Source organism: Sphingomonas sp. DC4900, from assembly GCF_049896485.1.
GTDB lineage: Bacteria > Pseudomonadota > Alphaproteobacteria > Sphingomonadales > Sphingomonadaceae > Sphingomonas > Sphingomonas aquatilis.
In genome coordinates, this window is sequence record NZ_JAFCUK010000018.1 from 1 (window position 1) to 55,614 (window position 55,614).

Consider the following 55,614-nt stretch of genomic DNA (forward strand, 5'->3'; position numbering starts at 1 on the left):
GTCGTCGATCAGGCGTCCGCGGCACACCCGCCAAGGTCAATGCGAACGCTGGTCTTGCGGCCAGCGACAAGGTAAACTCGGCCAGCGTCTCGGATGGCAGTCATGAGAGCGTATATCTGTGCCCGTTCTATGTCCTGACCCCTTAGAGGGCGGCGAACTTGCCGCCGTCGCGGGATATGGCGGGACGTGCCAATGCGGACAACCAACATTCACGGCAACCGCCGGCAACCACATGATCAGCTCTCACAGTGGGGCACGAGATCATGCTCCATCGGCACCGGGACTGGTAATGGCTGGACATTGAGCAGGTCTGCTCAATCCACGTCACTGTCTATGTGTAGACACGCCGACATATAGACACGTCAACATTCCACCACGTTGACCGCCAGCCCGCCGAGGCTGGTTTCCTTATATTGCGAGCGCATGTCTTCGCCGGTCTGGCGCATCGTCTCGATCACCGCGTCCAGGCTGACGACGTGGCTGCCGTCGCCGCGCAGCGCGAGATAGGCGGCGTTGATCGCCTTGACCGCGCCCATCGTGTTGCGTTCGATGCAGGGGATCTGCACCAACCCGCCGATGGGGTCGCAGGTGAGGCCGAGATTGTGCTCCATGCCGATCTCGGCAGCATTTTCGATCTGCGCGTTGCTGCCGCCCAGCACCGCGGCGAGCGCGCCCGCCGCCATCGAGCAGGCGACACCGACCTCCCCCTGGCAGCCCATCTCGGCGGCCGAGATCGACGCGCGCTTCTTGTACAGCATGCCGATCGCCGCGGCGGTGAGCAGGAAGGTGCGGGCGCCGTCGCGCCGCGTGGTTTCGTCGCGCGCGACCAGCGTTTCGTAGAAGCGCAGCACGGCAGGCAGCACGCCCGCGGCGCCGTTGGTCGGCGCGGTGACGACGCGGCCACCCGCCGCATTCTCCTCATTGACCGCGAGCGCCCACAGGCTGACCCATTCGAACACTTCGGCGGGGTTGCTGCCGGGGACGCAGCCGGTCAGGCCCTGCTCGATCGCGCGCGCGCGGCGCCGGACCTTCAGGCCGCCGGGCAGCATCCCCTCCTGCGCGATGCCGCGGTCGATACAGGCGTGCATCGCGGCGCGCACCGCGTCGAGGAAGGCATCGGTCTCGGCCGCCTCGCGCCACGCGGTCTCGTTGGCGCGGACGATCTCGGCGATGGTGAGACCGGTCGCCTCGCCCAGCTCGAGCAGCTCGGCGCCCGAGCTGAACGGGTGGCGCACCGCGACGTTGCTCGCCGAGGCTGGCGCGCCCTTGCGCAGGATCGCGCCCCCGCCGATCGAGAAATAGGTCTCGGTATAAGCGGTGCCGTCGGCGCGCTGCGCGGTGAAGGTCATGCCATTGGGGTGCTCGGGCAGAAATTCGCGCGGGTGGAAGACGACGTCGCTGGCGGCGAAGGTGATCGCATGCGTGCCGGCGAGCGGCAGCCGCCCCTCCGCAGCGATCGCTGCGAGGATGCCGGGCGCGGCGTCGGGATCGAGCCTTTCAGGCTCCCAGCCGGCGAGGCCCAGGATCGTCGCGGTGTCGGTCGCATGGCCGCGGCCGGTCAGCGCGAGGCTACCGAAGAGATCACAGGTGACGCGGGTCGGTGCCGCCCCCTGCCCCACCGCCCGCTGCGCGAAGTCGAACGCGGCACGCATCGGCCCGACGGTGTGCGAGCTCGACGGCCCGATGCCGATCGTGAACAGCTCGGCGACGCTGATCGGCCGATGTAGCCCCCGGTCGAGCGGTAGAGGTGTAGACGTGTCGACGTGCATGCATGTCCTCATCGCCGGCTCCGATGCCGGCCGTGCGCATGCCCCATCTGTCGCTTGTGCCTGAGATCGCTATCCCGTCGGCGGACGTGGGGGAGCATCCCCCGCGCCTCTCTCCAGATATCCTCGCATCGCCATGGTCCTTCTGCCTGAGAGTTTCCGGGGCGGTTGCTCCTTCGGCGCCGGGCGTGCCCGATCTCTCCCATGTCGATGGCGGTGGGTATCGGCCGGGGCAGGGAAGGGGTCAAGGGCGCGTGGCGGTGTGCGTCAGGCTCTATGCTGGGCTGCCGCTTTCGCCAGCTTGGAGGCCTGTCCCTCGCTGACGCCAAGGCGGCTGGCGATGACCTTCAACGACAGGCCTTGCGCGCGCAATTCGCCGGCGCGGCGAATCCGATCGTGTCGTTGCATGCCGTTGATCGTCGATGCGGAGTAACCGGATTGCGCCGGTGAACGGGTCAGACGGTCGACCGCGCCGCTTTGCGATCGGGGGTCATCGGTTCTGGCTGGATGCGCGGGCCTTGCAGATTGGCTGCCTTATCGATCGTCAGTGGCTCATGCGACCAGCCATCGAAGGTGAAGGCTTGCGCAGACGGCTGCGGTTGCTTGGCGCTGTGCCATAGTTCGTATGGCATGATTATCTCCCCGATACCCGGGCTTACATACAGAAAGCGGCGTTCGGGGGATAGTCCGGGCATAGTGCCGACGTGTCTCGGGCTATTGACCGTGTGTCACACGGACGGATTGCCGCTTGCCGGCAGTCGGAACACGGCTAGAGGGCGGGTCCGCGGGCATCTGCCTGTTTCCGACATGTCGACACGCCGACATGTCACGAGGGGGAAGGGATCAACCCGCACGGGTCCTCATTTCCTACTCGAAAGCACGAACTGTTGGGGGCTTGCCCCCATTTCCCCTCGTGAAAACGGCATGGGGGTCCAAATCTTCGTGCTTTCGAGTAGGAAATGGCCATGGCCCGTACCCCTGCTTCGAATCGTCCTGCCCATGGCCCCGACGGCATCCCCCAGCGCGATCTGTTCGCGCTCGACAGCCCACTGCATGGCGAGATCCGCGGCGAACGCTCGCTGATGGCGTTCCCGTTCTTCGCATTGTCGAAAAACGCCTGGATGAAGCCGCTTACCTATGATCACGCGACCGTCTCGATCGAGGTGCGTCCTTCGGCGAGCGGCGTCGCGACGATCTACGACAAGGAAATCGTGCTCTACATTGCCAGCCTGATGGCGGCGAAGCTGGAGGCGGGCGATCGGGTCGAGCAGGATTTCGTCTTCACGGCGCACGACCTGTTCTCGGCGACCGGCTCGAACCATTCAGCGCGTAGCTATGGCCGGCTGTCCGAGGCGCTGGAACGGCTGCAGGGTACGCAGATCAAGACCAATATCGAAGCGGGTGGAGAAGGGGAGGAGGGGTTCTTCTCCTGGTTGTCCGAAGCAAAGCTACACTATAGCAAGACGAAGAGCGGCGAACGGCGCCTCAAGGCCGTCAAGGTGCGGCTGTGTGACTGGCTGTATCGCGCGATCCTGCTCGATCGTCATGTGCTCGACTATGCCGCTGCCTATTTCCAACTAGGGCCGATCGAACGACGCATCTACGAAGTCGCGCGCTCGACCTGCGAAGAGGGGAATGTGCTCGACATCGATCTTGCCACCTTCCGGCTCCAGATCGGCTATCAGAACCCGCTGTCGAACTTCAAGGCGGCGCTGAAGCAGATCGTCGCGACCGACGGCATCCCCGATTACCACCTCGAGCTGGTCGAGGAGACCGAGGCCGCGCGCCCCGCCGGCGATGCTCCTCCGCGCCGCGGCCGGCGTGCGCCCCAGGCCCGCGTCGTCATCACCCCGCGCGGGCCTGCGCTGACTGCGGACGCACCGCGCGAGGGGTAAGGCGGGTCGACCTCGAAGGGTTTGCGAAGAAGGGTGTTTTCACGCGGAGGCGCGGAGGACGCAGAGGTGTTGCGCCTGCCGCGCCAGCGGCCTGTCTATCATGGCCGGGAGGAAGGGATGCGCTGCCGCGCGCGCTACCCCTCCGCGTCTCCGCGTGACCCCCTTTTTCGCGTCTTTGCGCGAATCAGCGGCCGAATCACGCACCCCCGATCGGGGCATGACGGCGCATCGATCCGCCCGATTGTCGCCAATTGTTACCCGATAGCACGAAGTCGAGCCGCACTTATTCTACTCGAAAGCACGAATGGAACGGCAATTCCTATCCGAAAGCACGAACTTTTTCTGGTTTAAATACTCGAAAGCACGAATCTTGGTCGCTTCCGTTGTTGGATCATTGCTGCAACAAGATCGGCGATGCGCGTCATGTCGACGCAGCGGAAAGCAGGAAGCGGCCGTGACCACATAAAGGAAAGCCCGGCACGAAGGCCGGGCATCCCAGAGGGGGTATTGAAGAGCGGCGTCGCCAAACGTCACTCCACGTGAAAGCATCACCACTTCACGGGCTCTTCCTACCGTCCCGCCCCATCGGGTGCAAGGATGCGCGTTTCGCGCCACGGTCTTTTTCGTCCCCGGTCCCGGCCCCCAAGGGGGAAGGAAGATGACGGCATTTGCCCTCAGCGCGGCGAGTGCGCGCGTACTCGAGCGTGCGGCCGGCGGGCGTGCGGCCCACACCGCGGCGGTCACGCCACGTGCGCGATCGGGCGGGCTACACCGCACCGGCGCGCCCGTGCGCCGCGGCAGTATCGAGGCGGGGACGTTCGAAGAGGCGTTCTTCGCCGTCCCCGCGCCCGGCGAGACCGACCGCATGCTCACCGCCTGCCGTCGCGCGCGCGACGCCGGCCGCCGCCTGGCGCGCGAGGCGCGCGCTGGCACGCGTACACTTTCGGCCACCGAACGCCGCCTCGCTGCGCTGACCGCCGGCGCGGTGCGCGTGTTCGAGGAAATCTGCACGCTTGCCCGCCTCAACCGTGGCCGTGTCTTCCCGAGCTACGACTGGCTCGCCGAGGCGACGGGCCTCGGCCGCGCAACGATCGCCCGCGCGCTGGTGCTGCTCGAGGCGGCTGGCTTCCTCGTCCGCCAGCGTCGCTTCACCCGCGACGAGGGCCAGGGGATGGGGGCAGGGGAGGGGCCCCGCTATCGCCAGACCTCCAACGCCTATCGTGCGCTACTGCCGGCGAGCGTGCGCGCTTATCTGCCGCGCTGGATGCGACCGGCGCCGCTGCCCGACGATGTCATCCAGCAAGAGGCCGACCGACAAGAAGGGGACGCGGCGATGCGCGCGAGCCTCAGCTGCCGCGAACTCGCGCGGGTAACGGTGGGCGGGGCGCTTGGTCGCATGCTCGCGCGTCTCGGTGCGCGGATCGATGCAACCTGCGAGTCTCAAAACGAGCCTCAACCGCTTACCGATTCAATCTGATCATGGTGCATAAAGCGTTGGCCTAGCCGGCCAACACATCCCGCCTGACGGCGAAGACACAGATAAGGCAGACACAAGAATCACCCCTAACTACCAATCCAACGACAGGAGTGCCGGCTACGCCGTCACATGCTCCCTAGAAGGAGCAAGCGGTTGCCGACGGTAATTCCTTCGCCAGGTCGGGAATGTGCGCTATGCGACATGTCGACCACTTGCCACGTCGCCATGTCGACATGTAGGGCAGTGGCTATGCCAGTCATCGCGATCATCAGCCAGAAGGGGGGGGCGGGGAAGACGACGCTCGCCATCCACCTTGCCGCCGCGGCGCACGATGCGGGGCGCGTCGCGCTCATCATCGATACCGACCCGCAGGCGACCGCGAGCCAATGGGCCGCCTGGCGCGGCGACGCACCGCCTGAGGTGATCGACAGCCCGCCCCCGCGCCTCGCCGCCAAGGTCGCCGCGGCACAGAGCCAGGGGGCCGAGCTCATCGTCATCGACACACCGCCCCATGCCGACAGCGCGGCCCGCGCTGCGGTCGAGGTCGCAGACCTGGTGCTGATCCCGTGCCGCCCGAGCGCCTTCGACCTTTCGGCGATCCAGACCACCGCGAAGCTCGTCCAGCTGCTGAAGAAGCCGGCCTATGTCGTCTTCACCGCCGGCAACCCCAACGCGCCCCGCGTCTATGAAGAGGCCGGCGAGCTGGTCGAAGGCTTCGGCACACCGCCCTGTCCCGTCCAGATCCCCGACCGCGCTGCCTATCGCCACGCCAGCGGGGAAGGGCGCACCGTCATGGAATACGAGCCCGCGGGCAAGGCCGCCGACGACATTCGACAAATCTACACGTGGACATGTCGACAGCTCGGCCTGCCTACCCCCCGCAAATCCGCAAAGAAAGCCGCCGAATGAGCCGCAAACCCAGCTTCGCCAATCTGCGCAGTGCCGCGCCGACGCCTGCGGTCGCTCCCGTCGCAACGCCGGCCGCGACCGCCCCGACGCAGACGGCAACGCCAGCGAGCCGCCAGGGCCGCAAACAGATCGCCGGCTTCTTCAGCCCGGAAATGTCCTTCGCGATGCACACGCTCGCGCGCCGGCAGGGGCGGAGTCTCCAGGCGTTGATGGCCGAGGCGTTCAACGACGTGCTGAGGAAGCATGGTGAAAGCCCGATTGGGGATTAAGGGGTATGGTGCGCACACAAAGACGGCTATCATACCCTCATGCGCGGTAGATTGTTTCGAAGGCGGGTCTTGCTGACGGTCGTCTTGTCGACAGTGGTTGTCGTATCTGGATCAGGCGTTGCTCAGACGCGCTCGGTTAGGGATACGGCAACCGCGTATGGCGCCCGCCTTAATGCAAAGGGTCAGCCTGCCAATATCAATCCGGCCCGGATCAACAGTCGTGTGGCATCGCGGATCGACAATAGGCTCAACCTGCGGATCGAACGTTATCGACCCGAGGCTACTGCCGATCCCGGTGCGGCCTTCCGAACGACCATGAACGATAAGACCAGGGCCACGCCGGTCATTGCGCCGCCTCAGCAACAAGACGCCGATGATAGCACTCGATAGCCGAGCTTGACCCTCACAAGGGAAGCGGTCTCAGGTGTTGTTGATAGCGTTCAGGATGGCACGCCCATAAGCCGTCTTCTTGAACCGCTCGCCGGCGGTTCGCGCCTGGTCGGCGTCGATGAAGCCCTTCTCGAAGGCGATCTCTTCGAGGCAGGCGACCTGCACCCCCTGGCGGTGCTGGAGCGTGCGGACGAACTCGCCCGCCTCGAGCAGGCTGTCGTGCGTGCCGGTGTCGAGCCAGGCGTAGCCGCGGCCCATCTGTTCGACGTAGAGGTCGCCCGCTTCCATGTAGAGGCGATTGAGGTCCGTGATCTCGAGTTCGCCACGCGCCGAAGGCTTCAGGTTGCGGGCGTATTCGACGACGCGGTTGTCGTAGAAATAGAGGCCGGTCACCGCATGGTTCGATTTGGGCGCCTCGGGCTTTTCCTCAAGGCTGATCGCGCGACCGCCCTCACCGAATTCGACGACGCCGTAGCGTTCGGGATCGTCGACACGGTAGCTGAACACCGTCGCGCCCGCGGGCCGCGCGACCGCATTGGCGAGCAGGTCGGTGAGGTGCGCACCGAAGAAGATGTTGTCGCCGAGTACCAGCGCCACGTTATCATCGCCAATGAAGTCCGCGCCGATCGTGAACGCCTGTGCCAGGCCATCGGGGCTCGGTTGCTCGGCGTAGGACATGGCGAGGCCAAACGCCGATCCGTCACCGAACAGGCGGCGGTAATTGTCGATGAATTCGGGGCTGGAGATGATCAGGATGTCCCGGATTTCCGCCAGCATCAGCACCGACAGCGGGTAATAGATCATCGGCTTGTCGTAGACGGGCAGCAGCTGCTTGTTCACCGCCAGCGTCGCCGGGTGAAGCCGCGTGCCCGAGCCGCCGGCGAGAATGATGCCCTTCACTGTTTGGCTCCGATCAGTTCGTCGAGGATGTCGCTAAGCGCATCGCGCCAGTCGCGCGGAGTGATGCCATAGGCGTCGTGGATCGCCGCGTGGCTCAGCAGCGAATTGGCCGGGCGCCGCGCGGGCGTCGGATAGTCGCTGCTCGGGATGCGTGCGACCTGGGCCGAGGGGCCGCCGCGTTCCGCCGACTGGCGGAAGATCTCGATCGCGAAATCCGCCCAGCTGATATCGCCGGCGTTGCTGAAGTGGAAGGTGCCGGTCGGCGCGTCCGCATCGTCGGCGAGGCGGACGGCGATCGTCATCAGTGCCTGCGCCAGATCGGCTGCGCTCGTCGGGCTGCCGCGCTGGTCGTCGACCACGGTCAGCAGGTCGCGGCTCTCGGCGACGCGCAGCATCGTCTTGACGAAGTTGTTGCCGTGCGCGCTCACCACCCAGGCGGTGCGCACGATCGCATGGCGCGCGCCGCTGGTGCGGACCGCGAGCTCGCTGCCCAGCTTGGACGCGCCATAAACCCCTAAGGGTGCGACGGGATCGTCGACGTCCCATGCGCCCGTCTTGTCGCCGGCGAAGACGTAATCGGTCGACACTTGGACGAGCGGGATGCCCGCCTTGGCGCAGCCTTCCGCAAAGGCCGCGGGCGCCATGGCATTGACCGCCCAGGCAGTGACGAGGTCGGTTTCTGCCTTGTCGACCGCAGTATAGGCCGCGCCGTTGATCACCGCCGCCCAGGGGCGGGACGCGACCATGCCGATGATCGCTGCGGTATTGCGCAGGTCGAGATCGGCGATGTCGAGTGCGGTCACCTGCCAGCCCGCCGGCCAGGCGCAACGCTGCAATTCGGTGCCGAGTTGTCCGCCCGCACCGGTGACAAGGACGTGGCGCGTCGCCTCGCTCATCGCGCGACCTTCATGTCGACACGCAGACACGTCGTCATGTCAGGCGATCCCGCGGCGTTCGGACGCCTTGGCGGCGACGAGTGGGCGCCACCAGCTTTCGTTGGCGAGATACCAGTCGATCGTCTTGGCGATGCCGGTCTCGAACGTCTCGGCAGGCGTCCAGCCGAGCTCATCGCCGATTCGGCTGGCGTCGATCGCATAGCGCTTATCGTGACCAGGACGATCGGCAACCTCGGTCATCTGCTCGGCGTAGGATTTGCCGTCAGCCCGCGGACGGCGGTCGTCGAGGATTGCGCAGAGCGTCTTCACTACCTCGATATTCTGCCGCTCGTTATGACCGCCGACATTGTAGGTGCGCCCCGGCTCACCCCGCTCGAAAACCGCCTGCAGTGCGCAGACGTGATCCTCGACGTACAGCCAGTCGCGCACCTGGTCGCCCTTGCCGTAGATCGGCAGCGGCTCGCCATCCAGCGCTTTGGCGATCATCAGCGGAATGAGCTTTTCGGGGAAGTGATAGGGCCCATAATTGTTCGAGCAGTTGGTGATCAGCACCGGCAGCCCGAAGGTATGGCCCCATGCCGATACCAGATGGTCGCTGCCGGCTTTCGACGCCGAATAGGGCGAGCGCGGATCGTAGGGCGTCTCTTCGGTGAACAGGCCGGTGTCCCCGAGGCTGCCATAGACCTCGTCGGTCGAGATATGGTGGAAGCGGAACGCTTTGCGGGCATCCTCGTCTAGCTCCAGCCAATAAGCACGCGCCTCGGCGAGCATCGTATAGGTGCCGACGACGTTGGTCTGCACGAACGCGCCGGGGCCATCGATTGAACGGTCGACATGGCTTTCAGCAGCCAGATGCGTGATGACGTCGGGCTGGAACTCTGTGATCGCGGCGCGCACCGCTTCGGCATCGCAGATGTCGCCCTGGACGAAGCGATAGCGATTGCTCTCCGCGACGCGCTCGACCGTCGACAGCGTGCCAGCATAGGTCAGCTTGTCGAAGTTCAGGACCTCGTGGGTTGTATTCTCGATCAGGTGTCGGACGAGGGCCGAGCCGATGAAGCCGGCCCCGCCGGTGACGAAGATGCGCATTGCGTGTGGGTCCTCAGGCGAGCGGTTCGAGCGGATGGCCGTCATAGGGAAAGGGGCTGTCGAAGTCGGCCAAGGTGGGCTGCACCTTGTCCTTGTCCGAGAGTTCGGGGGTGGCGTCGGCTGGGATCGGCCAGTCGATGCCGATGCTGTCCCAGCGGATACCGCCGTCTGCCTCGGGCGCGTAGGTATCCGAGCATTTGTACGTCACCTCGCAATCAGGCTCGAGCGTGACAAAGCCGTGCGCGAACCCGGTTGAGATAAAAAGCTGATGGCCGTTCTCGGCACTAAGTTTGGTGCCGACCCACTGGCCATACGTCGGCGATCCCTTGCGTATGTCGACCGCGACGTCCCAAATGCAACCGCGAATGCAACGCACGAGCTTGTCCTGCCCGCGCGGGGGCGTCTGGAAATGCAGCCCGCGCAGTGTGAAAGCAGGAACAGACAGCGAGTGATTGTCCTGCACAAAACGGCACGTCACACCGTATTTCTCAAACGCCGGTTCGGAATATACCTCGGTGAACCAGCCACGAGAATCGCCGAAGCGCTTGGGGCGAATGATTTTGACGGGAGACAAGGGCATGATCCTGCCACTAGTGAAAGATAGAACAGGCGCAATATGGCTATTTTGACACGTTATGGCCATCGCTAGGCGTCTACCGCGCGCCATGCCCGGAAACAACTGTCCCGAAGGTCCTCATCAAAATTAAAAGATCAAGCCAAATAGAATAATACTTAATATAGTAGAAATCATAATAGAGCTTTTCTGTTACATCGTCTACGTTAGTAACATGGCCCTGGTTGACTTGGGCCCACCCAGTCAACCCGGGAAGAATGATATGACGGTATCTGTAAAAAGGAATCTCGGCTTCGTACCATGTGGAGAGAACAAGAGCTTCTGGTCGCGGCCCAATCCAGCTCATCTCTCCCTTCAGGATGTTTATGATTTGCGGTAGTTCGTCAATTCTGGTTCGTCGGAGGAAGCGCCCGACTGACGTGATACGCGCGTCGCTATCCTGCGTCATAGCCGCGGTACGTGCTTCTACGGATGGAAGTTCCGCTGTCATCGTCCGAAATTTATAAACAAGGAATGGATTACCTCGATATCCCATTCTCTTCTGTTTAAATAAGGCAGGACCGGGCGAGGTTGATCTGATAGCCAGACCAATAACAACAAAAAGCGGTAGGAGGAAGATCCCGACGCATAGTGCGAGCAGAAAATCAGCAATACGCTTTATAACCATCACCGATAATCGCGGCGTAAGCGATCCGAAGTTACTTTCGGAAATATGTTCCAGTTCGACCCGCCCGGTAAGTGATTCTTTGAGGTGTTTGAGGTGGTAAACGGGGATGCCGCGGAGCGCGTAATCCGCAAGGGCCGCATCCCATTCGGACGGCAAAGGGATGCGTAGGTCCGCCATGACCGCATCGATCACCGATGGTGGGCGCTCGGGATCAGTTAGAAAAAAGGTATTCACGCCTTTAACCTCCTGCAGCGCATTGCCGTTACAGGGGGGTACAATACCGATCTGTAGCGTCTGGCGTCGCTGCACCGAAGAGTAAATCACGAAGAACCAGATCGTGCTTATCGCCCAACCCGAAAAGAGCACGGCTCTGTTGTAAGGAAATCGACCCGCAATTAAAATCAGCAGTAAGATACCGTAAGAGGTGGCAATTGCCGGCACGACATAAGAGGTCGATTCAACGCCGGGATAAGTGTTAATACTACGAGAAATCCACACGCCAAGGACCATGGCAACAAAACTAGAGGCCATCGTCACAAATAACTGGTATGAGCTGTCCTGGGATGCCAAAAGCACGTAGCGGATAGCTGCGGGTAAGGCGATCGCTAGTAGGATAGCGCCGCCAAGCTGGTATCTCATTCTTGACCAGCGGTAGTCCTGAAAAGGGATCGTAACACTCATATTATGTTCTCGAACTCTACTGTTCGATGCTGCACAGAGCGCAGCATGTTGCATACAACAGGTTTGTATGCGGTTGCCGGTCGTTTAACACCGCTAAGCTATAGTTACTAGGCCCATACGAGAGCCATCGGTGTCGATCTGTCGCACTCCCCTCATGCCGACCAAGATTCTCCTGCGGTCAAGCGTCCACTCCCGTTGCTCAGTGGCGGAGCTTCAGCGATATTCTGAAAGTAGCAAGCCGTGAAGGTTAAATCGTTCCGGCTGCCTGACGTGATGATAGCGGGCCTTGTCGCGGAAGGGCGATATGCACCGAAGCTCTTGAAGGCACAGCTGTCAACATGAGCCAGCAATGATCCCTTTGTGGACCGGAACATGACGTGGGGCCCAACCTGAATGGGATCGTTCCGCTGGAAGGAGCAGGCCGTCAACTTTACGGTGCCGCCATCCGCTGTGGTCCAGTCGAACAGAACATCAGCGGCGACAATATTATTCTCAAAATAGCAGCTATCGATGTGCGCCGCGGCTCCACCCTGCGCCGGTCCATCTCGAAAAAGGATACCGGCGCCTTTTCCTGTTACCGTCCCATTGCCTTCGAAGCAGCATGAACGAAATGCTATGTTGCATCCACCCTCAAAGCGAGCCGCAATCTCACCATTACCGCTCAGATTGCACGTAGTGAACGTATAGACATTAGGACTCGAAAAGCTGTCGCCGCGGGCGCTAAGCCCGATCACTCCGCCCAGAATGTAGACGTCGCGGGCATCGAATCGCAACGTGTCGATCGCATCGATGTTGGTCTCGAAGCCAGCAATCTCCACGTCGATGAGGCTAATTCCCTCCACCCCATTCAGTCGTAGCCCGGTTCCAGTGCGGTGTTTATCCTGGCGTCGTCGCAGACGCAGGCCGGAAATGACGAGCCGCAACGAAGGGCCATCGCCGCGCGCTGCCTTATGCGCGCGCGTCTCGAACGCTGGCTGGGCTGCCGGTCCTGCATAAAATAGCACGACATTGGCGCTACCTTCGCCCTCAATGGTCAGTCGGCGCATGTCGCCATCGTCGGCAATCTTCTGTTCGTCTCGCCAGACGTAGTTCAATGGACTTCCGATAAGGTATCTTCCGCCGGGGATGTAGAGGCGCCGCCCCGTGGTCAGCGTCGATTGATCGCGCGCAGATGCCGCGTCGATCGCAGCCTGGAACGCCGGTGCACAATCCACCAAGAGCTTTCCATCACGTACATCGTCGCGCATCGCTTGCGTCATGTATGTCATGACGTTGAGGCGTTCGCCGCTGTCTGGCGATAAATCAACGGTGGGTGAGCAGCCGGCCGGGGCTGCCGTGGCGGCGGAAACGGTTCCCACAAGAGATAGGCTGGCCAGCGCTTGGCGTCGGCCGATCAATGTACGCCACATGCCGCGCGCCATGCCTGAGGTAGCGATCAGATACCAGTCAGGTATCGGGTGACGCTCCTGACGTGCCAGCGCAAATGGGCGAAGCTGCGATGACTGGCGCGTTGCGCATCGTGGATGACGCGGACTTGCGATACCAGCCGGACCGCCCAGCCGTGTCGCCGAAGCCGACGGCCGATGTCGGCATCTTCCATGTACATGAAAAAGCGTTCGTCAAAGCCGCCGATGGCGCGAAACACCTCGCTGCGGAACACGATGAACATACCGGCGAGCCAATCGACCAGCATCGGATGCGATTGCAGACGGTAATCAGGATCGCGGCGCCGCAAAATCGCACGGGCAAAAAGGCGCGCGAAGGTCGGCGCGCGGCGGGCACTATCCTGTGTTTGACCATGGCTGTCGACAACCAACGGGCCGCATGCGCCGGTTCGTTCGTCGAATGCCGCAATCAGATCGCTTGTCGGGTCGCCGTCCAGCCGGATGTCGGGATTGACGATACAGAAATAGGGTGAGGCACAATGGGAAAAGGCACGGTTGTGATTCGCACCAAATCCGGCAGGCGCGTCGTTGACGACAAGCGTGATCGGAAGGTCTGCGAACTCGTCAAGAAAATCCATTGATTCCGGTATGTTGATGACAAGAACAATAGCCGTTCGCGACAGGTCAGTGCGTGCTAGGTCGTGCAACAAATGGCTGATCAGGGCACCCTGACCGTGGCTCACAATCGAAATGGTGACGAGCGGCGTCATGACAGGATTCCACTGGCGGCGAGATCGGCCGGTCGCTGCGCGACCTGTTCCAATCCATCTTCGAATATTCGGCGGGCAACCGGTTGCAGGCGTGTAAGGCGCACTTCGTCGAGGCTCAGCGTGACAGCGCGCTCCAAGACGTCTTCAATTTCAAGCGAAAGCGGCAGTAGATTGTCCTTCAGTTCGTCGCGCATGTAGGCGCGCACGCCTCCTGCATCGCGGCATAGGGGGACGCATCCCGATCCCATGGCTTCGAGCGGCGGGAGGCCGAAGCCCTCATGTTCCGATAGCAAAAGAAAGACGCGTGTACGCTCGTAAAGTGCCCGCATCTCATCGGGTGTTGGGCGTAAAAGAAGCTGGATGCCCGGATCACCGTGCACCATTTCAGCGAATTCGTTGTTCGGCGTGATGACCGCCATTCGTATGTTCGCAGGGTGTTGCTGTCGGAGTGCGAGCACACGCTGGGCAAGATCGACACGCTTGTGTGCGCCGCGTCGCATCATCAACACGACATTGACGTCGCGACGACGATCCATTGCGCCGCGGAAGGCAGGCGAGGCCCAGATCGGAATGGTCGCCGCCACGGGAACACGGTTCACAGCGAGCGATGCGGCGAGATAACTGTTGGCCGCCAGCGTCCGCCCGCGGGTCAGTGTCGCAAGGATGAAGCGGCGCATTACGCCTTGCAGCCGGGCCGGAACAAAGGTCCATTCCAGATCCTGCACGAAGAACCAGAGCTGCTTACCCGAGACCAAGGGCGCCAGCGCGTAGGTAACATAATGGCTGAGTACCCAGCGTGCGTCGGGCTGGCGACGCTTCAGCGCAACAAAACGTGCCGCGACCGCCGGTATGCCTGTCAGTACCCGAACCGGACTGATCGTGTTGGTGCTGAGATAGTTGACCGGTATCGGTGAGCAGGTCACCTCGTCGGGCGTTCGCCACATCACGACGATGCGTGCTTCTCCGCCGCTGGCCACGATGTCACGTGCCAGGGTAACAATCTCCTTGGTGCCTCCGGTAATCTTCAGCGACGGCACAACGATGCAGACGGGGGATGTCATGCGAAGCGCGCCCGCAGCAATTTTACTTGGTTGAGCAGCCGCAATGTGAGCCAGCGTGCGCCACGGGCATGCTTGTCGATGAAGATGCTGTCTGCGCGATATTTCCGCGCCGACGACTGCGCTCGCGACCAGCGATCGCTTGCGGAGGCACCGCCCAGATGTGTCAAGGAAAAGCGCGGATCGTATATCACTGGAACGCCGTGAAGGTTTGCGCGATGACTCCAGTCCATATCTTCGCCGTATAGCGGATAATCACAGTCCAACAGTCCAACCTTGGCGAATACCGCACGTGTCGTCAGCATGAAGGCCATGATGCCTGCGCCGACAGTAGTGGGCTCGATCATGCTAGCATAATCCGGTTGGCGGCGCAGCGCACGACCCAGCCCAACTGGGCTGCCGACGCAGTCTTGGTGCGTTCCATCAGCATTGAGCAGTTTGATGAAAAGAACACGATCTTCGGCTAACTGAGACTTCAGTCTCTCCCAAAAAGATGGAGTGAGACCGAAGATGTCGGGATTGAGGAGCAATATCGCCTTGTGCCTTGCCCGCAGGATCAACTGGTTGTTGGCGTAAGAGAAACCAGGATTAGACGGATCGTGCGTGTAATCGTCATTTCCGGCTAGTGCCCGTAGCTCGTCGGTCGGTGAATTATCATAAAATAGCAGCTCAACGTTCGAGAAGGATGCGAGTGAGTCGCGCAATTCGCTGACAAATCGCTCGGAAACCTCTCGAGCTTTGAAAAATACAACGCAGATCGATATGGGAAGTGAGGTCATGCTGTAAAGTTTCCACCGATCAACGGGTCAATCGAGAAAAAGATCGCCCGAAGGCCGATAACCACATAGGCGAGTGCTAGGATTTTAATAACATTGTTTTTATCCCATAGCCGAGAGATCAGCACGAGATAGAAAGGCATGAACAATTCCATCATCCGAAAGGCAAATACGGGTGTATTACTAAGAGCGTAGAAGGATATCAGACCGACTATCGCAAGGACAAGTTCCTGATACTGGCTGTTTAAACTACGAAAGTCAAAAATAGCAACGACAAGCGACGCGAACATGACGATCGGCATCAGACTAAATATGTTGATCTCATTAAAACGACCCTGCGTCGTCAGGTCCTGGTATTCGTTCACCCGTTGCAATATCTGGCTGAAAACATCTTGGGTCAGCAGCAGCGCAGCGAATGTCAGTCCCGCAACCGCCGCGAGGACTGGACGCTTCGTGCCAACGAAAATAAGGATGTAGGCAACAACGATTAGGATAAACGAGCTGTGGATCAGCGTAGCGATAAGCAGGAATAGGTATCGCAATCTTGTTTCGGTGTAGATGCCGAACAAACCAAAGGCTAATGCCAGCGCAATGCGGATCTGAACGTAATCGTGCAGCCAGAATAGGTAAGAGCTATATAACAACAGCAGAACAAGCCGATTACCGTTGGTTCGCGACAAAGCGGTAGCTTTGAAAGCGCAGGTACAAATTGCTATCAACGCTACGAATAGTTCAAATCTTGCGCCGAGTAGTGCAAAAATCCGGGCGAGGCTGTGGTATAAAGGATCGCTCGCTTGCCAGATAAAGGTAAACGGCGAAACCGAATCAATTAGATACTGGGCTTCATAATTGCGGTAGTCGGGTGCCGGACCGACGAGCTTCAATCCTGCGACCAGCGATCCTACGATTATGATGCCAATCAGTGCGAGGCGTCGGGGAAGATCGTTTGCAGCTGGCAGGTCGGACGCGGCGGCCGGCGGGGGATTGCCGGAGGGCATCATGGCCGATTTTCCTGACCTGGATGCCCCAGTGCAACGACAAACTGGCGTTCCATGTCTTCTGCCACGACAGGCCAAGCAAAGGGCTCGGCCGCAGAACGGGCACGGTCTATCTTTTCGTGCAAGTGAGGATCGTGCTCGATGCTGGCGATCATATCGACGAGCCGGTCGATATCACGAGCCGGGTAAAGCCACGAATTGCTTTCATCTGCTGGACGGTAGCCGGTGCTAACCGTCGGCACGCCGCTCGCCATTGCCTCCAGTACCGGATAATGTGGACTGTCATTCAGGCCGTAGGTGCCCGCGATCAAGATATCAAGCGATCGATAGAATGCAGCGAGCTCCGCGTCGCTGCGCGGTACAATAATCTCGGCAGCAGGATGACTCCAGCCCTCGGGCAAATTGCCGAAGGCGACGCGTAGACGATAACGCGGGTCGCGTGCGTGAAGCCGCTCGAACGCCTCAAGTACGTAGCGCGTACCCTTCCATGGTTCGGTCCGCCCAATCGTTCCCAGTATGATCGGGGTGTCTGCAGAGAAGCGGACGGGCATGTCGCGGGGATGAAATACTGCCAGATCAATCCCACAAGAGACGACGGGCCGCGTTTCGAGACCGGGATAGGATGGGGCATTCACAATTTGCGTCAGCGGCAGCGAATACGACAGCCGGGCTAACGCGTAGCGGCCCGGCGCAAAGGGATTCAAGCAGAAAGTGGGTTCGTATGCCTGGATATAGTAAAAGCGGGCACGTCGCGGCACTCCGGCCAGTGCTACTGCCCACGCGGTGAGATTGTGGTTGGCGAGGACTACGTCGTAGCGGTCGCCAATCCGCGCCAGGCCGGCACGCAGCGCGAAATTGTTATGTAGTCCAGAGCGTTCAAGGCCCTCTCCCAACGGCATGACTTCGACTGCGCCGTGCAAATTGGTACGCAGGATACGCGCCCTGGTCGGGAAATAGGGTTGCCCCGCGGCGCGTGGCACCAAGACATCAACGTCATGGCCTGCGTCAATCCAAGCATCGGCGAGCCGTGACAAGACCCGCGCGCCACCGGACGTTCCAAACGCCGCCATCGGAATGAGGATCTTCATGCCGTGTCCTGTGTGTCGGGAGGGAACATGACGGTGCGTCGCCGCGAGGTAGAGATGGTGAGTGTGGCAACGAGCAGGGCATAGACGGTATAGGTCAGGAGATGTGCGATCGCGACTCCTTGGAACCCGAAAAGGCGCGTGCAGACGATTGTCGCCATCCAGAACATGAGGCCTGCTACGATCTCGCTCACGACAAAGCTTTTCACCAGTCCACGTCCGATCATCAGAAATGCGAGCAGCCAAGACGCAATTTTCACAACGTCCCCAGCCATCTGCCAGGCGAAAAGGACGCGCATAGGCCGGAAATCATCGGCAAATAAGAGTGAAACGATAAGATCGCGGGCGATAAAGATCGCGGCGGAAGCGGCAATCACCAATGGCAATACGGTACGGTATACCAGCAGCAGCTCGCGGCGCATCTCCGGCCAGTGCCGGATTTCGGCAATGCGTGGGAGATAATATAGTGACAGGGTCGTCGTGATAAGCGTTAGGTAAAGCGTGCTGATGCGCCACATGGCATCCCAGTAACCGGCGTAGGTCAGGCCAAACCGGTCAACCAGCGTGCTGCGCACGAGGATTTGGCTAAGCGGTGATACGATTGCGGTGGTGGCGGCCATGACCACGAAACCCGATAACCGACGCGCCTCGGCGAGATCGATGCTGCCAACGAACGCGCGCCAGCCGAACCAAGTGGTGCGGAGTGCCTGCTGCAGCGTGACCAGTAAGAGAATCCCCTGATTAAGGCTCAAAGCAACCAGAGCACCGTACAAGCCGAACTGCCAGGCAAGGACGCCCGTCACCAGCAGCGATACGATCGAGCCACCGATGTTGCTGGTCACGAAACGGCGCACTTCCTTCTTGCCGTTCATGATGGCGAGCAGCAGCGCGTTGCCCGCGATAAGAGGGAGGCAGGCTGCCAGCCAGACGAACACGCCGGCATAGCCGGGGTCGTGCAGAAACGCGGACGCGAGCTGATCGCGGAACGCCAAGATGAGCGCAGCGCCGACGATAGAAGCGCCCAAAACAAGCAATCCTGCGGTACGCCACATCCGCCGTTGCCGCTCACCATCCGTGACATATTCGGCGGTCAGCTTTACCACGCCATTGCCTGTCGCACCGGTCGCAAAGGTGATCGCCATCGTCAGGGCGTTCTGAAACTGACCGATCAGAGCATAGCCGGCCGGGCCGACATAGATTGCAAGCACCTTGTTGAGCACGAGCGCCGTGCCGGTACGAACAACGACCGCAACGCCGTTTAGAGCGCTGGTCTTCAATAGCGACATGCGATCAGCTCAGGCGCTGTGTCGTACCGCGGCGATGACCCGTTCGACCTCATCGTCCGAAAGGGTCGGCCCCATTGGTAGGCTAAGCACTTCCCGATGGATGCGTTCGCTCAGCGGCAAGCTGCCTTCGAGGATCCCTGCCTCACGATAAGCGGGCTGTAAATGCGGCGGTACGGGATAATGGATCATGGTCGCAACACCGTCGCGCTTCAGCCGTTCCGCAAGGCCATCCCTGTTGGCATGACGAATGACGAACAGGTGCCACACCGGATCTGCCCAGTCAGGTACTGTGGGCAAGATGATGTCTGCGCCGCGCAGGCCGTCAAGATAACGCGCAGCAATCTCTTTGCGCCGTGCATTTTCCGCGTCGAGTGCCCGCAGCTTGACCCGCAGCATAGCCGCCTGCAGCTCGTCGAGACGACTGTTATAGCCAATCACCTCATTGTGATATTTTACGCGAGAGCCGTAGTTGCGCAGCATCGCAAGCCGGTCGGCAAGCGCCGGATTACCGGTCGTCACGCTGCCTCCGTCGCCGATCGCGCCCAGATTCTTACCTGGATAGAAGCTCCATGCGACCAGCGCATCGCCCGCACCGATTCGAACGTCGCGGTATCGGGCGCCATGCGCCTGCGCGCCGTCTTCGAGAACGGCGAGGCCATGGCGTGTCGCGATTGCCGCGATCGCCCCAAGGTCGGCCGGCTGACCATAGAGATGGACCGGGAGGATCGCGCGCGTACGCGGTGTTATCGCCGCCTCGATCAGCGCGGGATTGATGTTGTATGTCGCCTCAACAGGCTCAACCGGCACCGGCGTCGCCCCGACATGGCTTACGGCCAGCCATGTCGCGATATAGGTGTTTGCGGGCACGATCACCTCGTCGCCCGCGCCAATGTCCAGCGCCCGTAAGGCGAGCGACAGTGCATCTAGGCCGTTGGCAACTCCAACGCAGTGATTGGTGCCGCAATAATCAGCATATTCCTGCTCAAAAGTTTGAGTCTCATGCCCAAGGATGAGCCATCCAGAATCCAGCACGCCGCCCGCAGCCGCCAGCAAATCTTCACGATGCGTGGCGATCATCGCCTTCATGTCAAGAAAGGACACTTCTTTGGTCACGATTTCCGTCCTGTCAGTGTGAGAAACTGATCATATTCGCGTATGTAATCACTGGAATCATAATGTTCTGATGCGAACACTAGCAGAATTGCATCTGACGAATACTGATATTGCGTTCCCCAGATCATGGGCGGCATGTAAAGTCCCTTGCTCTTTCGATCCAAGAGAAACTCCTGGCGCGAGACGCCATCATCTGTCACTGCAACGCATTGTCCCTGCAAACAGACGAGGAACTGGTGACATTGCTTGTGCGCATGCTCGCCACGCGTTTCCCGGCTCGGCACGTCATAAACGATAAAATAGCGCTTAGGTTCGAATGGAATATCGTGTCCGAATTCGGCAACACTTAGTTTGCCGCGTAGATCGGCCGCCACACGTAATTCATGCAGAGTCACGCCGGGAACAATGCTATCTGCCGGGACGCCGGGTTCACGTGGCATAGGGGGAGCAAAGCGCGCATCAGTGTTAGTGTAACCGATGATTGTGGCCGGATTGCCTACTACTATGGCATAATCCGAAACTGACCTAGTGACGACCGCGCCGGCGCCTACCATCGCATGCTTGCCGATCGTTACGCCCGGCAGAATGGTCGCATTGGCGCCGATTGACGCGTGTTCACGTACAAGCGTGCGCGAAAAACTGTCAGGATAGCGTTTGGATCTCGGGTGGGAATCATTGGTAAAAGTGACGTTGGGGCCAATAAAGACGTTATCTTCCAGCGTAATTCCGTCCCACAATTGCACCCCGCACTTCACCGTAACGCTGTCACCAACGATTACGTCATTTTCAATAAAGCAGTGCGAGCAGATGTTGCAATCTACCCCAATCCGGGCTTTGGCCAAAACGACGCAGAACTGCCAGATTTTTGTACCAGCGCCAATAGCGGGACTGGCGACGTCGGCGGTCTGGTGAATGAACGGCCGGTCCAAGATCGTTACTCCAGAACAAGAAACAGGTAGCGACTAGCTATAGGTCGCATTGGGTGCGCCGGGCGCCTACGACGGCACAAGCGGCCGTCTTCGGACGGCTGCGCTTGGTAGCGACGCGTCTAGAGGATTGCAATCGGGGCGCCGTTAAAGCGGTTTCGTTCGGATCACCCTTGGCATAGAGGCGATATCATATGCGTTTATCAGACCGTCCTGGGAAGTCATTTAGCATCGGTTTTCCGATAGCCGCGCTGGTGATACTGCTGATTGTCCTTTGGCTGGCAGGGGGCGGATCACGCGCAAACGTGCCCGGTCAGATTTTTGTCCGCGCAACGGCTTGGATGGTGCTGATCGCGGCGCTGCTTGCGATGAAACGGCCCAACATGCGCGCCGTAAGACCGGTACTGCTGCTGCTGCTTGCCTCATTGGGCCTAGCGCTGCTTCAGCTAGTCCCGCTTCCGCCGGGCATTTGGCAGGCATTGCCTGGGCGTGACGTCTTCGAGCGCGCGGCGGTGCTTGCAGGTGAGAGCCAGCCTTGGCGACCCTGGGCGATCGTACCCGCTGCGGCATATAACGCGGCCGCTTCGCTAGTCGTTCCTGGCGTGACTCTTGTGCTGCTTGCCGGACTAGACGAACGGCAGGCTACCTGGCTGCCGGGCATAATTCTCACCTTTATTGCCACCGCGACCTTGCCCGGCCTGGCGCAGTTTGCGGGTGCCGCCTTCGACAACCCGTTGTTCAACGATACGCCCGGGCAGGTGAGCGGCATTTTTGCTAACCGCAATCATTTCGCGTTGTTGATGGCGTTTGGCTGCCTGATGGCTCCGGTTTGGGCATTCGCAAACGGCTCAGGTGTTCTCTGGAAGATGCTGACGGCGCCGGGTTTGATGATGGTGTTCGCGTTGACCATCCTTGCTACCGGTTCACGCGCGGGCCTGCTGGTTGGCGTGTTGGCGGTGGTTATTGGCTTCGTCTTGACGTGGCGTCGTATCCGGCATGTTTTGCACCGCGCGCCTGGCTGGGTGTTTCCGACACTGATCGCAGGCGTGATCGCTGCTATGGCAATAGTCGTGTTGCTCAGCGTCGCGGCTGATCGTGCCGTATCAATCGACCGGGTAATGGCCATGGATGCTGGGCAGGACATGCGGCACCGTGGACTTCCCACCGTGATCGAGATGATCCGCAGCTATTTCCCGGTTGGTAGTGGCCTCGGCGGGTTCGATCCCCTATTCCGGATGCACGAACCTTTTGCCTTGCTAAAACCCACCTACTTCAACCACGCACACAACGACTTCCTCGAGATCGTACTCGATACCGGGCTAGTCGGCCTCTTGTTATTGATCACAGCGATTATCTGGTGGGGCTGGGCTAGCGTTCGGGTCTGGCGCGATCAGGGTGATCGGGTGGTGCTGTTGGCACGGCTTGGTTCTGCGATGATCCTGCTTGTCCTCCTCGCCAGTCTATTCGACTATCCTGCGCGCACTCCGACGATGATGGCATTGCTGGTTGTAGCGGCCGTGTGGTTGGCCAAGGGAGCCAATCGTGCGGCTGAAGTGGAAACCGCAGACGACCTTGGCTTTACCGCACGCAGGCACACATCTATAGCCGTCGACGCTCGTTGACGATTGGGAATTTTCCACACCGCATGCGTATTTTTTGTGCTGTCCTAACGCTGGCCCTGGCTTTGTCGGCGTGCGCGGGACGCGAGCCCTTGCAAACCTCCCAGCGACTCACCGTGGTTCAGGGCGACGTAACGTTGCCTGCGCCGACGCGTGGCGATCTTACCGCCAGCGACCGTCCTTCGCTGATCGGGCCGCTAGATACAATCCAGGTCGACGTGTTCAACGTGCCCGAATTGAGCCGCGAGATGCAGGTCGACGCAAGCGGGCGTATTTCGATGCCCCTCGTCGGCACGATTGACGCACGAGGCAAGACGGCGGGTGAGCTGGCCGGCGCAGTCGAGGCGGCATTGCGGGGCCGTTACGTTCGCGATCCCGACGTCACAGTTAATATCAAGAGTTCGGTCAGCCAAGTAGTTACAATCGACGGGCAAGTGATCGAACCTGGTCTTTATCCTGTTACGAATCAGATGACGCTGCTGCGCGCGATTGCCTCAGCCAAGGGATTGTCTGAATTTGCCAGGCAGGACGATGTCGTTATCTTACGCACCGTTGATGGACGCAAGATGGCGGGGCTCTATAATATCGGTGCCATCCGTAGCGGGGTGTATGACGATCCAGCAATCTATGCCAACGACGTGGTGGTGGTGGGCGACAGCCCGCAACGTCGCCTGTTCCGTGATTTCGTGTCGCTCGCACCGCTGCTCGCAGCACCGCTTATCGCGATCGTGAATTAAGATTGGTCGCCGAGATGAACATGCTTTCTTCCCAGCCGCGTCTTAAGGCGCCGGGTGCTGCTTCAATCCTCCCTGTTGCTGCATCGGGCGATCGGTTGCCGATCCTGCGGCAGTATCTACGCATTGCGTTGCGCTGGCGCTACGTCATCATCGGTGCGGTAGTCAGTTGCATTCTGTTAGGAACGGTCGTCACTTTGCTGATGACGCCTAAATACACAGCTACCGCAACGATCGAAATCTCACGAGAGGCGGACAAAGTCACCAACATTCCGGGCGTCGATCGCGAGGCTAGCGTCGCAGACCAAGAATTTTACCAGACACAGTACGGACTGCTCCAGTCTCGTTCGCTTTCGGAACGCGTAGCCAGACAATTACGTCTCGTCGACGATCCCAAATTTTATCAGATGTTTGGCGCAACAAGCAATGATCCGGCATTTCAGCTCGTCAACGGTCGCTATCCCGTATCTGGCCAGGCTATCCGGCAGCGGGCCGCGGGCGAAATTCTGTTAAAGCGTCTCAATGTTGATCCGACCCGCTTGTCGCGGTTGGTTGACTTACACTTTACAAGCCCAAATCCCGATTTCTCTGCCAGGATCGCGAATTCCTGGGCCGAGAATTTTATCGAGACCAACCTTGAGCGAAAGATCCAGGCGACATCCTATGGGCGTAACTTGCTCCAGCGCCAACTTGCAGATTACAAGCAGCGGCTCGATGCCTCGCAGCGTCAGCTCGTTGGCTACGCCTCCGCGGAGCAGATCATTAACTTGCCCTCCCAGACGGCCAGCGATAATCGCACTACGTCCGAGCGCTCGATCGTTGCCGACGATCTTGCGGCACTCAATACCGCGCTGAGCCAGGCCACCGCCGACCGTATTCAGGCCGAGGCGCGCTACGAGCAGGCCGGCCGTGCCGGCGCCTCTACCGAAGCGTTGCGCAACGTGGCGATCAACAACCTGCGCCAGCGTCGTGCCGAACTTGCGGCCGAATATCAGCAGCTGATGGTACGATTTGAGCCGGGCTATCCCGCAGCACAGGCCCTGAAATCTCAGATCGATCAGCTTGATCGTTCGATCGGGCGTGAAGAAGGACGCGTGTCGGGCTCGCTTCAGGCAGATTATCGCGAAGCACAGCAGCGCCAGAATGCGCTGCAGGCAAAGGTCAATCAGCTCAAGGCAAGCTATCTCGATCTCCGGCGCCGATCGATCCAGTACAATATTTACCAGCAGGAGGTGGACACTAACCGCGCACTTTACGATGGCCTGCTCCAGCGCTTCAAGGAGATCGGTGTTGCAGGCGGCGTCGGAGTTAACAATGTCGCCATCGTCGATCCAGCCGATGTGCCGCAGAAGCCGTCCAGTCCGCGCCTGCTGCTCAACATAGCTGCATCGATCCTTGCGGGTCTGGTCATTGGCGCAGCACTGGCGCTCGCGCTCGAACAGATCGATGAGGCGATTGCGGATCCGGCAGAGGTCGAACGTCGGCTGGGCTTACCGTTGCTGGGCTCGGTGCCCAAGGTCGAGGACCAGACGCCGAAGGAGGCGCTCAAGGATCGGAAGTCCGAACTCGTCGACGCCTATCTCGCCATACAGACCAATCTCGCCTTTACTACAGAGCATGGCGTGCCGCGCTCTTTTGCGGTCACCTCGACCCGGCCGGCTGAGGGCAAGTCGACCACGGCTCTTGCGCTTGCAACCACATTGGCGCGCGGCGGACGCCGTGTGATCCTGATCGACGGCGATATGCGCTCGCCCTCGGTGCACCATCTGGGAGGGGTGGATCACGATCGCGGGCTGAGCAATTTTCTTAGCGGCGATGACAATATAGGCGCCTTGACCTTCTCGATGAAGGACCTCGGCTTCACGGCGATGTCGGCGGGGCCGATCCCGCCCAATGCGGCCGAGTTGCTCACGGGTAACCGTCTGTCGCTGTTGATTGAGCGGCTGCTCGAGAGCTACGACCACGTCCTGATCGACAGCCCGCCGGTGATGGGTCTTGCCGACGCACCGCTGATCGCCGGCCGCGTCGAGGGCGTGATCTATGCTGTTGAAGCGCATGGCATCCGCGCGACGATGGTACAGATTGCCCTTGGCCGTCTTTCCAGCGCCAACGCGCATGTGCTGGGCGGCGTGCTGACCAAATTCGAGGCGCGCAAAGTGCATAGCGGCTACGGTTACGGCTATGGCTACGAATATGGTTATAGCTACGGTCGTGACCGCAGCGCTGCGAAGGCGTGAACTGGATGGTGGGGCGTGGCCTTTTGCCCCGTCGGTCGGGTATCGAATGGGGGACGCGTTGTGCGCTGGCGTTGCTGGCTTCGATGCTGGGCTATCAAACGGTCACGCACGGGATCGCGTTGGCAGTGCAGCGCACTGATGCCGTTCAGGCCTATCGTCTTGCCCCAAGCGACAGTCAGATCGCGGCAGCCTTGGCCGCATCAATCTTTACAACCGATCAATCACCGCGCGCTCAACCCCATATTACCGATCTTGCGCGACAGGCACTACGAGGGGATCCGACCGCCGAGCAGGCTGCCGCGACGCTAGGGCTTCAGGAGCAGTTGCGCGGTCACTCAGTAATGGCGCGTCGTTGGTTCGGCTACGCGCAGATGCTATCTCGGCGTGATCTGCAGGTACAATTGTGGGCAATTGAGGACGCGATAGGTCGGGGCGATATTCCGGCAGCGCTTCACCAATATGACACCGCACTGCGCACATCGAATGCTGCTTCTGAACTTTTGTTCCCGGTGCTTGGCGGTGCAATCGCCGAGCCCGATGTACGACGCGGGCTGGTTTCCACGCTTGTAAAAAAGCCTTCATGGGCAACCTCTTTCATAGAATATGCCGCCAATGCGGGTGTCGATCCTAAAGCGGTCGCGACATTGTTTGTTGATCTACGCCGTGCCGGCGTCGCCGTTTCAGGGGAGGCTACACGCGCGGTAATCACCCGACTTGTGCAAGCCGGTTCCCCGATGCTGGCGTGGCGATATTATGCGACCGTTCGCGCTTCGGTTGATCGATACAGGTCACGTGATCCCTCGTTTACGGCACAGCTCGACGTCCCGACCCCCTTCGACTGGGTGGTCGCTAACGAACCCGGTTTGTCGGCTTCAATCGAAGCGGGGCACCGTGGAGGTTTAGTAAATTTTAGCGCGCTGTCAGGCGTCGGCGGAGAAGTTGTACGACAGATGCAGTTTCTGCCACCGGGCCGCTACCGCATTGAGGGGCACGCCAAAGACACTGATCGATCGACACGTTCGACATCCTATTGGACCCTAAATTGCTGGCACGGGCGGGAGCTAGAACAGGTCGTCGTACCGGCAGACAAACGTTTCGCTGGCTTCTTCACCGTACCCGTCGATTGTCCTCTACAGATGCTGACGCTGGTAGCGCGTGCGTCCGATGCGATCACGGGCGTCTCGGGCCAGATCGACCGGGTCCAACTGGCGCCAGCGCCATGAGGCGCAACGCTTGCTGATGTTGTTTTGCGTCCAATAACAATGATTCCCGGACACAGCGCTGGCTCGTCCGAGTCAATCCTGTCATAACCAGATGATGGCGCGCCAACGGCTCATTCCCAATGCTATCGCCCCAGGCGTCGGTGACGACCGGCAAGTGCTCGCAATACCGATGCCTCTCCAGCCGGCGTTACCGGCGGTCCTCGATGCCAAGATCGAGCGGGCGGCGGCTTATGCCAAGGCGGCTCGATCGACCGCGACGCGGCGAGCGTATGATTCGGATTGGGCGATCTTTACTGTCTGGTGCGAGGAGAACGGGTTGGCGTCCTTGCCGGCCTCGCCTGATGTCGTGGCGGTATTCGCGAGTGACCAGGCCACGGCGGGGCTCAATCCCTCGACGATCAATCGGCGCGTCGCGGCGATCGGGCATCATCATCGGGCCGCGGGCTATCCCGCTCCGACCGCCTTGCCGACTGCGGGGCGCCTCGCCGAAGTGCTGGCTGGCATCCGCGCCGAGCATGGCGGGGCGAAGCGCCGCAAGGCGCCGGCGGACGCGACGGCGTTACGGAACATGTTGGCCGCGATCGAGGGGGACGGTTTGCGCGCAGTCCGGGATCGGGCGATCCTGGCGATCGGGATGGCGGCGGCCCTGCGGCGGTCGGAGATCGTGGCGCTGGAGGTGGGGCATGTCGGGATCGTGCCCGAGGGTCTGAGGCTGACGATCGCGCGCTCGAAGACTGATCGGGCCGGCGAAGGCGCAGTGATCGCGATCCCCGAAGGCACGCGAATCCGTCCCAAGGCGTTGCTGCTCGCCTGGATGGCGGCGGCCGGGCATGGCGAGGGGGCGCTGTTCCGACGGCTGTCGCGCAAGGATGCGTTGACCGACGCGGCCATGTCCGACCGAGCGATCGCGCGATTGGTGCAGACCCATGCCGCCGCGGCGGGATATGATCCGACGCAGTTCGGCGGGCACTCGCTCCGGGCGGGGTTCATCACCGAAGGCGCGGCGCAGGGCGCGACGATCTTCAAGCTGCAGGAGGTCAGCCGGCATAAATCGGTGCAGGTCCTGTCCGATTATGTGCGCAACGCCGAGCTGTTCAAGGATCATGCCGGACAAAGGTTTCTCTGACTCGCATGTGTCTATGTGTCGACAGTCCGACATGGCGACGCAGCGATCGGTGATGCGGACGCCCGGCGGGCGGCCTTACTGCGTTGCCATCGGCGTGATCGGCAGCGAGCGATCGGCGTCGGGATGGTCGAGCAGCCGGAGCAGGATTTGCGAGACGAGGGACGGCGGCACGCCTTCGTCGAGCATCATGGCGAAAAACGCATCGTCGTTGGGCGTCGGGATCATGCCCTCGATCACGAGATTGGCGCGGGAGTCCGCCATGTCTTCCTGCCATAGGGCGATTTGCGCCGGCGTGCCGCGGACGAATTCTATCGTTCGCACCTCGGCGCGGATCGCCTCGATATCGAAATCGCTCATGGCGCCTCTCCTTCCAGTCGAAGCAAGGTCTGCGGATAGATCATCGCTTGCCCGGATGCCGCCCTGCCCGTTGGGGAAGCACAAGGATAAGCAGCGCGATCGTGACGCCCAGTACGATGGTGGCGACCGGGCGGCTGAACGCAAGCCCACCCTTGGTGACTGGCTTGTCGAGAAAATCGCCGACCGTCGCCCCCAGTGGCCGCGTCAGGATGAAGGCCGCCCAGAACAGGATCACGCGGGAAACCTGAGTGCGCAGATAGAGCACGGCGATTACAATCAGCGCCCCGCCGAAGACCAGCGCAGCGCCGGAATAGCCGAGGCTGCCGTCAGCGATCCAGTCGCCGAGCGCGGTGCCGAGGGTCTGCGACAGGGTGATGGTGATCCAGTAGAAGGTTTCCGCGCGCGGTCCGACAACGGTATCGACCGCGACGCTGCCCAGCGTTCGATACCAAGAAAGGAGCGAGGCAAGCACGCAGCCCAGCAGCAGGAGCGAGCCGCCCGGATAGCCGATGCCAAGCGAACGGGTGGCGAAGTCGGCGAGCGTGGTGCCGGCGGTCGTTGAGGCGATGATCGTGGCCCAATAGAGCCAGGGGTTGAACCGTCGCGCCCTGATCTGCAGCCAGACCAGCCCGACGAGCAACAGCCCGAAGATTGCCGTGCCGAGAAGATAACCGTTTAACCCTGATTGACCGGCATCCGGTGTCGTCTCGCCGAGCCAGCTCATCGATGCGGTATCGCCGCCCGTTTCACCGAGGGGCGTGGCAAGTTCTTGATGACCCAGAAGCCAAGCGTCACCGTCGGAACCTTGGTCGCCGCGTCCGTAAGATCGTCACGCGTCATAGAGACTCACCCCCGGGCGTATCGTCCGCATCCTGTTCGGCATCGAACGCCCGTTTCCCGCGCCGCTTCCACAATGCCAGAACAGAGCTGCCATCATCGCTCCGGCCCCGCGCCGCAACGTCGAGCAGTGCGCCATAGATCGTCGCGCGATCGTCGTCGGTGAGATCGACCAGTCCGGCCTTTTGGACGAGGCCACCCAGTTCGATCAGGTGACGGGTGCGTTCGCGACGCGCCAGGACCCAGCCCCTGCTATCCGTTCGCCGGTGTGCTGCTTCTGTCCGCAGCGTTGCTGAGTGGTTCAGCCTCAGCGCCCGATCCGTCGCTTGTAGCAGCGCCACCACCCTTGCGCCCGCGTCGTTGAAAGAAGGCGGCGCCCTTTGCGCGCCATGCCTCCTTTACGTCCGCATCCTTCGATCCGATCGCATCGAGCAACACGCCAGCGAGGATTTCGGCATCGAGGGCATCGGCACCGGTTGCGGTCACGAGCTGACCAAGCTGTTCGATCCGCTTCGCCTTCAGCGCACGAGCCTTGTCGCCCAGCGCCTTAAGCTCGGCATCATAGTCACGAACCTTCCGCATCGCCTCACCCTTCCGCGTAACGATCGGCAATATCCTACCGTCCCGGGCGTGAGGGTAAAGCCGGACGCATTGGAAAGAGCCAGCAAGTCAGTCAGGAGATGCGAAGCAGATCGTGAGTGCGCGCTTATACGTCGTTGCCGACGTGCGCTGAAGCGTGCATCATGATAGCCGCGATGGCGATCTATCATTTCAGCGCCAAGGTCATCAGCCGCGCCAATGGTTCCAGCGCCGTGGCGTCTGCCGCCTATCGTTCCGCTTCCGTGCTGCCCGATCAGCGACTGGGACGATCGCACGATTTCTCGAACAAGACCGGCGTCATTCATTCCGAGGTGATGTTGCCGCAGGGCGCACCGGAGCGTTTGCGCGACCGTGTCACGCTGTGGAACGAGGTGGAGGCGGGCGAGAAGCGCAAGGATGCGCAGCTCGCTCGTGAAGTGGAGTTCTCGATCCCGCGCGAGATGAACGAGCAGCAGGGCATCGCGCTCGCCCGCGATTTCGTGGCCGAGCAGTTCGTCTGCCGGGGAATGGTCGCGGACCTCAACGTGCATTGGGACAAGGCGAAGGACGGCAGCCCGAAGCCGCACGCGCATGTCATGCTGTCGATGCGCGACGTTGGGCCGGACGGTTTCGGGCAGAAGAACCGCGACTGGAATGCCCCTGCGCTTCTGAACGTGTGGCGCGAGGCTTGGGCGGCGCATGTCAACGAGCGCATGGCGGAGCTGGGGCTGGAGGCGCGGATCGACCATCGCTCCTATGCCGATCAGGGCATTGAGCTGGAACCGCAGCACAAGATCGGACCCGCAGGAAAGCGTCGCCTGGATCGCGGCGAGGATGCCGAGCGTGCTGAGGATCACCGGCGCATCGCGCGGGAGAATGGTGAGAAGATCATTGCCGATCCGCGCCATGCGCTGGACGGCATCACGAGGCAGCAGTCGACCTTTACGAACCGCGACCTCGCGACATTCGTGTTTCGGCATTCGGATGGCAAGGAGCAGTTCGATCAGGTGATGGCGGCGGTACGCGCCAGCTCCGAGCTGGTGGCGTTGGGCAAGGACGGACGCGACCAGGAACGGTTCACCAGCCGAGATATGATCGCGACCGAGGCGCGGCTGGAAAAGGTGGGCGATGACCTGGCGCGGCGTGGCGAGCATGGCGTGTCCGAGCGGCAGCGGGCCGGCGCGCTGGAGGCGGCGGAGCGGCGGGGGCTTACGCTGTCCGGTGAGCAGCGTGACGCCTTCGACCATATTACGGCCAGGCAAGGGCTGGCGTCGGTCGTCGGCTATGCCGGCACCGGTAAGTCAGCGATGCTGGGCGTCGCGCGCGAGGCGTGGGAGCGCGAGGGCTATCAGGTGCGCGGTGCGGCGCTGTCCGGGATCGCGGCCGAGAATCTGGAAGGCGGATCGGGCATTGCGTCGCGCACCATCGCCAGCCTGGAGCATGGCTGGGCGCAGGGGCGTGACCAGCTTGGACCCCGTGACGTGCTGGTGGTCGACGAGGCCGGCATGATCGGCACCCGCCAGATGGAGCGAGTGCTGTCCCATGTCCGGGATGCAGGCGCGAAAGTCGTGCTGGTCGGTGACCCCGAGCAGCTGCAGGCGATCGAGGCGGGCGCGGCGTTCCGGTCGATCGCCGAGCGGCATGGCGCAGCCGAGATCACCCAGGTTCGCCGGCAGCGCGAGGACTGGCAGAAGGAAGCGACGCGGGCGCTGGCGACCGGCCGTACTCCGCAAGCGCTGAATGCCTATGCCGCGCACGGCATGGTCCATGCCGTGGACACTCGCGACGCTGCACGTGCCGAACTGGTCGACAGTTGGGATCGCCAACGCCGGGCCGATCCCGACCAGACCCGCATCATCCTCACCCACACCAATGCCGAGGTCCGACAGCTGAACGTGGAGGCGAGAGACCGGCTTCGCATGACCGGCGAGCTGGGCGAGGACGTGGCGTTCGCGACCGACCGCGGGCATCGCGACTTCGCCGCGGGCGACCGGTGCATGTTCCTGCGCAACGAGCGATCGCTGGGCGTGAAGAACGGCACGCTGGGGACGATCGCGCACGTCACGCCGGAGGGCATGACAGTGCGGCTCGACGGCGGGCGCGAGGTGACGTTCGCGGCGAAGGATTATGCGGCGGTCGATCACGGCTATGCCGCGACCTTCCACAAATCGCAGGGCGTGACGGTCGATTGTGCGCATGTTCTTGCGACACCCGGGATGGACCGGCACAGCGGCTATGTCGGACTGTCGCGGCATCGCGAGGGCGTGCAGCTCCATTACGGCCGCGACGACTTTGCCGATCAGGGCAAGCTCGCGCGTGTGCTGTCGCGCGACCGCGGCAAGGACATGGCGGGCGACTATGCGCCCGAGCGCAGCGAACAGGACCATGCCCGCGCCTTCGCCGATCGGCGCGAAATCCGATTCCCGGAACGCACACGCCAGATGGTGGAGAAGGTGCGCGACATGGTTCGGGATGGCGCGCGCGGCATGTTCGCGGGGTTCCGGCCGAAGCCTGCGGTCGAGCGTGACGGAGCGGCGATCGGCACCGACCGTCCTGACCAAGCCAAGGCAATCCGTGACTATGCCCGCGTTGCGGCCGACGTGCGGCGGATGCAGGCACGGGACCTGCCGGTGCTGCCGCATCAGGACACTGCGGTACGGCGCGCGATTGCGGCATTGGATGCGATCCGCCCCTATGCCGCTCGCGACCTTGCGTCCGCGATGCAGCGCGAGCCTGGGCTGATCGATCAGGCGGTGAGCGGCCATACGGATGGGGCGGTGCGGGCGATGGCCGAGGAACAGCGTGTGCGGCTCGATCCTGAGGCACGCGCTGATCGGTTCGTCGCCGGCTGGCAGGCGATGCAGCGGCAGCGTGCCGGGCTCGAGCGAAGCGGCGACAGCGCCGGCGCCGAACGGGTGCAGGCGCGGATGGAGACAGAAGCGGCCGGGCTCGCCCGCGATCCGCAGCTCGAATCCGCGCTGCGCCGTCGCGCATCGGAGCTGGAGCTGGACATGCAACGCGAGCGCTCGATCGGTGACGCGCTGATGCGATCGATCGAACCGGGCCGGAACCGCGACCGGGGTATGAGCCGGTAGGGTTTCGTGCCGTCGTGCGGAAAGAGGGGGCAACATGGACGAGGGCGAATACGAACGGGATGCCGCGGCGGAAGCGTTCGAAGGCGTACGCGGCGAACTGGCGTTGCTCCGGCGCGCGATCGAAGGGATCGCGGCGCGTGACGATCGGCCTGAACCGCCCGACTATAGCGAGACGCTGGGGCAGATCACGAAGCTTGCGACCGCCACCTACCAGCGCGCGGAAATCTTGCGGAAGGCAACGGAGGAAGAGACGGTCGCACGTCAGGTCGCCGCCCGGATCACCGGGGCTGTCGCCGAGGACCGGCAGGCAGTGAAGACCGCAGCCGGCGAGCTACGCGATGCGACGCGTGCCTTGCAAGCCGTCACCGTCTCGGCACGGCGCAGTGACGAGCAGAACCGCTGGCTCGCGTGGACCGCGATCGGCGGGATCGTCGTCGGCATGATCGTATGGGCGGTATTCGCCGGCATCGTCGCGCGTGCCGTCCCCGCGGGCTGGCAATGGCCCGAGAAGATGGCGGCGCGCACGCTCGCCATGCCGATGTGGGAGGGCGGACAGCGCATGATGCGGAGCGCCGGGCCCAAGGCGTTCGCGAATATCGCGGCGGGCGACCGGATCGTCACCGCTAATCGGAACACTCTGGAGGCATGCCGCAAGCGCGCGGACAAGGCGCGTAAGCCCCTGCCCTGCACGATCACCATGTCGCCCGCCCTGCCTGCTGATACGCAGCGCTAGGCCTGTGATCAGCGGGCGGGCGGTCATCGCTAGTGTTTCAGGCTGCCCCCGTTCAGTCGCAGGCGCGATGCCGGGCGGACGAGGCGTCCCCAGCGTAGTTGCGTGGCACCGGTGAGCGTGTCGGCAAGGCGCGCGCGGGCTGGCGCGGACAGTCGTGCCCACGCCGTCTGCTCGCGTCGCGTCAGCGCGTAGAGTCGCCAGCCGCGGTTGCTCATGCAGGTTTCGATCGGGTCGTCCGGTGTGACGGGCGGTACGTCTTGGGCGGTGCCTATCGGGGGCGTGAGCCTGCGGTCCTTGACCACCGCCGGGCCGGTATCGGCCATCGGTTGGGTGGCGATCGCCAGGCAGCGGGCGAGGTCGGCGTCGCGGGTCGCGACACTGGCGCCGGGGCGGTTATAGAAACGCGCCGGGAGGGTCGTCAGCAGGGGATCGGCCCGGGTCAGCGCGAGGGCGGTCAGCAGGGCGACGGGCATGGGCGGCTCCTCAAGCGGTCTATTTGATCATCGATGAGCGGGGGCTGACTGGATCGCCCCGCCTTGCGTCAGCGAAGCAAGCGCGGGTCGAAGCGGAACGAGTCCGTCCCGACCACCCTCACCCGCGTCATGTCCGCGTGGCGCACGTTCAGCAGCAGGTTCGCCTCTTGCGGCACGACGACGCTGCGCACACGCAGGCCCAGCGCCTGGCTGGCGTCGAGGAAGGCGTCCCCCGCCTGCCGACAGGCATCGGCATCCGTCGGCGTGCTGTCCAAGCTGTGGAGCGTCGCGTCATCTGGGACGTCGATCGCCAGCAACACCATGTCGTCGGGGATGAGATCGGGCGGCAGGTCGAGGTGGACCAGCACCTCCAGAACCGCGAGGCTCGGCGTGGCGGCGGTATAGACCATCGCCCGTCCCGGCGAATTCCACCGTCCGCCCCACATACGCGCGCCCTCGCCGTCCAGCGCGGCATGCGCTGCCTTGCACAGGCGATGGACGATCACGCTGCGAGGCCGTGCGCGATCTGCCCCAGCAGCGCCTCCACGGCGCGCGCGCCCTGATCCGTGTCGGTCATCGCGAGCGGCGTTTCGCCGTCGAGCGCGCGATTTTCGCGCGTCAGCCAGGCATGCGCCTTGTCCGGGTCGGCGAACGTCTCCTCGGCCGCGGCGACTACGCTCACCACGCGCACGATCCGGTCGGACTCTGCCGGATCGAGCGGCTGGGCCGCGTCCTGGCGTCGCTTAAAGGTCCGCCGGTTGAGGATCTGCGGGTCGAGCACGCTGAACGTCAGCCGGGAGGCGCGCAGGAAATGATCGACGGCCTGAGTCGGCAGGCCGCGACGGACCAGCCGCATCACGTCGCGCTCGCTGTGCAGCGGCCCCGTGTTCGCCTCGCCCCCCAGCAGAGTCTGTATCCGTTCTACCGCACTCATGCCTGTGCTCCGCATTTTGCCGGATTGTAACCGGCAAAATGATAGGCATCGCGCGTGATGGCAGCAAGTCAGTGCGTCGAACGACGGCGACGTTCTGATTTTATGCCATTCCAAGGCGGGTGTCGCGGCAGGCCCCAAACGACAAAGGGCGGCGGATCCGTCGATCCGCCGCCCCTGTCATGCCGTGTCGCGTTCGATCAGAACGACAGCTTCAGGCCGCCGCGATAGGCTTGATTGCGGACGTCGCTGCGTTCGAAGGTCGTATCGGCCGACAGCGACAGCGTCGCGTTGCCGGTGCGGTACGACAGGCCCGCCGACACTTCGCCCCAGTCGCGGTCCTGGTTCGCGACCGCGAAGGGGGTGCGCAGCGGAGTGCCGCCGGCGAAGCCCGCCAGGAATACGTTCGACCGGTCCTGGAAGTCGTGGACGTAATAGGCCGAAGCGAACGGGCGCAGGCCCTGGGCATTGCCGTCGAGCTGCAGGCCGGCGCGGGCCTGGATGCTGCGATAGCTGTCCTTCGACGTGGCGAGCGCCGGGCCGGTGCCGGTTTCCGCGGTCGGCGTGAAGTCGATGCGGTTGGTGCGCACCGCGACGCGCGGGCCGAAGCGCAGCGCCTCGCTGCCGGCGTTGTAGGTCGCGCCGATTTCGCTCGACAGCGCCAGCGCGTTGTCGCGGGCGCGCAGGTCGAATGCGGTGCCCAGGAACGTGCCGGTGCGGCGGGTGCGCGACTGATAGACGCCGGCGCTGGTCTGCACGTCGAGCGAGGGGCCGAGCGAGCCACCGATGCGGCCGTACAGCGTGCCCTGGATCAGCTCGCCGCGCGCGGTCTGGCCGGCGTTCGGCTTGCCGTCGATCTTGGTGTAGGAGAAGCCGAAGCCCAGCATGCTGGTGTCGTCGACCTTTGCCTCGATCCCCGCCGCGACGTAGAAGCCGTCGAACCGGTCACGCCCGGTCTGCGGCACCGTGCCGGGCATCGATGCGCTCGACCCGTCGAGATAGCCGCCCGCCAGATAGACTGCGGCGTTTTCCGGCAGGACGTTTTCCTGCAGCGTCGTCGCCGGCGTGTCGCTGACCATCGCGGCCTGGCCCGGCATCGCGATCTCGTTGGCGGCGAATTCCATCGGCTTGCCGATCATCGCGATCGAACCGCCCTGGAACGTCTCGGGCGCCATCGCCGAGATGCGCTCGCGATAGAAGCGCGCCATATTGTCGGTCGCGACGGTGCCGATCGCGCGCTTGGTCGTCTCGGCGCGCGGCGCCAGGCTTTCCAGCGTCGCCTGGATCGTCGATGCCGACTGGAGGTCGAGGCCGCCGTAGATGCCCAGCAGCGAATTGTACGCGGCCGAGCGGTTGCCATCGAGCAGGCGGGCATAGGCCATCTGCACCGGCGTGTTGGCGACGACGCTGGTGTACGGGCGCGCCGCGACGCTCGCGGTGACCGCGGTCGAGCTGTAGCTGAGCAGCGGGTACAGGATCGCGCTGAACGACGTGGTGTCGCCGAACGTGCCGGTGACGCCGTTGCTGGCGATCAGGATCGTGTAGCTGTCGCCGAAGCGCGGATCGCGTGCGGTCGGCCGCAGCGTCACCGTGCCGCCGCTCAGCACCGCGCGGTTGGTGGCGATCAGGTCCGACGTGCCAGGCAGGCCGACGTCGACCAGATACTGGCTGCCGGCCGCGAAGGTGGTGGTGCCCGTGACGGTGAGCGTGCCGATCGCGCCGACGTTGCCCGGCGCGACGATGCCGCCGCTCGCCGCGGTCAGCGAGGCGAGGCTGCCGGTGCCGCCGATGGTGCCGCCCCCGATCGCGGTCAGCGCCGAACGCGTCAGCGCGCCGTTGACGGTCAGCGTGCCCTGTTCGACGCGGGTCGCGCCGCTGTAGCTGTTGCTGCCCGTCAGGATCAGCTCGCCCCCGCCGCGCTTGGTGAGGCCGCCGATGTCAGCAGGGAAGCTCGCCAGCACTTCGGCCGAATAGCGGTCGCGCGCGTCCTGGATGTTGTTGCTCCAGATGTCGATGCCACCTGTCGCAACGTTGACCTCACGCGTCTGGCGCAATGCAGTGGGGCCGGCCAGCGCGACGTCCATCTGTGGGGCGCCCCAGCCCGACTTCAGGTCGACGCCCGGCGTGTCGAGATCCTTCGAGCTCGAGACAAGGATGTCGGAGATGAGGCCGGTATTGTAGTTCGGGAACCGGCTCATCAGCACGGCCGCGAAGCCAGACACGTTGGGCGCCGCCATCGACGTGCCGGTCAGCACGCCATAGCCCGGGCCGGTGATGGTCAGGTATTGCTTCATGTCGGCCTGCAACTGCGCATTGGCCTTGGTGAGCACGAGCTTCGAGAAATCGACGCCGAGGATGTCGGTGTTGGCCGAGACGATGCCGGCGATACGGCTGGTGTAGCCGTCGGGATCGGCGCTGGTGAAGCGCGCGCCATAGGCGAGCGTGATGCCGACCGCTTGCTGCGCGAGGAAGGTGCTCTCCGCATCCAGATCGAACTTGGTCCCGGCCTGCTGCGCGGCGAACTGGCGGTTGAGATAGCCGTTAAGGACGTTGATCCAGGCGTTGACCGCGGCATTCTGCAGCGCGCTCAGCGTCGCGGCGCTGTAGATCGTCGGATACATGGCGCGCGTGTACTTGGCCTGGATCCCGGCGCGATCGAGCGTCGTGACATTGAAGGTCGAGACGATCTGGCTGCCCGGCGCGGCGACGCACCAGGTCGCGGTCTGGCCGCACAGGCTGGAGCTGGGATCGGCATTGCCGCTGGCCTGGTAATTGACCACCGACAGCCAGTTCGAACGCAGGCGCAGGTCGTTGAGCGGCGTCACCGCATCGAGGCTGGCATGTGCGCCCGCGTCGTTACCGGCCGAGAAGACGACGAGCACGTCGTTCTTGAGGACGGGGTCGTAGAAGCCGTTGAGGGTCTGCGCGAAGGTCGACCGCGCCTGCGCCAGCGACAGCGTGTAGGGCGCCGAGGTGCTGACGCCCCAGCTGTTGTTGATGATGCGCACCTTGCCGGTGTTGGCGAGGTCAACGATGTTCTGGCGCGGCGCCGAGACCGTCGTCGAGCCGTCGATGCCGACGTCGCGCGCCCACAGGAAGTCGCCGGCCGAGAAGTTGATCGTCGCGGCCAGGATGTTGGCGCCATAGGCATTGCCGAACATCACGCCATTGGCGGCGCGGTTGCCCGCAACGGTGCCGGCGACGTGCGTGCCATGGTAGCTCCACGGCGTGCGCGGGTTGATCTGGCCGTCGTTGCCATAGCTGGACGGGGCCGCGGTGCGCAGGCCGGTGATCTTGCCGGTGCCGGAGAAGGAGGGATGGCTGAACAGCACACCGCCATCGTTGACGCCGACCGTCTGCCCGGCGCCGTTGAGACCCAGGACATAGGCATATTCCATGCCCATGAACGCCTTCGAATAATCGACCTTGAACTGCGCGTCGTTGCGCCACGAGGCGAGGGCGGCGTTATAGTCGGTCGTGCGCGTGCCGTTGGCCATATAATAGCCGCCCGACGGTGGAGGCGGGGGAGTGCGGGTCTGCGCGGTGGCCGGCAGCGCGGTGAGCACCGTCCCCAGAGCCAGAGCGGACAACGCCAAACGCAACGACGCACGATACGACTTCACGGCCATATAGATTCCCCCGGATCGGACGCTGCGGCGTCCGTCTTATGTCGGTGACACTCTTGTCATTTTGCCAAGCATGGCAATGGGCTTGCCGGTACGGCGCACAGGTTTTGCGCCATGGTGGCATTATCGCCACAGCTGATATATCCGCTTGGTACTTCTTTTCCTGTGAACGAATTTACCCTATATCGTTCTGGAGGAGATATGACTATGGCGACCGCCCTGCCCTCCCTCGATCCCGATGCGCCGCGTGTGCTGAGCGAGGCGATCGCGCGGATCGCGACGTTCTGGCAGCTGTCGAATGCGCGGCTGGGGGCGATCCTTGGCCTGTCGGCGCCGACCGTGTCGCGGCTGCGGGGGGGCAGCTATCGGCTGGAGGCGGGGAGCAAGTCGTTCGAACTGGCGCAACACCTGCTTCGCCTGTTCCGTTCGCTCGACAGCTGGCTGGGGCAGGACGACGAGGCGGCGCGATCGTGGCTGGTGACGCCGAACCTCGATCTGGGCGCGGCGCCGCTCGAGCTGATCGCGAGCGTGCGCGGGCTGCTGCGTACCAGCGATTATGTCGATGCGCTGCGTGCGCGTGTCTGAAGCGCTTTCCGATCACGCCCGCCCCTATCGTGGGCGGGTGATCCGCATGGTGGAGGGGCAGCACCGCATCGCGACCAACCGCCTCGCCGACAGCGCCGCGGACCAGGCGTTGCTCGAGGCGCTGGCCGATGACGTCAAGCCAGCACTGCCACCTGCCGCGCAGCGCCTGCCCTGGCTGCTCGCCGCGCCGTTCCGGTACGGCCTGGGGCGGCCGTCGCGGTTCCGCGGCTCCGACGTGCTGCCCGGCATCTTCTACGCGGCGGAGGATATCGCGACCGCGGTCGCCGAGACGGCCTATTGGCGGCTCGTCGCCTTTTCGCGTTCGCCGGGTTTCCGCCGGCCGCGCACGCCGACGCCGATGTCGGCCTTCGCGGTCCTTGTCGCGAGCAACCGCACGCTCGACCTGACGCAGGCGCCGTTCGACACGCCCGCGGGCCGCTGGACCCACCCGGCCGATTATACGGCGACACAGGCGCTTGCCGCAGCCGCGCGGGTCGCCGGCATGGGGGCGCTGCGGGCGCCGTCTGCGCGGGCGCCGGGGATCAACGTCGCGGTGCTCGACCCCGCCGCTCTGGTGCCGCCCCCTGCTCCGCATTCGAGCTGGGCGTTCCTCGCTACGCATGACGGCCTGATCGCGACGCGCGAGATGCGCAGCGAGGCGTTGCGCTTCACCGCTGCGGGGTTTGGGATCAGTTGACATGTCGGGGTGTCGACATGTCGGCTATGCGACGCGTAGCGTCATTAGGTATTTCACGCGAAGACGCGAAGACGCGAAGGTGTTGCGCTGCGGCGCGGCCGTCGTGTCCTGATACTCTGCATGCATGGAACGCGCATGCGGCGCGGCATGCGAGCCCTCTTGGCGTCTTCGCGTCTTCGCGCGAACCAAAACTACTGCGGCGTCAGCTCCACTAGCGCACCGTTGTCGCCGTCGCGCAGCACCCAGAGCGAGCCGTTCGGCCCCTCCTCCACCTCGCGCGTACGGCTGCCCAACCCGATGCGGGCGACCTCGCGTGCGGTGTCGCCGGTGACGCGGACACGGACTAGGCCCTGTTGTGCGAGACCGGCGAGGAGGAAGTCGCTGGTCCAGCCTGCGAATGCGTTACCGCGATACTGGATCATCCCGCCCGGCGCGATTACCGGCGTCCAGCTGACCAAGGGCGCGGTATAAGCGGTGTTGGTGCTGTGGCGCGGGATGGGCGTGCCGTCGTAATTGTCGCCCTCCGACACCTTGGGCCAGCCGTAGTTCCTGCCCGCCTGGATCAGGTTGAACTCGTCGCCGCCCGCCGGCCCCATTTCGGATTCGAACAATCGCCCGTCGCTGGCGAAGACGAGGCCGTAGGGGTCGCGATGGCCGAGCGTCCAAATCTCCGGCTTCGGACCCGAAGCGAAGGGATTGCCCGACGCGGCGCTGCCGTCGAGGTTGATCCGCACGATCTTGCCGAGCGTCCCCGCCGGGTCCTGCGCGGGGGTGAATTGCTGGCGCTCGCCGGTGCTGACGAACATCGTGCGCCCGTCGGGTGCGAAGGCGATCCGCCCGCCCAATTGCCCGCCCGTCGTCGCCGGCGTCGCGCGCCACACCACCGTCACGTCGTCGAGCCGCGGCGTGCTGCCGGACACCAACGTCGCGCGCGCGACGGCGAGCTGCTGCCCGCCGGTCGCCGGCTCGGCATAGGTCAGCCAGATCCGCGCATTGTTGGCGAAGTCGGGGTCGAGCACGACGTCCTGCAACCCCAATTGTCCCTGATAGGTGACGCGCGGCACGCCCGACACCTGCGTCTTCGCGCCGGCCTGCGTGACGAGCTGCAACCGCCCCGGCTTTTCGGTGACGAGCGCGCGCCCGTCGGGCAGGAACGCCATCGCCCAGGGGTTGTCGAAGCTGGCGACGACGCGCTGGTTCACCGCCGTCACGGTGGGTGTCGGCGTCGGCGTGGCGGTTGCGGTGGGTGTCGGGGTCGGTGTGGGCGCGCTGCCGCTCTGCCCGCCGTTGCCGCCATCTTCGCCGCAGCCCAGCACCAGTGCGGCAAGCGCGACCGGCAACAGATGATATGTCCGCATGGGGTTCGTATCCTCTCCCGCGTCCCTGCCCTGTCCGAACGCATGGGCCCCCACGGGGTGCCCGGCCTGCGGTGAAGCGAGGCCACGATCGGCCCGGTGTCTTCGTTCTGTTTCCGAAATGTAACTCAGTCGTCTTCGGACATGTCTAGCGCGCCGCCCGACGAACACGGGGGGACATCATGGTATCGCGTATGGGTATGTTGTTGCGGTCGGCTGCGGCGATCGCACTGATCGGCATGGGCGCCGGGACGGCCTGGGGGCAGACGGCCGGCAGCACCGCGGCGGGCGCAGCGCCGACGATCACCGCGGAAGATGACCAGTCCGGCGGCCTCGCCGACATCGTCGTCACCGCGCAGAAGCGCAAGACGAACCTGCAGGACACGCCGATCGCGATTTCGGTGCTCGATGACAGCGCGCTGCGCAACCGCCACGTCCAGTCGCTGGTCGACCTGCAGGACGGCGCGATCCCGAGCCTGCGGGTCGCGCCCTTCTATTCGCGCAATTCGGCGCTGATCGTGAACATCCGCGGCGTCGGCGTGCTCGCCGACAGCAACCAGCCCGCGCGCGACCAGGGCGTTGGCGTCTATATCGACGGCGTGTATCTGGGCCGTGCGCAGGGCCTGGGTACGGCGCTGTACGACGTACAGAGCATCGAGGTGCTGAAAGGCCCGCAGGGCACGCTGTTCGGCCGCAACACCGAAGGCGGCGCGCTCAACATCGTCACCAAGAAGCCGACGGGGGAATTCGGCTTCAACGGCACTGCCGGCATCGGCAATTACGGCAGTTACAAGGGCGAGGCGCATCTCGACCTGCCCGCCTTCGCCAATATCGCGGTGAAGCTGGACGGCATCGTCACCAGCCGCGGCGGGCTGGTCAAGAACCCGATGTCGGGCCAGGCGGACTTCAACGCCTTCGACCGCCGCGGCTTCCATGGCGAGGCGCTGTGGAAGCCGGTGACGGGCTTCAGCGCGGACTATGCGTTCGACACGTCCTACGACGCGTCGACGCCGCTCTACCTCCAGTCGATCACCGCCGGCACGCTGCCGCGCGCGCCCGCCCAGCCGCTGCAGCCGACCCGTGCGCGTACCGCGACCGTCGGCGTGCCGCAGCAGCCCAGCATCGGCAAGACGCACGGCCATCGCCTGACGCTCGACTGGCAGGCCATGCCGGGCCTCGAGCTGAAGTCGATCACTGCCTATCGCGCGATGACGCAGTCGCAGTTCGACAATGGCAGCGCCAACACCTCGGTCTATGCGCCGAACGGCGCCTTCTCGCGATACAGCCTCGCCTATTTCAAGCAGCACCAGTTCAGCGAAGAGGTGCAGGCGATCGGCGAGACGGCGCAGCTCCATTACCTCGCCGGCGCGCTCTATTATCGCGAGAAGGTGGAGGACAATGCACAGGCGTTCAACACGATGCGCTGGAACGCCGACGGCACCGCGGCGAGTGTGATCCCGCTCGTCATCGCCGACCAGCGCATCGACCGCGCGAGCCATGTGACGACCGAGAGCGTCGGCGTGTTCGGCCAGGCGACCTGGACCCCCGATTTCGCCGAAGACCGGCTGCATCTGACGGGCGGTGCGCGCTGGACGCGCGATGCCAAGCATGGCGAACTGACCATCGTCAACGGCGCGCTGCCGAGCGTCAACGGCGTGTCGGCGCCGCGGGCCCTCAACGCGCATTGGTCGCGCATCGACCCGATGGTGACGCTGGCCGCCGACCTGACGCGCGACGTCCATGTCTATGGCAAGTGGAGCACCGGCTATAAGTCGGGCGGCGCCAATTCGCGCTCGCTCACCTATGCGCCGTTCAATCCGGAAACCGTGTCGATGTTCGAAGCCGGCGCGAAGATGGAATTCTGGGATCGGCGGGCGCGCTTCAACGTCGCCGCCTATGTCGGCGACTATAAGGACATCCAGATCGATTTCAGCGCCAATTACCAGCAATATGTCACCAATGACAAAGGCGAGCGGGTGCTGCTCAACACCACGCGCACCACGACCGAGACGACCAACGCGCCCGGCACCGGCCGCCTGAAGGGCTGGGAGGGCGACTTCACGCTGCTGCCGGTGGACGGCCTGACGCTGACCGCCAGCTACGCCTTCACCTATGTCCACATCCCGCCGACGTCGAACCCCTTCCCGCAGACCAACGGCGTGGTGGTGACGACGCCGATCCGCATCTATCCGGTCTATACCCCGCGCAACGCGGCGAGCGGCGCGATCGATTACGAACTGCCGCTGACCGGCAGCACCTTCCGCGTGCACCTCGACGGCAATTACGACGACGGCTTCTACGCCAATTACAACGATCCGCAGACGGGCGTGCGCCAGCCCAAGGGCGACGGTGCGTTCGTCGTCAACGGCCGCCTGGCGCTGACCGACATCCGGCTGAACGGCACCGGCGCGACGCTGGGCGTGTCGATCTGGGCGCGCAACCTCTTCAACGAACAGCATCTGTTCTTCCGGGCGCTGAGCCCGCTGCTCGGCACCTACGGCTTCTTCAACGAAGCACGGACGCTGGGCGCCGAAGTGAACGTGCGGTTCTGATGCCGCCCCGTGCTCCCGCGCGGTGCGGGAGCACGGACGCCTTCAATCGTCCGTTCGCCCTGAGCCTGTCGAAGGGCGCCGTGCTTCAGGCGCTGCGCTCGCGGAAAGCCGCCCTTCGACAGGCTCAAGGCGAACGGAGATGTCTTACAGGACGATCCATGCGCCATCTCGCCCTCCTCTTCGCCCTCGCCCCGACGCTCGCGATCGCGCGGCAGATCCCCGCCCCCGTCGCGCCGCAGGTGCCGCACGAACGCGTCCTGCCGTTGCAGGGCGGGCAGAATTTCCGCGATCTCGGCGGCTATCGCACCGCGGACGGGCGGACGGTGAAATGGGGCCTGCTCTACCGCTCGGGCGCGATGAACGCGCTGACCCCGGCGGACTTTGCGGCGCTGGCCAAGCGCGGCCTCGTCACCGTCTGCGACCTGCGCGACACGCGCGAGCGCGCCAAGGCGCCGGTCGCCTGGCCCGAGGCGCATAAGCCCGCGGTCTTCGCCGACGATTACGACATGACCGGCGACATGCGTGCCCTCGCCGACCCGAAGCTCGACGGTGCCAAGGCGCGCAGCATCATGACGCACACCTATGCGGAGCTGCCCTTCCGCTTCGCCGGCGCCTATCGCCGCATGTTCGCCGAGCTCGCCGCGGACCACGCACCGCTCGCGTTCAACTGTTCGGCGGGCAAGGATCGCACCGGCGTCGCCGCGGCGCTGCTGCTCACCGTGCTGGGCGTGCCGCGCGCGACCGTGATGCAGGATTATATGCTCTCCAACCGCTATTTCGATCCCGCCCGCGCCGCCCGCCAGGATCCGAACGCGGCCGCCTGGACGAAAGCCCTGCCCGCCGACGTGGTAAGCGCGCTGATGGGCGTCGATCCCGCCTATCTCGACGCCGCCTTCGCCGCGATCGCGGCCAAACCCGGCGGCATGGCGGCCTATCAACGCGATCAGCTCGGCCTCGACGCCGCGACGATCCGCCGGCTGCGCGCGATGTACCTGACGCGGTGAGGAGGAGTGTCACGATAGCGTAACACCGGCTCCATCCCCACGTAACAATCCCCCGCCACGGGCTGCGGCGACACGACCGGTGCGGGGAGCATCGGCGCCATCACGCTCAGGGGGAGCATCATGCACGCCATTCGTCCGGCCGTCCGCGCGCTTGCGGGGGTTTCGCTTGTCGCACTCGGTTTCGCCGCGCAGCCGACGCTCGCCGCCTCGGTCGATGCGCCCGCCGCCACGCCGGCGGGGGCGCCGATCGAGGGGCCGATCGTGTCGGGCCGCATCTATGACGCGAGCGGCCTCGCGCTGCCCGGCGCGCGCATCGTCGTCGAGGGCACGGGCGCGCAGGCGACGACCAATTTGCAGGGTGAGTTCACCGTTGCGACGCCGGATGCGAGCGGCGACGTCACCTTGCTGATCGACTATCTCGGCCGTCCGCCGGTGACGCGCACGGTTCTTGCGGCCGAACGCGGTCGCGCCGTGTCGTTCACGTTGCCAGCGGCGAGCGGCGGGGAGGGCGACATCATCGTCGTCGGCGCGTCGCTGGTCGACAATACGGCGCGGGCGCTCAACCAGCAGCGCACCGCCGACAATACGATCACCGTCATCTCGGCGGATGCGATCGGCCGCTTCCCCGATCCCAATATCGCCGAGGCGCTGCAGCGCGCGCCGGGCGTCGGCATCGAGCGTGACCAGGGCGAGGGCCGCTACATCAACGTCCGCGGCGCGCCGTCGGAATGGTCGGCGATTTCGGTCGACGGCATCCAGATCCCCTCGGTCGACCCGACGACGCGCGCCGTCGATCTCGACACGATCCCGTCGGACATCGTCGCCAACCTCGAAGTGACCAAGTCGCTCCTCCCCTATCAAGACGCGGATTCGATCGCGGGTGCGGTCAACATCACGACGCGCTCGCCGTTCGATCGCAAGGGCTTCGCGCTGACCGGCATGGGCGGCATGAGCTACAACCAGTTCGGCAAAGGCCACGACTATCGCGGATCGGCCGCGGTCAGCGACACGTTCGGCCAGGATCGCCAGTTCGGCGTGCTGCTGTCGGGCAGCTATTCCTCGACCCACCGCCGCCCCGACAATGTCGAGAATACGTGGAGCCAGACGCCCGCCGGCCTGCGCGTCACCGAAACCCTGTTCAAGGATTACGACACCAAGCGCCAGCGCATCGCCGGCACCGGTGCGTTCGAATGGCGCCCGTCCGACGCGACGCACGCCTGGGTGCGCGGCACCTATGCCCGCTTCCAGGACGATGAATTCCGCGACCGCCTCGGCATCCTGTGGAGCGAGGGCACGTTGCAGGCGGGGTCGACCGATCGCACCGCGACCTACACCAACACGCGTATCGAAAAGCAGGTGCGCCACAGGAAGCAGGTGAACGAGATCTGGACCGTTACCGGCGGCCTGGAACAGCGGCTGGGCGACGGCACGATCCGCGCCGACGTGGCGTATAGCGAGACTTCGCAGACCTATCCGCGCCGCGACGAGCTGCTGTTCCGCTCGACGTTGCGCCCCACGCTCTCGTACAATTTCGCCGACGCCGATCTGCCGAGCTATTCGCTGTTCACCAGCAAAGAGTATCTCCAGACCGGCACCTTCGCCTTCCGCGAGAACGCCTTCCGGTCCAACACGACGAAGAACGACGAGCTGACGGTCGCCATCCGCACCGACCTGCCGATCGCCGAGTATGTCACGCTGTCGACGGGCGGCAAATATCGCGAGCGTCACATCAGCGCCGACGAGGAGCGCTTCCGCGATCGGCGCAGCAGCGCCGCGCCGAGCCAGACGCTCGCCGGGCTGTTGTCTGATCAGGAGTCGCGCAACTTCGACTATGATCTCGGCAAGCGCTTCGACACCGGCCTCGCCGATGCCTATTTCGACGCGGCCAAGGCGACGTCGGAACGCCGCCTGCCGCAGTCGCTGACCGCCGATTACACCGCGGAGGAAAGCATCCTCGGCCTGTTCGGCATGACGAAATACGTCAACGGCGGCACGACATTGGTCGCGGGCCTGCGCGTCGAGACGACCAACTTCCAGTCGAGCGCGCCGAGCGTGTCGCGCACCGGTGCGATCGTCACCGCCAACGGCAAGGCGGGCTATGTCGACTTCTTCCCCAATCTGACATTGCGCCAGGCGTTCACGCCGAACCTGATCCTGCGCGCCGCGCTCAGCCGTGCGATCAACCGCGCCAACTTCCCGCAGCTCGCGCCGCGCGTGCTCGAGACGACCGAGGGCAATACGATCCGCGTTGAGTCCGGCAATCCGCGCCTCAACCCGACGCTGGCGAACAACGTCGATGCGGGCCTGGAATATTACATCCGGCCGCTGGGCGTCGTGTCGGTCAACGGCTTCTACAAGGACCTGACCGACTATCGCTACACGCTCAACCGGCAGGGCGTGTATCTGGGCCTGCCCGCGATCTTCAGCAGCCCGATCAACGCGCGCAAGGGCGAGCTGTACGGCGTCGAGCTGAACTGGCAGCAGCAGCTGTCGTTCCTGCCCGGCCTGCTGGGCGGCCTCGGCGTCTTCGCCAACTACACCTACACGCAGGGCCATGCGACGTTCGACGGCACGTACGGGGGCCGCAGCCGCTTCGCGCTGCCCGGCCAGTCGACGCATATGTGGAACGCTAGCGTCTTCTACGAGCGCGGACCGGTGAACCTGCGCGTCGCCTATACCAAGCGCAGCGACTATCTGGACGAGATCAACGCCGACAATCCCGCGCTCGACCTCTATTGGGAAGGCCGCGGCCAGCTCGACGTGACGGGTAGCGTGCAGCTGATGAAGGGCATCAACCTGTTCGCCGAGGGCAAGAACCTCACCAACACGCCGGGCGTGCGCTATTTCGGCGAGCGCTTCCGGACGTACGAATATGAGAAGTTCGGCTATTCGATCTTCGCCGGCGTGCGGGTGAAGCTGTGAGGAGCGTCCTCCCCGCCCTGCTGCTCGCCGGCTGCGCGAGCGTTCCGGCCGCGGCGCCGCTGACGCAGGCGCCGCTCGTTGCGGCGAGCGCCGAGACCGATCCGGTCGACACCGCGCACGACGCGGCGGACGATCCCGCGATCTGGCGCAATGCCAAGGACCCGGCGCAGAGCCTGGTCATCGGCACCGACAAGAAGGCGGGCATCCACGTCTACGACATGGCGGGCAAGCGCGTGTCGTTCACCCCCGCCGCGCGGCTCAACAACGTCGACCTGCGCGAGGTCGGGGGGCGCGTGATTGCGGTGGCGAGCGACCGCGCGGACGTAACACAGGCGCATGTCGCGCTGTTCACGCTCGACACGTCGACACGTCGACTGGTGCCGATGGGACGTTACCCGGTCGGCCCCGGCGAGGCCTATGGCATGTGCCTGTGGACGCGCGCCAAGGACAAGGCGCTGTTCGGCTTCGTCGTGCTGAAGGACGGCCGCATCGACCAGGTGCGCATCGACCTGTCGGGCCCCTCCCCCGTCGTGACGACGGTGCGCAGCATGAAGCTCGGCACGCAGGCGGAAGGCTGCGTCGTCGACGACCGGACGGGCACGCTCTACGTCGCCGAGGAAGACGTCGGCCTGTGGCGCTTCGCCGCGGACCCCGCCGCCCCCGCAACCGCCACCCCGATCGCGCGCGTCGACGGCAAGACGCTCGTCGCCGACGCCGAGGGCCTGGCGCTCGCCCCCAAGGGACGCACCGGCGGCTATCTGATCGTCTCGAGCCAGGGCGACAGCGCCTATACGGTCTACCGCCTGCCCGGCGTGACCTATGCCGGCCGCTTCCGCATCGGGGGAGGCACGATCGACGGCACCAGCGACACCGATGGCATCGAGCTGGCCTTGGGCGACTTCGGCCCGGCTTACCGCCAAGGCCTCTTCGTCGCGCAGGACGGCGACAACGCGCCCGACACGCAGAATTTCAAATACGTCAGCTGGGCGAAGGTGAAGGCGGAGCTAGGCCTGTAGGATTGTCGACACGTCGAGGTGTCAGCCGGCATAGGCCTTGACCAGGTCGTACAGGTAATCGCGGCCGGTATAGACCGCCTTCACGATCGCGCGTTCGTTGAGGCCGTGCGTGCCGTTGCCGTCGGGATCCCCGTACAGGCCCGGCGGGCCGTAGGACGGGATGCCGATCGCTTCCAGATAGATGCCGTCGGTCGCGCCGGTCGACATCATCGGGGCGAGCGGCACGCCCGGATAATAACGCGCGAGCAGCCGTTCGGCAGGCTGGACAATCTTCGGGTCGAGCGGCGGGGGCACGGCCGCGGGCCCGCGATCGTCGACCTGCTTCACGGTCATGCGCGGATCGGCGATCACCCGCTCCAGCGTCGCGCGCACCGCTTCGGCCGACACGCCGGGGAAGATACGGCAGTTGATATTGGCGCCCGCGCGCTGCGGTAGCGCATTGTTGGCATGGCCGCCGTCCAGCAGCGTCGCGACGCAGGTTGTGCGCAGCATCGAATGATAGCTTTTGTCGGTGTTGAGCAGCGTTCCGGCAGCCTTGTCGGTCGGGTCGGCCGCGATCCGCTGCATCGCCGCGCCCATCGCATCGCCGCGCGCCTTGCCCGCAACGCGGAAATAGGCGCGCGTGGTGTCGGACATCTGCAACGGGAAGTCATAGGCGCGCAGCCGGCCGAGCGCGTCGGACAGTTCGTAGATGGCATTGTCGCGCACCGGCGCCGAGCTGTGGCCGCCGGGGTTGGTCGCCTCGATCCGGTAATTGACCGCGGCCTTCTCGCCGACATGGATGTTGGCGATCGCGAGGTTGCCCTTGCCGTCCGACCGCCCGCCCCCGCCTTCGTTGAGCGCGAACTCCGCCGCGATCAGCTCGGGCCGGTTCTGCGCCAGCCACTTCATGCCGTTGAACGCCCAGCTCGTCTCCTCGCCGCAGGTCAGCGCCAGCTTGATCGTGCGCTTCGGGCGATAGCCGCTCTCCTTGAACCGGATCATCGTATCGACCCAGATCGCGTCCATCGCCTTCATGTCGGCGGTGCCGCGGCCGTAGAAATAGCCGTTTTCCTCGACCATCTTATAGGGATCGCGTGTCCAGTCCTTGGGGTTGGCGACGACGACGTCGAGATGGCCGATCAGCAGCATCGGCTTCACCGTGCGGCTGGTGCCCGGCAGCGTCACGACCAGCCCGCCCTCCTTGGGATGATCGGGCACCGCAAAGCGCGTGATCGCCGACGCGGGATAGCCCGCCGCTAACAGCCGTGCCTCGATCGTACCGGCGAGCGCGGTGCAGCTGCCCGTCGTGATGCTGGTGTCGGTCTCCACCATTGCTTGGTAGAGCGCGCGGAAGCGGGCCTGGTCGGGCCGCAGCGGCGTCGCGGGCTGCTGTGCCGCCCCGCTGCCCGACAGCGTCAGCAGCATCGCGCCGATCGTCGCCCCAAGGATTCCCTGCGTCCGTCCCGCCATCGCCGCCCCCATTCGTTGTGCGGACACTATGCATTACGTCCGCCGGCGAGAAAGGAAAATCCGGCAACCACCGCCGCTTACGGCTCACGACATCAACACGTTACTCGGCCGGCCGCGATCGGTCGACGTGTCGACATGTCGGCGCGTCGGCACTACGGGGCGATAGGCGACCCCGATCCGCCGCACCGCCCTCCCCCGCCGCGCGAGCAGCCCGCGCACATAGGCGCAGGCTGCCGCCTCATCGGCAAAGCTGCGCACCAGTTCGCGCCCCTGCGTCCCGATCCGCCCCCAGCGCGTCTCGATCATCACCTGCCCGAACAGATCCCGATACGCCGCCACCCGCCAGCGCCGACGCACGTTGCGCGCGGCATCGATGGCGACGAGATCAATGGGCGTGAACGGCAGCTCGTCCATGCCGGCGAGTCTAGGCGACGCCGCCCGCCCTGTCCGACGGATTTCCTGAATCAGTGGCGAGGGTGTGATTCACGCGTTGAATCATCGGGTAGGCCCGCCCCCTGCGCCGAGCCGATGAACCCGGCCCCGCCGGTGACGAAGATACGCATGGTCACACCTCGTACCATGCGAAGGTTAAGACCCATAGGCGGGGGTTATGACCGATATGACCATTCGACATCGGTCGCTAACCTGCTGACGGATCGTCGCAAATTCGACGAAAAGGACAGCGTGGCGGCGCGGATCGCAAAAGTGTCATGATATGACAGTCTTGCTGTAACGTTTGCTGCCTAGCAGCCCCCCACGGCGCGGGCGGGTCCGATGTGATCGGAGGCGGGCGCCGCGTCGGTCGTGCGGGCCGGGTTTCGGTCGCGCGTCGCCAAGGGGGATAATCCATGTCGATGGTTCTGCGTGCCCGTCGGGCGCGCCTGCTGTGCTGTGCGTCCGTCATGCTGGTGGGGGCGGCGACGCCGGCCCTCGCGTCCGGCCCTGCCCTGCCCGCGGATCCCCTGCCCGCCGATATGGCGTCACGCGACGCAGCGGGCCCCGATCCGCAGACCGACATCGTCGTCCAGGCCAATCGCCAGGCGACCGCGCAGAAGGAACAGTCGCCCGCGGTGGTCGACACCATCGTCTACGACGACGTCGAGACGATCGCGGCGGACGGCAACATCGCCGAGCAGCTACGGTTGCTGCCCGGCATCAGCACGATCGACGAGGGCGATGCGCCGCGCTTCGTGACGATCCGCGGCATCGCGCCCGATCTCAACCAGACGACGATCGACGGCATCACCCTCGCCTCGATCGGCAACGACGGCGAGGGATCGCGGATGATCAACCTGCAGATCATCCCGTCCGAGCTGTCGCAGCGCACCGACGTCTACAAGACCTTCACCGCCGAACAGGATGGCGGCGCGATCGGCGGCATCGTCGATATCGTGACGCGCAGCCCGCTCGACCTGAAGCGCCGCTACACGATGCTCGACGGCTATGGCAGCTACCAGTCGTTCCGCGGGCCCGACGGGCGCAACACGATCGGCGGCAGCGCGCAGCATTGGGGCGGCGGGGCCAAGGGCGTGTTCGCCGACCGCTTCGGATCGCACGGCCAGTTCGGCATCCTGCTGTCGGCGCGCTACCAGAGCCGCACGCGCAATTCCGCCAAATGGTGGCAGCCGGTGAAGAATTACTTCGACGCCGGCGGCAAGCTGCTCGCCGGCCCCGATGCGGGCAATTGGGACGGGCGCGCGGTGCCGGGCGACCATAGCTATGGCAGCTATACCAACCGGCTGCGCACCGCGGGCAGCAGCGGCAAGCTGGAATGGCAGGCGAGCGACCGCATCCGCGCCTCGCTGCTCGGCTTCGGCTATCGTCTGTGGGAATCCTCGACGATGAACAAGAACGACTATTACACGCGCAGCACTATCGTCGCGCGCACGGCGACCGGCGGCCGGTCGCAGGTCAACAGCATCTATTCGCGCTACCGCTACGACACCTGGGACAAGAAGACGTTCGGCGGCATCGCCTCGCTCGGCTGGCGTGGAGACGCGTCACACCTCGACGTGCGTGGCGGCTATACGCGCGCGCTCTACGACAACGTGCAGCCCTATGTCGGCGTGCGCACCTATCCCGCCAAGCTGTTCCTCGACTGGGAGGATGGCAGCGACGCGACCGGCGGAATCCCGCGCGTGACGGGGATCAGCGATCCCAACGCGCCGTTTGCGTCGATCTACAAGCTCAGCACCGCCAACATCACCGAACGCTCCGCGCGCGAAGGGCTGACCGACGTGCGCGTCGACTATGCCTGGAATACCGAGGCGAGCGACCGCGGTTTCGGCCTGGCGACGGGTGTTGAGTTCCGCCGGCTCGACCTGTCGCGCGACCTCGACGTCAACACCTATCGCCTGGGTCGGGTGATGACCGACTATCTGGTCGACCCGAACTATCGGCCCGTCGGGTCGGCCATGTCCTTTCCCTGGATCGACTATACCCGCGCCAAGGGCAGCCTGTGGCAGCAGATCGGGCTGGATGCGCGCGCGACCGCCTATCAAGCGGCGGCCAGCGACTATCGCTATGTCGAGCGGCTGTGGACGCCGTACCTGTCGCTGCACCATGCCAGCGACACGACCCGGCTGGTCGCCGGTGTGCGCTACGACCATATCGGGTTCGACGCCCATCAGCCGGTGATCCGCAGCGGCGTGGTGCTGCCTGGCCAGACGGTGCGGCGGGGCGGCTATGCCTATCTGCTCCCCTCGTTCGCGGCGGACCATGACCTGGGCGACGGCACCAAGCTACGCTTCGCCTACAGCCGCACGCTCGGTCGGCCGACGCCGGGCGACATCGCCCAGCCCGAAACGATCAGCTGCGGTGTCGAGGATGAAGAGGCGGGCGGCCCCGATTGCTCGATCCGCCGCGGCAATCCCAACCTGCGGCCGCGCCGCGCCGACAATCTGGACGTCGGCGCCGAATATTATTTCGGCACGCACGGCGTGATCGCCGTCGCCGCCTTCGCCAAGTGGATCAAGGACGACATCTACGTCCTGCGCTCGCTGCAGGAGGTCGACGGCACCACCTATGCGGTGCGCGAGCCGACCAATGCGGAGCGGTCGCGCCTGTATGGCATCGAGTTCCAGGTCGCCGAGCACAATGTCGATGTGCTGGGCCGCAAGGTCGATCCCTTCTTCAACGTGACCTTGCTCGATGGGCAGATGCACGTGACGGGCGAGGAAACGGGCACGCGCACGGTCGACCGGCTGATGTACCAGCCGCGCGTCACGCTCGGTGCCGGCGCGACGGTGCGCCTGCCCGAGATCGCGGGTGCGATCCGCGGCACCGTCAGCCATCGTTCGGCATCGCTGACCGCGCTGGGGGTCACGCCCAAGGACGATACCGGCCGCGCGCCGCTGACGGTCGTCAACGCGGCGCTGTGGCACCGCGTGCTGCCGCACGTGACCTTCAAGTACGAGATCAACAACCTGTTCAACGACCAGCCGAAATTCCTGGCCGGCAACCGTCTCCAATATGTCAACGAAATCGACGATTATGGGCGCGCCGCCTTCTTCCACATCGTGCTGAACTGACCGGCAAGGGACCTGACCATGATCGATCGCCGCCACCTGCTTGCCGCCTTTCCGATGCTGTGGATGGCGGCGCGCGCCGGTGCGCTGCCGACGAACCCGCGCAACCTGATCGACGCGCCGGGGTTCCTGACGACGCCCTTCACGCTCGGCGTCGCGGCGGGCGATCCCGATGCGGACGGCTTCGTCGCCTGGACGCGGATCGTCCCCGAACCCGCGCAGCCCGATGGCGGCATGGTCGCGGCGCCCGTCCGCGTCGGCTGGGAAGTGGCGCGCGATCCCGATTTCCGCCAGATCGTCCGCCATGGCGAGGCGATCGCCCACCCCGAGCTCGCGCATGCGGTGCATGTCGAGGTGACGGGGCTCGAGCCGGCGAGGCCCTATTGGTATCGCTTCACCTGCGGCGGCCATCGCAGCCCGGTCGGACGCGGGGCGACGCTCCCCCTGCCCCAGGCGCGGCTCGACCGGCTGCGCTTCGCGGTCGCCGGCTGCCAGAATTACGAGGAAGGCCTGTACACCGCGTGGCGGAAGATCGCCGAGGAGCCGGTCGACTTCGTCTTCCATTACGGCGATTACATCTACGAGGGCGCCGACCGCGGCCCTGCCCCGCGCCGCGTTGCCGGTCGGGTGGTGACGCCGATCCGCCGCCACACGCATGGCGAGATCCAGTCGATCACCGATTATCGCCTGCGCTACGGCCTGTACAAGTCGGACGCCGATCTGCAGGCCGCCCATGCCGCCGCACCCTGGTTCGTCAGCTTCGACGATCACGAGGTCGACAACGATTGGGCGGGCGACTACGACCAGGACGGCACGCCGCCCGAACTGTTCCTGATGCGCCGGGCGATGGCGATGCAGGCCTATTACGAACATATGCCGCTGCGCCGGCGCTCGATGCCGGTCGGCGCCCAGATGCGCATGTATCGCGATGCCCGCTTCGGCGACCTGATGCAGGGCTTCTTCCTCGACACCCGCCAGTATCGGTCCGATCAGGCCTATGGCGACGACGATGTCGTGCAGGGGCCGGACGTCTACTCTCCCGACCGCACGATGATGGGCGATGCGCAGGAAGGCTGGCTGTTCGACGGTCTCACCCGATCGACCGCGCGCTGGAACCTCGTCGCGCAGCAGGTGCGGCTGATGAACATGCACTATACCAAGCCGGGCAAGGACGTGCCCATCGCCTCAATGGATCAATGGTCGGGCTATATGTACAGCCAGCGCCGCCTGCTCAGCCACATCGCCGATCACTGCCCGGGCAATGTCATGACGGTCAGCGGCGACGCGCATCGCCATTATGCCGGCGATCTCGTTCACGACCAGCGCGGCACAATCGTCTCCAGCGAATTCCTCGCCACCTCGATCACCTCAGGCGCGGATGGTGTCGGCGACGACGACGACTTCACCCGCTCGGCCAAGGCGCACACGCCCGAACTGATGGCGATGACCGATCGCCGCGGCTACGTGCTGTGCGAGGTCGGCCGCGATACCTTCCGTGGCGACCTCAAGATCCTCGATACCGTCGCGGTGCCGGACGCCCGCCTGTCGACCTATGCGAGCTTCGTGTCGGAACGCGGCAAGCCTGGGCTGCACCGGGTGTGATGCGGGTGGCGGGGCAGCCCGGCGTTAGTTGAATCTTGTCCCGGACGGTTGTATATATCCGTCTGCAAACGTCATGAGGCTAACGCCTTATGAGATCGGACCCCCGGCCATGCCAGTGGCTGGGGGTCAATCGTTTGGGGGCCGGGTGCCAGCCCGACCCCCGCCCGTGCCCTACTTGGAGCGAGCCACCTCGACGACCTTGAGAATCAAGGTCGCAAAGGCGAACAGCACGCCAAGAAACAGGCAGATGTGTGCAAACGTCATCTGCTTCTTCCTTAGAGGGGTCGGTACACAGAACGGACCCAGATATACGCTCTCATGACTGCCATCCGAGACGCTGGCCGAGTTTACCTTGTCGCTGGCCGCAAGACCAGCGTTCGCATTGACCTTGGCGGGTGTGCCGCGGACGCCTGATCGACGAC

47 protein-coding genes, 1 pseudogene and 1 riboswitch are annotated in these 55,614 nt (G+C 64.1%); of the genes and pseudogenes, 19 read left to right on the top strand and 29 right to left on the bottom strand.

The features are described 5' to 3' along the window. Positions 1-362 precede the first annotated feature (362 nt). From ACP690_RS15970 to ACP690_RS15980, 3 genes are all read right to left on the bottom strand, one after another. A complete protein-coding gene (locus ACP690_RS15970) occupies positions 363-1,769 on the bottom strand; it encodes an L-serine ammonia-lyase (protein ID WP_426261663.1) in 1,407 nt (468 codons plus the stop codon). A 124-nt stretch (positions 1,770-1,893) separates the two neighbouring features. Continuing rightward, positions 1,894-1,981, bottom strand: a riboswitch (glycine riboswitch). 52 nt (positions 1,982-2,033) lie between these two features. Next, positions 2,034-2,174, bottom strand: coding sequence for a hypothetical protein (locus ACP690_RS15975; protein ID WP_157846228.1), 141 nt, complete (start codon positions 2,172-2,174; stop codon positions 2,034-2,036). Between the two features lie 47 nt (positions 2,175-2,221). Next, positions 2,222-2,398: a hypothetical protein gene (locus tag ACP690_RS15980; protein ID WP_426261662.1), complete on the bottom strand. Its 177-nt coding sequence runs from the start codon at positions 2,396-2,398 to the stop codon at positions 2,222-2,224. A 327-nt stretch (positions 2,399-2,725) separates the two neighbouring features. Here ACP690_RS15980 and ACP690_RS15985 point away from each other — a divergent pair, with 327 nt between their 5' ends. From ACP690_RS15985 to ACP690_RS16000, 4 genes are all read left to right on the top strand, one after another. After that, entirely contained in the window at positions 2,726-3,661 is a 936-nt protein-coding gene (locus ACP690_RS15985) for a replication initiator protein A (RefSeq protein WP_426261661.1), read from the top strand. Positions 3,662-4,319: 658 nt separating this feature from the next. Next, positions 4,320-5,138, top strand: coding sequence for a helix-turn-helix domain-containing protein (locus ACP690_RS15990; RefSeq protein WP_116795213.1), 819 nt, complete (start codon positions 4,320-4,322; stop codon positions 5,136-5,138). A gap of 249 nt (positions 5,139-5,387) precedes the next feature. Further along, complete coding sequence (parA, locus tag ACP690_RS15995; RefSeq protein WP_426261660.1) at positions 5,388-6,047, top strand: ParA family partition ATPase; 660 nt, start codon at positions 5,388-5,390, stop codon at positions 6,045-6,047. After that, on the top strand, positions 6,044-6,316 hold the full coding sequence (locus ACP690_RS16000; RefSeq protein ID WP_116795223.1) for a ribbon-helix-helix domain-containing protein: 273 nt from the start codon (positions 6,044-6,046) through the stop codon (positions 6,314-6,316). Before parA ends, ACP690_RS16000 begins: the two co-directional genes overlap by 4 nt. Before the next feature lie 420 nt (positions 6,317-6,736). Here the strand turns inward: ACP690_RS16000 and rfbA are convergent, their stop codons facing one another. The 14 genes from rfbA to ACP690_RS16070 form a co-directional block, all read right to left on the bottom strand. Then, a complete protein-coding gene (gene rfbA / locus ACP690_RS16005) occupies positions 6,737-7,606 on the bottom strand; it encodes a glucose-1-phosphate thymidylyltransferase RfbA (RefSeq protein WP_426261659.1) in 870 nt (289 codons plus the stop codon). After that, positions 7,603-8,502, bottom strand: a complete 900-nt coding sequence (gene rfbD, locus ACP690_RS16010) for a dTDP-4-dehydrorhamnose reductase (protein ID WP_426261658.1) — start codon at positions 8,500-8,502, stop codon at positions 7,603-7,605. Before rfbD ends, rfbA begins: the two co-directional genes overlap by 4 nt. 39 nt (positions 8,503-8,541) lie before the next feature. Then, positions 8,542-9,591, bottom strand: a complete 1,050-nt coding sequence (gene rfbB, locus ACP690_RS16015) for a dTDP-glucose 4,6-dehydratase (protein WP_116795216.1) — start codon at positions 9,589-9,591, stop codon at positions 8,542-8,544. A 13-nt stretch (positions 9,592-9,604) separates the two neighbouring features. Continuing rightward, the gene (gene rfbC / locus ACP690_RS16020; protein WP_426261657.1) at positions 9,605-10,171 is read right to left on the bottom strand and encodes a dTDP-4-dehydrorhamnose 3,5-epimerase; all 567 of its coding nucleotides are present in this window, start codon (positions 10,169-10,171) and stop codon (positions 9,605-9,607) included. A 73-nt stretch (positions 10,172-10,244) separates the two neighbouring features. Then, positions 10,245-11,513 (bottom strand): sugar transferase, encoded by a 1,269-nt coding sequence (locus ACP690_RS16025; RefSeq protein WP_426261656.1) that lies wholly within the window; start codon positions 11,511-11,513, stop codon positions 10,245-10,247. A gap of 152 nt (positions 11,514-11,665) precedes the next feature. Continuing rightward, positions 11,666-12,922, bottom strand: a complete 1,257-nt coding sequence (locus ACP690_RS16030) for a hypothetical protein (RefSeq protein WP_426261655.1) — start codon at positions 12,920-12,922, stop codon at positions 11,666-11,668. Between the two features lie 26 nt (positions 12,923-12,948). Next, complete coding sequence (locus ACP690_RS16035; RefSeq protein WP_116795220.1) at positions 12,949-13,668, bottom strand: glycosyltransferase; 720 nt, start codon at positions 13,666-13,668, stop codon at positions 12,949-12,951. Then, on the bottom strand, positions 13,665-14,729 hold the full coding sequence (locus ACP690_RS16040) for a glycosyltransferase (protein WP_426261654.1): 1,065 nt from the start codon (positions 14,727-14,729) through the stop codon (positions 13,665-13,667). The genes ACP690_RS16035 and ACP690_RS16040 overlap by 4 nt, the downstream gene beginning before the upstream one ends. Further along, entirely contained in the window at positions 14,726-15,505 is a 780-nt protein-coding gene (locus tag ACP690_RS16045; RefSeq protein WP_426261653.1) for a glycosyltransferase family 2 protein, read from the bottom strand. The genes ACP690_RS16040 and ACP690_RS16045 overlap by 4 nt, the downstream gene beginning before the upstream one ends. Next, on the bottom strand, positions 15,502-16,503 hold the full coding sequence (locus ACP690_RS16050; RefSeq protein WP_426261652.1) for an EpsG family protein: 1,002 nt from the start codon (positions 16,501-16,503) through the stop codon (positions 15,502-15,504). The genes ACP690_RS16045 and ACP690_RS16050 overlap by 4 nt, the downstream gene beginning before the upstream one ends. Next, positions 16,500-17,588 carry a glycosyltransferase family 4 protein gene (locus tag ACP690_RS16055; protein WP_426261651.1) on the bottom strand — a complete coding sequence of 363 codons (1,089 nt, stop codon included), beginning with the start codon at positions 17,586-17,588 and terminating at the stop codon, positions 16,500-16,502. Before ACP690_RS16055 ends, ACP690_RS16050 begins: the two co-directional genes overlap by 4 nt. Continuing rightward, the gene (locus tag ACP690_RS16060; protein ID WP_426261650.1) at positions 17,585-18,871 is read right to left on the bottom strand and encodes an O-antigen translocase; all 1,287 of its coding nucleotides are present in this window, start codon (positions 18,869-18,871) and stop codon (positions 17,585-17,587) included. The genes ACP690_RS16055 and ACP690_RS16060 overlap by 4 nt, the downstream gene beginning before the upstream one ends. 9 nt (positions 18,872-18,880) lie before the next feature. Next, positions 18,881-19,984: a DegT/DnrJ/EryC1/StrS family aminotransferase gene (locus ACP690_RS16065; protein WP_426261649.1), complete on the bottom strand. Its 1,104-nt coding sequence runs from the start codon at positions 19,982-19,984 to the stop codon at positions 18,881-18,883. Further along, the gene (locus tag ACP690_RS16070; RefSeq protein WP_426261648.1) at positions 19,981-20,913 is read right to left on the bottom strand and encodes a WxcM-like domain-containing protein; all 933 of its coding nucleotides are present in this window, start codon (positions 20,911-20,913) and stop codon (positions 19,981-19,983) included. Before ACP690_RS16070 ends, ACP690_RS16065 begins: the two co-directional genes overlap by 4 nt. 251 nt (positions 20,914-21,164) lie before the next feature. Here ACP690_RS16070 and ACP690_RS16075 point away from each other — a divergent pair, with 251 nt between their 5' ends. From ACP690_RS16075 to ACP690_RS16095, 5 genes are all read left to right on the top strand, one after another. Next, positions 21,165-22,532, top strand: coding sequence for an O-antigen ligase family protein (locus tag ACP690_RS16075; protein WP_426261647.1), 1,368 nt, complete (start codon positions 21,165-21,167; stop codon positions 22,530-22,532). 23 nt (positions 22,533-22,555) lie between these two features. Further along, positions 22,556-23,266: a polysaccharide biosynthesis/export family protein gene (locus ACP690_RS16080; protein ID WP_116795194.1), complete on the top strand. Its 711-nt coding sequence runs from the start codon at positions 22,556-22,558 to the stop codon at positions 23,264-23,266. Between the two features lie 14 nt (positions 23,267-23,280). Beyond that, a complete protein-coding gene (locus ACP690_RS16085; protein ID WP_286165250.1) occupies positions 23,281-25,500 on the top strand; it encodes a GumC family protein in 2,220 nt (739 codons plus the stop codon). Then, positions 25,497-26,723, top strand: a complete 1,227-nt coding sequence (locus tag ACP690_RS16090; protein ID WP_286165249.1) for a hypothetical protein — start codon at positions 25,497-25,499, stop codon at positions 26,721-26,723. Before ACP690_RS16085 ends, ACP690_RS16090 begins: the two co-directional genes overlap by 4 nt. Before the next feature lie 169 nt (positions 26,724-26,892). Continuing rightward, a complete protein-coding gene (locus tag ACP690_RS16095; protein WP_286165248.1) occupies positions 26,893-27,849 on the top strand; it encodes a site-specific integrase in 957 nt (318 codons plus the stop codon). Between the two features lie 75 nt (positions 27,850-27,924). Here the strand turns inward: ACP690_RS16095 and ACP690_RS16100 are convergent, their stop codons facing one another. The 4 genes and pseudogenes from ACP690_RS16100 to ACP690_RS16115 all read right to left on the bottom strand — a co-directional run bounded on the left by ACP690_RS16100 (position 27,925) and on the right by ACP690_RS16115 (position 29,625). Beyond that, positions 27,925-28,206 carry a hypothetical protein gene (locus ACP690_RS16100; protein WP_116795192.1) on the bottom strand — a complete coding sequence of 94 codons (282 nt, stop codon included), beginning with the start codon at positions 28,204-28,206 and terminating at the stop codon, positions 27,925-27,927. Between the two features lie 40 nt (positions 28,207-28,246). Further along, positions 28,247-29,046: pseudogene (locus ACP690_RS16105) on the bottom strand (hypothetical protein). Continuing rightward, the gene (locus ACP690_RS16110) at positions 29,043-29,282 is read right to left on the bottom strand and encodes a conjugal transfer protein TraD (RefSeq protein WP_116795196.1); all 240 of its coding nucleotides are present in this window, start codon (positions 29,280-29,282) and stop codon (positions 29,043-29,045) included. Before ACP690_RS16110 ends, ACP690_RS16105 begins: the two are co-directional and overlap by 4 nt. A 13-nt stretch (positions 29,283-29,295) precedes the next feature. Continuing rightward, positions 29,296-29,625 (bottom strand): conjugal transfer protein TraD, encoded by a 330-nt coding sequence (locus tag ACP690_RS16115; RefSeq protein WP_116795191.1) that lies wholly within the window; start codon positions 29,623-29,625, stop codon positions 29,296-29,298. A 173-nt stretch (positions 29,626-29,798) separates the two neighbouring features. Here ACP690_RS16115 and traA point away from each other — a divergent pair, with 173 nt between their 5' ends. Continuing rightward, the gene (traA, locus tag ACP690_RS16120; protein ID WP_426261646.1) at positions 29,799-32,717 is read left to right on the top strand and encodes a Ti-type conjugative transfer relaxase TraA; all 2,919 of its coding nucleotides are present in this window, start codon (positions 29,799-29,801) and stop codon (positions 32,715-32,717) included. 34 nt (positions 32,718-32,751) lie between these two features. Next, a complete protein-coding gene (locus tag ACP690_RS16125; RefSeq protein ID WP_116795224.1) occupies positions 32,752-33,450 on the top strand; it encodes a DUF6118 family protein in 699 nt (232 codons plus the stop codon). 29 nt (positions 33,451-33,479) lie between these two features. On the opposite strand, the gene ACP690_RS16130 is transcribed toward ACP690_RS16125, so the two are convergent. The 4 genes from ACP690_RS16130 to ACP690_RS16145 all read right to left on the bottom strand — a co-directional run bounded on the left by ACP690_RS16130 (position 33,480) and on the right by ACP690_RS16145 (position 38,483). Then, positions 33,480-33,923 carry a hypothetical protein gene (locus tag ACP690_RS16130; RefSeq protein ID WP_426261645.1) on the bottom strand — a complete coding sequence of 148 codons (444 nt, stop codon included), beginning with the start codon at positions 33,921-33,923 and terminating at the stop codon, positions 33,480-33,482. Between the two features lie 68 nt (positions 33,924-33,991). Further along, the gene (locus ACP690_RS16135; RefSeq protein ID WP_426261644.1) at positions 33,992-34,429 is read right to left on the bottom strand and encodes an RES family NAD+ phosphorylase; all 438 of its coding nucleotides are present in this window, start codon (positions 34,427-34,429) and stop codon (positions 33,992-33,994) included. Beyond that, complete coding sequence (gene parS, locus ACP690_RS16140) at positions 34,426-34,857, bottom strand: type II RES/Xre toxin-antitoxin system antitoxin (protein ID WP_286165277.1); 432 nt, start codon at positions 34,855-34,857, stop codon at positions 34,426-34,428. Before parS ends, ACP690_RS16135 begins: the two co-directional genes overlap by 4 nt. A gap of 197 nt (positions 34,858-35,054) precedes the next feature. Then, complete coding sequence (locus ACP690_RS16145) at positions 35,055-38,483, bottom strand: S8 family serine peptidase (RefSeq protein WP_426261643.1); 3,429 nt, start codon at positions 38,481-38,483, stop codon at positions 35,055-35,057. 204 nt (positions 38,484-38,687) lie between these two features. Between ACP690_RS16145 and ACP690_RS16150 the strand changes: the two genes are divergently transcribed. Together ACP690_RS16150 and ACP690_RS16155 are read left to right on the top strand one after the other, a co-directional pair. Then, positions 38,688-39,065 (top strand): antitoxin Xre-like helix-turn-helix domain-containing protein, encoded by a 378-nt coding sequence (locus ACP690_RS16150; protein WP_387425366.1) that lies wholly within the window; start codon positions 38,688-38,690, stop codon positions 39,063-39,065. Then, entirely contained in the window at positions 39,052-39,762 is a 711-nt protein-coding gene (locus ACP690_RS16155; protein ID WP_426261642.1) for an RES family NAD+ phosphorylase, read from the top strand. Before ACP690_RS16150 ends, ACP690_RS16155 begins: the two co-directional genes overlap by 14 nt. A gap of 191 nt (positions 39,763-39,953) precedes the next feature. Here the strand turns inward: ACP690_RS16155 and ACP690_RS16160 are convergent, their stop codons facing one another. Continuing rightward, entirely contained in the window at positions 39,954-41,120 is a 1,167-nt protein-coding gene (locus tag ACP690_RS16160) for a PQQ-dependent sugar dehydrogenase (protein WP_116795218.1), read from the bottom strand. 191 nt (positions 41,121-41,311) lie between these two features. Here ACP690_RS16160 and ACP690_RS16165 point away from each other — a divergent pair, with 191 nt between their 5' ends. The 4 genes from ACP690_RS16165 (at position 41,312) to ACP690_RS16180 (ending at position 48,611) form a co-directional block, all read left to right on the top strand. Continuing rightward, the gene (locus tag ACP690_RS16165; RefSeq protein ID WP_426261641.1) at positions 41,312-43,669 is read left to right on the top strand and encodes a TonB-dependent receptor; all 2,358 of its coding nucleotides are present in this window, start codon (positions 41,312-41,314) and stop codon (positions 43,667-43,669) included. Between the two features lie 158 nt (positions 43,670-43,827). Further along, positions 43,828-44,673 (top strand): tyrosine-protein phosphatase, encoded by an 846-nt coding sequence (locus tag ACP690_RS16170; RefSeq protein ID WP_426261640.1) that lies wholly within the window; start codon positions 43,828-43,830, stop codon positions 44,671-44,673. Between the two features lie 120 nt (positions 44,674-44,793). Continuing rightward, positions 44,794-47,595 (top strand): TonB-dependent receptor, encoded by a 2,802-nt coding sequence (locus tag ACP690_RS16175; protein WP_426261639.1) that lies wholly within the window; start codon positions 44,794-44,796, stop codon positions 47,593-47,595. Continuing rightward, positions 47,592-48,611, top strand: coding sequence for a phytase (locus tag ACP690_RS16180; RefSeq protein WP_426261638.1), 1,020 nt, complete (start codon positions 47,592-47,594; stop codon positions 48,609-48,611). The genes ACP690_RS16175 and ACP690_RS16180 overlap by 4 nt, the downstream gene beginning before the upstream one ends. Before the next feature lie 21 nt (positions 48,612-48,632). Here the strand turns inward: ACP690_RS16180 and ACP690_RS16185 are convergent, their stop codons facing one another. Both ACP690_RS16185 and ACP690_RS16190 read right to left on the bottom strand, forming a co-directional pair. Then, entirely contained in the window at positions 48,633-50,063 is a 1,431-nt protein-coding gene (locus ACP690_RS16185; protein ID WP_426261637.1) for a M20/M25/M40 family metallo-hydrolase, read from the bottom strand. Between the two features lie 84 nt (positions 50,064-50,147). Beyond that, on the bottom strand, positions 50,148-50,477 hold the full coding sequence (locus tag ACP690_RS16190; protein WP_116463111.1) for a WGR domain-containing protein: 330 nt from the start codon (positions 50,475-50,477) through the stop codon (positions 50,148-50,150). Between the two features lie 434 nt (positions 50,478-50,911). Here ACP690_RS16190 and ACP690_RS16195 point away from each other — a divergent pair, with 434 nt between their 5' ends. Both ACP690_RS16195 and ACP690_RS16200 read left to right on the top strand, forming a co-directional pair. Beyond that, a complete protein-coding gene (locus ACP690_RS16195; RefSeq protein WP_426261636.1) occupies positions 50,912-53,593 on the top strand; it encodes a TonB-dependent receptor in 2,682 nt (893 codons plus the stop codon). Positions 53,594-53,611: 18 nt separating this feature from the next. Next, on the top strand, positions 53,612-55,192 hold the full coding sequence (locus tag ACP690_RS16200; RefSeq protein ID WP_426261635.1) for an alkaline phosphatase D family protein: 1,581 nt from the start codon (positions 53,612-53,614) through the stop codon (positions 55,190-55,192). A 171-nt stretch (positions 55,193-55,363) separates the two neighbouring features. On the opposite strand, the gene ACP690_RS16205 is transcribed toward ACP690_RS16200, so the two are convergent. Continuing rightward, positions 55,364-55,614 (bottom strand): hypothetical protein (locus tag ACP690_RS16205; protein ID WP_426261634.1); only part of this gene is annotated, 251 nt, incomplete at its 5' end.

Excerpts from the sequence above, each read along its gene's own strand:
- ACP690_RS15970 (WP_426261663.1), bottom strand. The coding sequence starts at position 1,769 with ATGCACGTCGACACGTCTACACCTCTACCGCTCGACCGGGGGCTACAT.
- ACP690_RS15975 (WP_157846228.1), bottom strand. The coding sequence starts at position 2,174 with ATGCAACGACACGATCGGATTCGCCGCGCCGGCGAATTGCGCGCGCAA.
- ACP690_RS15980 (WP_426261662.1), bottom strand. The coding sequence starts at position 2,398 with ATGCCATACGAACTATGGCACAGCGCCAAGCAACCGCAGCCGTCTGCG.
- ACP690_RS15985 (WP_426261661.1), top strand. The coding sequence starts at position 2,726 with ATGGCCATGGCCCGTACCCCTGCTTCGAATCGTCCTGCCCATGGCCCC.
- ACP690_RS15990 (WP_116795213.1), top strand. The coding sequence starts at position 4,320 with ATGACGGCATTTGCCCTCAGCGCGGCGAGTGCGCGCGTACTCGAGCGT.
- parA (WP_426261660.1), top strand. The coding sequence starts at position 5,388 with ATGCCAGTCATCGCGATCATCAGCCAGAAGGGGGGGGCGGGGAAGACG.
- ACP690_RS16000 (WP_116795223.1), top strand. The coding sequence starts at position 6,044 with ATGAGCCGCAAACCCAGCTTCGCCAATCTGCGCAGTGCCGCGCCGACG.
- rfbD (WP_426261658.1), bottom strand. The coding sequence starts at position 8,502 with ATGAGCGAGGCGACGCGCCACGTCCTTGTCACCGGTGCGGGCGGACAA.
- rfbB (WP_116795216.1), bottom strand. The coding sequence starts at position 9,591 with ATGCGCATCTTCGTCACCGGCGGGGCCGGCTTCATCGGCTCGGCCCTC.
- rfbC (WP_426261657.1), bottom strand. The coding sequence starts at position 10,171 with ATGCCCTTGTCTCCCGTCAAAATCATTCGCCCCAAGCGCTTCGGCGAT.
- ACP690_RS16025 (WP_426261656.1), bottom strand. The coding sequence starts at position 11,513 with ATGAGTGTTACGATCCCTTTTCAGGACTACCGCTGGTCAAGAATGAGA.
- ACP690_RS16030 (WP_426261655.1), bottom strand. The coding sequence starts at position 12,922 with ATGTGGCGTACATTGATCGGCCGACGCCAAGCGCTGGCCAGCCTATCT.
- ACP690_RS16035 (WP_116795220.1), bottom strand. The coding sequence starts at position 13,668 with ATGACGCCGCTCGTCACCATTTCGATTGTGAGCCACGGTCAGGGTGCC.
- ACP690_RS16040 (WP_426261654.1), bottom strand. The coding sequence starts at position 14,729 with ATGACATCCCCCGTCTGCATCGTTGTGCCGTCGCTGAAGATTACCGGA.
- ACP690_RS16045 (WP_426261653.1), bottom strand. The coding sequence starts at position 15,505 with ATGACCTCACTTCCCATATCGATCTGCGTTGTATTTTTCAAAGCTCGA.
- ACP690_RS16050 (WP_426261652.1), bottom strand. The coding sequence starts at position 16,503 with ATGATGCCCTCCGGCAATCCCCCGCCGGCCGCCGCGTCCGACCTGCCA.
- ACP690_RS16055 (WP_426261651.1), bottom strand. The coding sequence starts at position 17,588 with ATGAAGATCCTCATTCCGATGGCGGCGTTTGGAACGTCCGGTGGCGCG.
- ACP690_RS16060 (WP_426261650.1), bottom strand. The coding sequence starts at position 18,871 with ATGTCGCTATTGAAGACCAGCGCTCTAAACGGCGTTGCGGTCGTTGTT.
- ACP690_RS16080 (WP_116795194.1), top strand. The coding sequence starts at position 22,556 with ATGCGTATTTTTTGTGCTGTCCTAACGCTGGCCCTGGCTTTGTCGGCG.
- ACP690_RS16085 (WP_286165250.1), top strand. The coding sequence starts at position 23,281 with ATGAACATGCTTTCTTCCCAGCCGCGTCTTAAGGCGCCGGGTGCTGCT.
- ACP690_RS16095 (WP_286165248.1), top strand. The coding sequence starts at position 26,893 with ATGCCTCTCCAGCCGGCGTTACCGGCGGTCCTCGATGCCAAGATCGAG.
- ACP690_RS16100 (WP_116795192.1), bottom strand. The coding sequence starts at position 28,206 with ATGAGCGATTTCGATATCGAGGCGATCCGCGCCGAGGTGCGAACGATA.
- ACP690_RS16115 (WP_116795191.1), bottom strand. The coding sequence starts at position 29,625 with ATGCGGAAGGTTCGTGACTATGATGCCGAGCTTAAGGCGCTGGGCGAC.
- traA (WP_426261646.1), top strand. The coding sequence starts at position 29,799 with ATGGCGATCTATCATTTCAGCGCCAAGGTCATCAGCCGCGCCAATGGT.
- ACP690_RS16125 (WP_116795224.1), top strand. The coding sequence starts at position 32,752 with ATGGACGAGGGCGAATACGAACGGGATGCCGCGGCGGAAGCGTTCGAA.
- ACP690_RS16130 (WP_426261645.1), bottom strand. The coding sequence starts at position 33,923 with ATGCCCGTCGCCCTGCTGACCGCCCTCGCGCTGACCCGGGCCGATCCC.
- parS (WP_286165277.1), bottom strand. The coding sequence starts at position 34,857 with ATGAGTGCGGTAGAACGGATACAGACTCTGCTGGGGGGCGAGGCGAAC.
- ACP690_RS16145 (WP_426261643.1), bottom strand. The coding sequence starts at position 38,483 with ATGGCCGTGAAGTCGTATCGTGCGTCGTTGCGTTTGGCGTTGTCCGCT.
- ACP690_RS16150 (WP_387425366.1), top strand. The coding sequence starts at position 38,688 with ATGGCGACCGCCCTGCCCTCCCTCGATCCCGATGCGCCGCGTGTGCTG.
- ACP690_RS16160 (WP_116795218.1), bottom strand. The coding sequence starts at position 41,120 with ATGCGGACATATCATCTGTTGCCGGTCGCGCTTGCCGCACTGGTGCTG.
- ACP690_RS16165 (WP_426261641.1), top strand. The coding sequence starts at position 41,312 with ATGGGTATGTTGTTGCGGTCGGCTGCGGCGATCGCACTGATCGGCATG.
- ACP690_RS16170 (WP_426261640.1), top strand. The coding sequence starts at position 43,828 with ATGCGCCATCTCGCCCTCCTCTTCGCCCTCGCCCCGACGCTCGCGATC.
- ACP690_RS16175 (WP_426261639.1), top strand. The coding sequence starts at position 44,794 with ATGCACGCCATTCGTCCGGCCGTCCGCGCGCTTGCGGGGGTTTCGCTT.
- ACP690_RS16185 (WP_426261637.1), bottom strand. The coding sequence starts at position 50,063 with ATGGCGGGACGGACGCAGGGAATCCTTGGGGCGACGATCGGCGCGATG.
- ACP690_RS16190 (WP_116463111.1), bottom strand. The coding sequence starts at position 50,477 with ATGGACGAGCTGCCGTTCACGCCCATTGATCTCGTCGCCATCGATGCC.
- ACP690_RS16195 (WP_426261636.1), top strand. The coding sequence starts at position 50,912 with ATGTCGATGGTTCTGCGTGCCCGTCGGGCGCGCCTGCTGTGCTGTGCG.
- ACP690_RS16200 (WP_426261635.1), top strand. The coding sequence starts at position 53,612 with ATGATCGATCGCCGCCACCTGCTTGCCGCCTTTCCGATGCTGTGGATG.